At 65.4% G+C, this 55,991-nt stretch carries 53 protein-coding genes (1 of these 53 running past the window's edge); 34 read left to right on the top strand and 19 right to left on the bottom strand.

The genetic code is table 11. The features are described 5' to 3' along the window. A protein-coding gene (ppnP, locus tag AC3FNH_RS22250) for a pyrimidine/purine nucleoside phosphorylase (protein ID WP_211945889.1) crosses the window boundary here: on the top strand, window positions 1-25 show its end. Its footprint begins 287 nt before the window's first position; only the last 25 of its 312 coding nucleotides appear in the window; the start codon falls outside the window, past its left edge; it ends in the stop codon at window positions 23-25. A gap of 18 nt (window positions 26-43) precedes the next feature. Here ppnP and murB read toward each other — a convergent pair whose 3' ends face one another. Then, on the bottom strand, window positions 44-1,054 hold the full coding sequence (gene murB / locus AC3FNH_RS22245; RefSeq protein ID WP_488721584.1) for a UDP-N-acetylmuramate dehydrogenase: 1,011 nt from the start codon (window positions 1,052-1,054) through the stop codon (window positions 44-46). A gap of 136 nt (window positions 1,055-1,190) precedes the next feature. Here murB and AC3FNH_RS22240 point away from each other — a divergent pair, with 136 nt between their 5' ends. Then, a complete protein-coding gene (locus AC3FNH_RS22240) occupies window positions 1,191-1,676 on the top strand; it encodes a YajQ family cyclic di-GMP-binding protein (protein ID WP_224080736.1) in 486 nt (161 codons plus the stop codon). Between the two features lie 54 nt (window positions 1,677-1,730). Here the strand turns inward: AC3FNH_RS22240 and AC3FNH_RS22235 are convergent, their stop codons facing one another. From AC3FNH_RS22235 to AC3FNH_RS22225, 3 genes are all read right to left on the bottom strand, one after another. Beyond that, window positions 1,731-2,180 carry a DUF192 domain-containing protein gene (locus AC3FNH_RS22235; protein WP_488721583.1) on the bottom strand — a complete coding sequence of 150 codons (450 nt, stop codon included), beginning with the start codon at window positions 2,178-2,180 and terminating at the stop codon, window positions 1,731-1,733. A 147-nt stretch (window positions 2,181-2,327) separates the two neighbouring features. Then, entirely contained in the window at window positions 2,328-2,525 is a 198-nt protein-coding gene (locus AC3FNH_RS22230; RefSeq protein WP_488721582.1) for a hypothetical protein, read from the bottom strand. Between the two features lie 103 nt (window positions 2,526-2,628). Then, entirely contained in the window at window positions 2,629-3,294 is a 666-nt protein-coding gene (locus AC3FNH_RS22225; RefSeq protein ID WP_488721581.1) for a pseudouridine synthase, read from the bottom strand. 242 nt (window positions 3,295-3,536) lie between these two features. On the opposite strand from AC3FNH_RS22225, the gene icd reads away from it, so the two are divergent. Beyond that, on the top strand, window positions 3,537-4,787 hold the full coding sequence (gene icd / locus AC3FNH_RS22220; RefSeq protein WP_488721580.1) for an NADP-dependent isocitrate dehydrogenase: 1,251 nt from the start codon (window positions 3,537-3,539) through the stop codon (window positions 4,785-4,787). Window positions 4,788-4,941: 154 nt separating this feature from the next. Next, a complete protein-coding gene (locus AC3FNH_RS22215) occupies window positions 4,942-5,403 on the top strand; it encodes a VOC family protein (RefSeq protein WP_488721579.1) in 462 nt (153 codons plus the stop codon). Between the two features lie 230 nt (window positions 5,404-5,633). Here AC3FNH_RS22215 and AC3FNH_RS22210 read toward each other — a convergent pair whose 3' ends face one another. Continuing rightward, window positions 5,634-5,843, bottom strand: coding sequence for a cold-shock protein (locus AC3FNH_RS22210; RefSeq protein WP_011298900.1), 210 nt, complete (start codon window positions 5,841-5,843; stop codon window positions 5,634-5,636). Between the two features lie 523 nt (window positions 5,844-6,366). Here AC3FNH_RS22210 and clpS point away from each other — a divergent pair. From clpS to AC3FNH_RS22190, 4 genes are all read left to right on the top strand, one after another. Continuing rightward, the gene (gene clpS / locus AC3FNH_RS22205; protein ID WP_116318045.1) at window positions 6,367-6,693 is read left to right on the top strand and encodes an ATP-dependent Clp protease adapter ClpS; all 327 of its coding nucleotides are present in this window, start codon (window positions 6,367-6,369) and stop codon (window positions 6,691-6,693) included. Then, a complete protein-coding gene (clpA, locus tag AC3FNH_RS22200) occupies window positions 6,690-8,987 on the top strand; it encodes an ATP-dependent Clp protease ATP-binding subunit ClpA (RefSeq protein WP_276098384.1) in 2,298 nt (765 codons plus the stop codon). Before clpS ends, clpA begins: the two co-directional genes overlap by 4 nt. 122 nt (window positions 8,988-9,109) lie before the next feature. Beyond that, entirely contained in the window at window positions 9,110-10,120 is a 1,011-nt protein-coding gene (locus AC3FNH_RS22195) for a Bug family tripartite tricarboxylate transporter substrate binding protein (RefSeq protein ID WP_488721578.1), read from the top strand. Next, window positions 10,120-10,968: a VOC family protein gene (locus AC3FNH_RS22190; protein WP_488721577.1), complete on the top strand. Its 849-nt coding sequence runs from the start codon at window positions 10,120-10,122 to the stop codon at window positions 10,966-10,968. The genes AC3FNH_RS22195 and AC3FNH_RS22190 overlap by 1 nt, the downstream gene beginning before the upstream one ends. A gap of 12 nt (window positions 10,969-10,980) precedes the next feature. On the opposite strand, the gene dut is transcribed toward AC3FNH_RS22190, so the two are convergent. The 6 genes from dut to AC3FNH_RS22160 form a co-directional block, all read right to left on the bottom strand. After that, window positions 10,981-11,481 (bottom strand): dUTP diphosphatase, encoded by a 501-nt coding sequence (gene dut / locus AC3FNH_RS22185; protein ID WP_276098381.1) that lies wholly within the window; start codon window positions 11,479-11,481, stop codon window positions 10,981-10,983. 50 nt (window positions 11,482-11,531) lie between these two features. Beyond that, complete coding sequence (locus AC3FNH_RS22180; protein WP_488721576.1) at window positions 11,532-12,557, bottom strand: LLM class flavin-dependent oxidoreductase; 1,026 nt, start codon at window positions 12,555-12,557, stop codon at window positions 11,532-11,534. Window positions 12,558-12,563: 6 nt separating this feature from the next. Beyond that, on the bottom strand, window positions 12,564-13,766 hold the full coding sequence (coaBC, locus tag AC3FNH_RS22175) for a bifunctional phosphopantothenoylcysteine decarboxylase/phosphopantothenate--cysteine ligase CoaBC (protein WP_488721575.1): 1,203 nt from the start codon (window positions 13,764-13,766) through the stop codon (window positions 12,564-12,566). An 89-nt stretch (window positions 13,767-13,855) separates the two neighbouring features. Beyond that, window positions 13,856-14,386, bottom strand: a complete 531-nt coding sequence (gene lspA / locus AC3FNH_RS22170) for a signal peptidase II (protein ID WP_488721574.1) — start codon at window positions 14,384-14,386, stop codon at window positions 13,856-13,858. Continuing rightward, entirely contained in the window at window positions 14,386-17,277 is a 2,892-nt protein-coding gene (gene ileS, locus AC3FNH_RS22165; RefSeq protein WP_488721573.1) for an isoleucine--tRNA ligase, read from the bottom strand. Before ileS ends, lspA begins: the two co-directional genes overlap by 1 nt. Before the next feature lie 122 nt (window positions 17,278-17,399). Further along, on the bottom strand, window positions 17,400-18,407 hold the full coding sequence (locus AC3FNH_RS22160; RefSeq protein ID WP_488721572.1) for a bifunctional riboflavin kinase/FAD synthetase: 1,008 nt from the start codon (window positions 18,405-18,407) through the stop codon (window positions 17,400-17,402). Between the two features lie 219 nt (window positions 18,408-18,626). On the opposite strand from AC3FNH_RS22160, the gene AC3FNH_RS22155 reads away from it, so the two are divergent. After that, complete coding sequence (locus tag AC3FNH_RS22155) at window positions 18,627-20,432, top strand: ATP-binding response regulator (RefSeq protein ID WP_276098375.1); 1,806 nt, start codon at window positions 18,627-18,629, stop codon at window positions 20,430-20,432. A gap of 27 nt (window positions 20,433-20,459) precedes the next feature. Here the strand turns inward: AC3FNH_RS22155 and AC3FNH_RS22150 are convergent, their stop codons facing one another. After that, entirely contained in the window at window positions 20,460-21,119 is a 660-nt protein-coding gene (locus AC3FNH_RS22150) for a response regulator (protein ID WP_276098374.1), read from the bottom strand. A gap of 237 nt (window positions 21,120-21,356) precedes the next feature. On the opposite strand from AC3FNH_RS22150, the gene purN reads away from it, so the two are divergent. The 6 genes from purN to nadC all read left to right on the top strand — a co-directional run bounded on the left by purN (window position 21,357) and on the right by nadC (window position 28,583). Then, complete coding sequence (gene purN, locus AC3FNH_RS22145) at window positions 21,357-22,022, top strand: phosphoribosylglycinamide formyltransferase (protein ID WP_276098373.1); 666 nt, start codon at window positions 21,357-21,359, stop codon at window positions 22,020-22,022. Then, a complete protein-coding gene (locus tag AC3FNH_RS22140) occupies window positions 22,019-23,434 on the top strand; it encodes an RsmB/NOP family class I SAM-dependent RNA methyltransferase (RefSeq protein WP_488721571.1) in 1,416 nt (471 codons plus the stop codon). Before purN ends, AC3FNH_RS22140 begins: the two co-directional genes overlap by 4 nt. A 71-nt stretch (window positions 23,435-23,505) precedes the next feature. Further along, entirely contained in the window at window positions 23,506-24,882 is a 1,377-nt protein-coding gene (locus AC3FNH_RS22135) for a mechanosensitive ion channel family protein (protein WP_488721570.1), read from the top strand. Between the two features lie 363 nt (window positions 24,883-25,245). After that, complete coding sequence (locus tag AC3FNH_RS22130; protein WP_488721569.1) at window positions 25,246-26,436, top strand: DesA family fatty acid desaturase; 1,191 nt, start codon at window positions 25,246-25,248, stop codon at window positions 26,434-26,436. A 132-nt stretch (window positions 26,437-26,568) separates the two neighbouring features. Beyond that, on the top strand, window positions 26,569-27,723 hold the full coding sequence (nadA, locus tag AC3FNH_RS22125) for a quinolinate synthase NadA (RefSeq protein ID WP_488721568.1): 1,155 nt from the start codon (window positions 26,569-26,571) through the stop codon (window positions 27,721-27,723). Further along, on the top strand, window positions 27,720-28,583 hold the full coding sequence (gene nadC, locus AC3FNH_RS22120; protein WP_488721567.1) for a carboxylating nicotinate-nucleotide diphosphorylase: 864 nt from the start codon (window positions 27,720-27,722) through the stop codon (window positions 28,581-28,583). Before nadA ends, nadC begins: the two co-directional genes overlap by 4 nt. A 74-nt stretch (window positions 28,584-28,657) precedes the next feature. On the opposite strand, the gene nadB is transcribed toward nadC, so the two are convergent. The 4 genes from nadB to radC all read right to left on the bottom strand — a co-directional run bounded on the left by nadB (window position 28,658) and on the right by radC (window position 31,737). Next, window positions 28,658-30,244, bottom strand: coding sequence for an L-aspartate oxidase (gene nadB / locus AC3FNH_RS22115; protein ID WP_276098367.1), 1,587 nt, complete (start codon window positions 30,242-30,244; stop codon window positions 28,658-28,660). Window positions 30,245-30,453: 209 nt separating this feature from the next. After that, window positions 30,454-30,624, bottom strand: a complete 171-nt coding sequence (gene rpmG, locus AC3FNH_RS22110) for a 50S ribosomal protein L33 (protein ID WP_010814980.1) — start codon at window positions 30,622-30,624, stop codon at window positions 30,454-30,456. 13 nt (window positions 30,625-30,637) lie between these two features. Then, window positions 30,638-30,871 carry a 50S ribosomal protein L28 gene (rpmB, locus tag AC3FNH_RS22105; RefSeq protein ID WP_006575661.1) on the bottom strand — a complete coding sequence of 78 codons (234 nt, stop codon included), beginning with the start codon at window positions 30,869-30,871 and terminating at the stop codon, window positions 30,638-30,640. Between the two features lie 179 nt (window positions 30,872-31,050). Next, window positions 31,051-31,737 carry a RadC family protein gene (gene radC, locus AC3FNH_RS22100; protein WP_488721566.1) on the bottom strand — a complete coding sequence of 229 codons (687 nt, stop codon included), beginning with the start codon at window positions 31,735-31,737 and terminating at the stop codon, window positions 31,051-31,053. A 107-nt stretch (window positions 31,738-31,844) separates the two neighbouring features. Here radC and AC3FNH_RS22095 point away from each other — a divergent pair, with 107 nt between their 5' ends. The 8 genes from AC3FNH_RS22095 (at window position 31,845) to AC3FNH_RS22060 (ending at window position 39,520) form a co-directional block, all read left to right on the top strand. Next, window positions 31,845-32,333, top strand: coding sequence for an FKBP-type peptidyl-prolyl cis-trans isomerase (locus tag AC3FNH_RS22095; protein WP_276098364.1), 489 nt, complete (start codon window positions 31,845-31,847; stop codon window positions 32,331-32,333). A gap of 28 nt (window positions 32,334-32,361) precedes the next feature. After that, window positions 32,362-33,336 (top strand): 4-hydroxy-3-methylbut-2-enyl diphosphate reductase, encoded by a 975-nt coding sequence (gene ispH / locus AC3FNH_RS22090; protein ID WP_488721565.1) that lies wholly within the window; start codon window positions 32,362-32,364, stop codon window positions 33,334-33,336. A gap of 620 nt (window positions 33,337-33,956) precedes the next feature. Then, window positions 33,957-35,159 (top strand): branched-chain amino acid ABC transporter substrate-binding protein, encoded by a 1,203-nt coding sequence (locus AC3FNH_RS22085; RefSeq protein WP_276098362.1) that lies wholly within the window; start codon window positions 33,957-33,959, stop codon window positions 35,157-35,159. 212 nt (window positions 35,160-35,371) lie between these two features. Next, complete coding sequence (locus tag AC3FNH_RS22080) at window positions 35,372-36,307, top strand: branched-chain amino acid ABC transporter permease (RefSeq protein ID WP_276098361.1); 936 nt, start codon at window positions 35,372-35,374, stop codon at window positions 36,305-36,307. Window positions 36,308-36,318: 11 nt separating this feature from the next. After that, window positions 36,319-37,479 carry an ABC transporter permease subunit gene (locus AC3FNH_RS22075; protein WP_276098360.1) on the top strand — a complete coding sequence of 387 codons (1,161 nt, stop codon included), beginning with the start codon at window positions 36,319-36,321 and terminating at the stop codon, window positions 37,477-37,479. 13 nt (window positions 37,480-37,492) lie between these two features. Continuing rightward, window positions 37,493-38,269 carry an ABC transporter ATP-binding protein gene (locus AC3FNH_RS22070; RefSeq protein WP_276098359.1) on the top strand — a complete coding sequence of 259 codons (777 nt, stop codon included), beginning with the start codon at window positions 37,493-37,495 and terminating at the stop codon, window positions 38,267-38,269. Window positions 38,270-38,285: 16 nt separating this feature from the next. After that, entirely contained in the window at window positions 38,286-39,002 is a 717-nt protein-coding gene (locus tag AC3FNH_RS22065; RefSeq protein WP_276098358.1) for an ABC transporter ATP-binding protein, read from the top strand. Window positions 39,003-39,163: 161 nt separating this feature from the next. Then, a complete protein-coding gene (locus AC3FNH_RS22060; protein ID WP_488721564.1) occupies window positions 39,164-39,520 on the top strand; it encodes an EF-hand domain-containing protein in 357 nt (118 codons plus the stop codon). A 107-nt stretch (window positions 39,521-39,627) separates the two neighbouring features. Here AC3FNH_RS22060 and AC3FNH_RS22055 read toward each other — a convergent pair whose 3' ends face one another. Then, window positions 39,628-40,815, bottom strand: a complete 1,188-nt coding sequence (locus AC3FNH_RS22055; protein WP_276098356.1) for an acetylornithine transaminase — start codon at window positions 40,813-40,815, stop codon at window positions 39,628-39,630. Between the two features lie 316 nt (window positions 40,816-41,131). Next, window positions 41,132-42,190 carry a CDP-6-deoxy-delta-3,4-glucoseen reductase gene (locus AC3FNH_RS22050; RefSeq protein WP_488721563.1) on the bottom strand — a complete coding sequence of 353 codons (1,059 nt, stop codon included), beginning with the start codon at window positions 42,188-42,190 and terminating at the stop codon, window positions 41,132-41,134. A gap of 9 nt (window positions 42,191-42,199) precedes the next feature. Between AC3FNH_RS22050 and AC3FNH_RS22045 the strand changes: the two genes are divergently transcribed. From AC3FNH_RS22045 to hutG, 11 genes are all read left to right on the top strand, one after another. Next, window positions 42,200-43,177 (top strand): NAD-dependent epimerase/dehydratase family protein, encoded by a 978-nt coding sequence (locus AC3FNH_RS22045; RefSeq protein ID WP_488721562.1) that lies wholly within the window; start codon window positions 42,200-42,202, stop codon window positions 43,175-43,177. Window positions 43,178-43,490: 313 nt separating this feature from the next. After that, window positions 43,491-44,468 (top strand): ABC transporter substrate-binding protein, encoded by a 978-nt coding sequence (locus tag AC3FNH_RS22040; protein WP_488721561.1) that lies wholly within the window; start codon window positions 43,491-43,493, stop codon window positions 44,466-44,468. Window positions 44,469-44,484: 16 nt separating this feature from the next. Next, on the top strand, window positions 44,485-45,339 hold the full coding sequence (locus AC3FNH_RS22035; RefSeq protein ID WP_488721560.1) for an ABC transporter permease: 855 nt from the start codon (window positions 44,485-44,487) through the stop codon (window positions 45,337-45,339). Continuing rightward, on the top strand, window positions 45,339-46,118 hold the full coding sequence (locus AC3FNH_RS22030; RefSeq protein WP_276098352.1) for an ABC transporter ATP-binding protein: 780 nt from the start codon (window positions 45,339-45,341) through the stop codon (window positions 46,116-46,118). Before AC3FNH_RS22035 ends, AC3FNH_RS22030 begins: the two co-directional genes overlap by 1 nt. Before the next feature lie 5 nt (window positions 46,119-46,123). Beyond that, a complete protein-coding gene (hutC, locus tag AC3FNH_RS22025) occupies window positions 46,124-46,891 on the top strand; it encodes a histidine utilization transcriptional repressor HutC (RefSeq protein WP_276098351.1) in 768 nt (255 codons plus the stop codon). A gap of 80 nt (window positions 46,892-46,971) precedes the next feature. Next, on the top strand, window positions 46,972-48,552 hold the full coding sequence (gene hutH, locus AC3FNH_RS22020; RefSeq protein ID WP_488721559.1) for a histidine ammonia-lyase: 1,581 nt from the start codon (window positions 46,972-46,974) through the stop codon (window positions 48,550-48,552). 22 nt (window positions 48,553-48,574) lie between these two features. Further along, the gene (gene hutU, locus AC3FNH_RS22015) at window positions 48,575-50,275 is read left to right on the top strand and encodes a urocanate hydratase (RefSeq protein ID WP_276098349.1); all 1,701 of its coding nucleotides are present in this window, start codon (window positions 48,575-48,577) and stop codon (window positions 50,273-50,275) included. After that, window positions 50,272-50,865: a HutD/Ves family protein gene (locus tag AC3FNH_RS22010; protein ID WP_488721558.1), complete on the top strand. Its 594-nt coding sequence runs from the start codon at window positions 50,272-50,274 to the stop codon at window positions 50,863-50,865. Before hutU ends, AC3FNH_RS22010 begins: the two co-directional genes overlap by 4 nt. Next, the gene (hutI, locus tag AC3FNH_RS22005; protein WP_488721557.1) at window positions 50,862-52,142 is read left to right on the top strand and encodes an imidazolonepropionase; all 1,281 of its coding nucleotides are present in this window, start codon (window positions 50,862-50,864) and stop codon (window positions 52,140-52,142) included. The genes AC3FNH_RS22010 and hutI overlap by 4 nt, the downstream gene beginning before the upstream one ends. Then, window positions 52,139-53,545, top strand: coding sequence for a formimidoylglutamate deiminase (locus AC3FNH_RS22000; RefSeq protein WP_488721556.1), 1,407 nt, complete (start codon window positions 52,139-52,141; stop codon window positions 53,543-53,545). Before hutI ends, AC3FNH_RS22000 begins: the two co-directional genes overlap by 4 nt. Window positions 53,546-53,600: 55 nt before the next feature. Continuing rightward, complete coding sequence (gene hutG, locus AC3FNH_RS21995; protein ID WP_488721555.1) at window positions 53,601-54,413, top strand: N-formylglutamate deformylase; 813 nt, start codon at window positions 53,601-53,603, stop codon at window positions 54,411-54,413. Between the two features lie 118 nt (window positions 54,414-54,531). Here hutG and loiP read toward each other — a convergent pair whose 3' ends face one another. Continuing rightward, window positions 54,532-55,284 (bottom strand): metalloprotease LoiP, encoded by a 753-nt coding sequence (gene loiP, locus AC3FNH_RS21990; protein WP_276098344.1) that lies wholly within the window; start codon window positions 55,282-55,284, stop codon window positions 54,532-54,534. Window positions 55,285-55,991: the final 707 nt, after the last annotated feature.

Below are 55,991 nucleotides of genomic sequence, written 5' to 3'. Positions count from 1 at the left end.
CGACTACGTCTGCCACTTCGCCTGATCGTGGCCACGGAGCCGGTCAGAGCACGACCGGTTCCGGCTCGATGCGCACGCCGAAGCGGGCCTGGACCGTATCGGCGATACGCGTGGCCAGCGCCAGCAGCGCTGCGCCAGTGCCGCCGCCATGGTGCACGAGCACCAGCGCCTGTTTGCCATAGACGCCTACCGGGCCGTCATCGAGGCCCTTGAAGCCGCAGCGGTCGATCAGCCAGCCTGCGGCGAGCTTGAACGTGCCGTCCGGCTGGGCATAGCTGACCAGGTCGGGATGGATGGCCAGCAGCGCTTGCCGCTGCTCGGCGCTGACCAGAGGATTCTTGAAGAAGCTGCCCGCATTGCCGATCTGCGCCGGATCCGGCAGCTTGCGCGAACGGATGGCAATCACCGCATCGCGGATCGCTGCGGCATCGGGTGCCGCATGGCCCTCGAGTTCCCGTGCCAGTTCCCCATAGGCAAGCACCGGCTGCCAGGCGCGCGGCAGGCGCAGCGTCACCGCCGTGATGATGTAGCGGTCGCGGCCCGCCTGCTTGAACAGGCTGTCGCGGTAGCCGAACGCGCATTGTTCCAGGTCAAGGTCCACGAAGCGCAGGGTCTGACGGTCCAGCGCGCGCAAGCCCGCGAAGCGTTCGCGCAGTTCCACGCCATAGGCCCCGATGTTCTGGATCGGCGCCGCCCCTGCGGTGCCGGGGATCAACGCCAGGTTTTCGAGGCCGGGCAGGCCGTCGGCGATGGTGCGGCAGACCAGGCCATGCCAGTTCTCGCCGGCACCGGCAGTGACCAGCCATGCGTCGGGATCGGTCTCCACGCGGTATCCCGGAATCTCCATCAGCAGCACCAGCGCATCGAGATCCGCGGTCAGCACGACATTGCTGCCGCCACCAAGCACCACCAGCGGCAGGCCGCTGGCGCGCGGGTCTGCCAGCGCGGCCAGCAGGTCGGCTTCGCTGCGGACATGGACGGCATAGCGCGCGCGGACATCGAATCCGAATGTATTGTGGCGGCGCAGGGGATAAAATTCGTGGAAATCTGCCATGCAAGCTAGAGGTGATGCGGCCGCCACAGCGCGGCCGGGCGCCCCATGGGTGCGAGGCAGGCTGGATTATACGGAAGTGCCGGCGCGGCCCGTCCGGGCCGCGGATGCCGGACAAGCGAGCAACAAGGAGAATGCAATGCCGTCGTTTGACGTAGTGTGCGAAGCCAACATGGTCGAGGTCAAGAATGCGGTCGAACAGGCCAACAAGGAGATCTCGACGCGTTTCGATTTCAAGGGTTCGGACGCACGGGTCGAGCAAAAGGAAGGCGAACTGACCGCCTTCGCGGACGATGACTTCAAGCTGGGCCAGGTCAAGGATGTGCTGATCAACAAGATGGCCAAGCGCAATGTCGATGTGCGCTTCCTCGACTACGGCAAGGTCGAGAAGATCAGCGGCGACAAGGTCAAGCAGGTCATCACCATCAAGAAGGGCGTGACCGGCGACCTGGCCAAGAAGATCGTGCGCATGATCAAGGACAGCAAGATCAAGGTCCAGGGCAGCATCCAGGGCGATGCCGTGCGGGTTTCCGGCACCAAGCGCGACGACCTGCAGAGCGTGATCGCGATGCTGCGCAAGGACGTGTCCGAGGCGCCGCTGGACTTCAACAACTTCCGGGACTGATTCCCGTACGGGCGCCTGTGCAATGCCGGCGCCGAGCGAGGCTGCGGGCTGCGCTCAGCGCGGCTGCGGCAGCCCGCCGATCTTCGCGCCGGTCCGGATACCCTTCTGCGCGAACCATCCCTTGTTCATTTCGAGCGCGTAGCGGATCGCCGCCTTGGGGCAGTGGTTGTCTTGCGTCTGCGGCGCCATGTCCTCGATATTGACGATGCTGCCGTCATCGGCCAGGAAGGCGATCGACAGCGGCAGGTCCGTATTCTTCATCCAGAAGCAGTGTCCGGCCTTCTGTTCGAACACGAACAGCATGCCGGCATTGGCCGGCATAGATTTGCGGTACATCAGCCCCTGCTCGCGCGCCGCGGGCGTCGACGCGACCTCTGCCTGAATGGCGTACATCCCCGCCGTAAGGGGCACTACGGGCAGCGCGCTCTGTGCGTGGGCCAGCCCGGTGATGGTGGCGGCCAGCAGGACGCAGCGGGAAAGCAGGGTCTTGGTCAGGATTCGCATGGCAATGCGGCTGGGATTCGATGGCAGGCGCAAGCATAACGCACGCACGGGCGGACCGAGCGGCGGGCCTGGCGGATATAAAAAAAGGCAGGTTGCCGGGCAACCTGCCTTTTGCGTCTGCGGCGGATTGCTGCCGCGGCTGCGTGCTTACTGCGCAGCCGGAGCCGAAGCGGCGGGAGCCGAAGCTGCCTTCTTCGACTGCTTCTTGTGCGAGCTCTTCTTCTTGGTGGCCTTCGGAGCTTCCTTGGCGGCCGGAGCTGCTTCGGTAGCAGCCGGAGCCGAAGCCTGGGCAAAAGCGCCGGTAGCGAACAGGCCAACAACCAGGGCAGCGATCAGTTTTTTCATTGCGATTACCTCGAAGAGTGACTGTAGTCGGAAAGTTGGCGCGCAATTGGGCGCGTCACCGACAACAACGAGGACACCGCCCACTGCGTTGACGTGATGGGTGTTAGTTTTTGTAACGCACTCGGCCTTTGTTGCCGGCGCCAGTCCCGCGTGCCCGGGCGGGACCCTCCCCGGAGCCGCGTGGCGCGGGTTGCGGGGCACGCGCGGGTGGCAGGCCGAGCAGGTCCGGTGCCACGACGCGGGACTGCCCGGGCTGCAGGCCGAGCTCGCGCAGGTCAAGCCGGCCGATGGTGGCGCGCACCAGGCGCAGGGTCGGGAAGCCGACCGCTGCGGTCATGCGGCGGACCTGGCGGTTCTTGCCTTCGCGGATCTGCAGTTCGAGCCAGCTGGTCGGGATGGCGGCGCGATAGCGTACGGGCGGATGCCGGGGCCAGAGCCAGGATGGCTCCCCGACCGCGCGGACCTTGGCCGGCAGGGTGCGGAAATCGCCGAGATCGACGCCCTCTCGCAGACGCGCCAGCGCGTGCTCGTCGGGGATGCCCTCTACCTGCGCGAAGTAGGTCTTGGCCAGCTTGTGGCGCGGATCGGCGATCCGCGCCTGCAGACCGCCGTCATCGGTGAGCAGCAGCAGGCCCTCGCTGTCGGCGTCGAGGCGGCCAGCCGGGTACACGCCAGGTGTCGCGATCCACTCGGCCAGCGTCGGCCGCGAGGGGTGCTCGGAAAACTGGCTCATGGTGCCAAAGGGCTTGTTCAGGGCAATCAGCGTCATGGGGCAGCAGTATGCCGCAGTCCGGCCAGTTGCCGGCCTGGCGCGGCCTGGCTCAATGGCGGATCACAAGGAATTGCTGCATAATAGTTGGCTAGTCTTGTGTCTTATATAAGACTGACATGGTGCGGCGCAACGCAGGCGGTCGCTTGCCTCCAGCTACAATGCCTACGCTGCGCCTCCCTCATTTTGCTGCCGGGTCGTGTGCCAGGCGGCCGTCTTAACCGTTCCGTACTGGAGACGTCATGTACCAACACATCAAGGTCCCGGCTGGCGAGAAGATCACGGTCAACCAGGATTTCTCGCTGAATGTCCCGGACAATCCGATCATTCCTTACATTGAAGGCGACGGTACGGGCCTGGATATCACTCCGGTGATGATCAAGGTAGTGGACGCCGCGGTGGCCAAGGCCTACGCCGGCAAGCGCAAGATCTCGTGGATGGAGATCTATGCCGGCGAGAAGTCGACCAAGGTCTACGGCCCGGATGTGTGGCTGCCCGACGAGACCCTGGACGTGCTCAAGGACTACGTGGTCTCGATCAAGGGCCCGCTGACCACGCCGGTCGGTGGCGGCATCCGTTCGCTGAATGTGGCCTTGCGCCAGCAGCTCGACCTGTATGTGTGCCTGCGCCCGGTGCGCTACTTCAAGGGCGTGCCTTCGCCAGTGCGCGAGCCGGAAAAGACCGACATGGTCATCTTCCGCGAGAACTCCGAAGACATCTACGCCGGCATCGAATGGGAAGCCGAAAGCGCGCAGGCCAAGAAGCTGATCGCCTTCCTGCAGAACGAGATGGGCGTGAAGAAGATCCGCTTCCCCGAAACCTCGGGTATCGGTATCAAGCCCGTGTCGAAGCAGGGCACCCAGCGCCTGGTGCGCAAGGCCATCCAGTACGCCATCGACAACGACAAGCCGTCGGTGACGCTGGTGCACAAGGGCAACATCATGAAGTTCACGGAAGGTGGTTTCCGTGACTGGGGCTATGAGCTGGCCCAGGCGGAATTCGGCGCCGAGCTGGTCGACGGCGGCCCGTGGTGCAAGTTCAAGAATCCGAAGACCGGCCGCGACATCGTCATCAAGGACGCTATCGCCGACGCCTTCCTGCAGCAGATCCTGCTGCGTCCGGCCGAATACTCGGTGATCGCCACGCTGAACCTGAACGGCGACTATATCTCCGACGCGCTCGCGGCGCAGGTCGGCGGCATCGGCATCGCGCCGGGCGCGAACCTGTCCGACTCCGTGGCCATGTTCGAAGCCACCCACGGCACGGCGCCGAAATACGCCGGCAAGGACTACGTGAATCCGGGCTCGGAAATCCTGTCGGCCGAAATGATGCTGCGCCACATGGGCTGGACCGAGGCGGCGGATCTGATCATCGCCTCGATGGAAAAGTCGATCCTGTCCAAGAAGGTCACCTATGACTTCGCGCGCCTGCTGGAAGGCGCGACGCAGGTGTCATGCTCCGGCTTCGGCCAGGTGATGATCGACAATATGTGATCCGACAATATGTGATCCACTGGTCCGGCAGGCGCCCGCGCGCGTCTGCAGGCAAGACCCCGGCGCCGCCATGCGGCTACCGGGGTTTTTTCTTGCCCGGCGCGCACGCGTTGGCTAGAACGTGAGGGTGTCCGCAAACGCCGGGAGTCCGCAGATGGAAGATCCGTTTCGCCGCACCGCGCTAGCCCCGGCCCTGTTCTACAGGGAGCCGCTGGGTGCGCTCGACTGGCTCGAACAGGCGTTCGGTTTCACGCGCACCATGGTCATCACGGACGGCCAGGGCCAGCTCGCGCATGCCGAAATGCGTTTCGGAGACAGCTACCTGATGATAGGGAGCGAGTGGGCCGACTACACGGCAAGCCCCGCCAGCGTGCAGGGCAAGAACACGCAGTCCGTCCATGTCCATCTGCAGGACGGGCTGGATGCGCATTGCGAACGCGCCCGTGCCGCCGGTGCGGTGATCATGCGCGAGCCGGAAGACCAGTTCTACGGCGATCGTGTCTACGCCGCCCGCGATCCGGAAGGCCATGTCTGGACCTTCGGCCAGACCGTGCGGCGGGTCAGCCGGGAAGAGGCCGAGCAGGCCAGCGGGCTGAAGATCGAAGGCTGGATCTGAGCGGGTCCCAGGGTTTGCGGCATGGCCACCGCGCAGAATGCAGAAAGCCCGGCACGAAGCCGGGCTTTCGGGCGGATGCGGTAGCGTGCAGCTGAGAGCCGTGCAACGGCATTGCCGCTGCCCTGAGGGCGGCGGCCAGGCTGGCGCGGATCCCGTTCCGGGGGAGTTCCCCCCGCATCCTTGGTGACCACCCCGGAGCTCTGCCGGCCCGGGTGCGGTCGCGGCGCACTTCAGGCCGAGGCGTCCTGGATGTTGGTGGCCTGTTTGCCCTTCGGGCCCTGGACCACTTCAAACGAGACGCGCTGACCTTCCTTCAGCGTCTTGAAGCCCGCCATCTGGATTGCCGAAAAGTGCGCAAACAGTTCTTCTTCGCCCTCGTCCGGCTTGATGAAACCGAAGCCCTTGGCGTCATTGAACCATTTGACGATACCGCTTGCCATATACTCCCCCAACGAAATAGCAGATTTCAAAGCGGGGAAGCCTGCGGCCAGCTGGATGACACGCGCTGCGGCGCCATGACAGCCGCTTCCCTTCGGGATGCGGTCGGCAATGACGCAGCATGGTGAATCGCGTGGCGACGCCGCCGGCTTTGTCTGCCAGGCAGGCCGCCACTGGTTCGTAAGCCTCCCTGCTCACGGATCACCCGGTCCGGCCCCTTTTGCTTGGCTCGCTGGCCTGAACCCGGTGTGCGACCGATTCTTCTGGCAAACCAATCTACTGTCAAGCTGGCGGATTCCCCACTGCCGACAGGGTGTGGCGGGAAAGGGACGGCGGCTGATGGTACCGTGTGGGGGTGCGCACGGTGGCGGGGCATGCGCGGCGGCTGTCTGCGGACGTGTGCCACCCACGTGCATCGCAGTGCCTTTGGCGCTGTCCGAACAACGCGGAATGGGTGGCGCGGCTCTTGAATCCTGCCACTCTTCCCCAAATTGCAGAGTTGCGAGTAAGGGTTAGAATAAAGCCATGGCTACACGGCTGGCGAATGTCCCACAACGCGAAGCAGGCACCATTCTGGAGCGGAAAGAGCAGGCGCTCAAGCCGCCCGCTATGTACAAGGTGGTGCTGCTCAATGACGACTACACTCCGATGGAGTTTGTAGTCATGATCCTGCAACAGTATTTCAGCAGGGACCGTGAGACGGCGACGCAGATCATGCTCACCGTTCATCGGGAAGGTAAGGGCGTCTGCGGTATCTACACCAGAGATATCGCCGCGACAAAAGTCGAGCTGGTGTCAACGCACGCGCGGCAAGCGGGCCACCCCTTGCAGTGCGTGATGGAGGAAGCATGATTGCGCAAGAATTGGAAGTGAGCCTGCACATGGCGTTCGTTGAGGCCCGGCAGGCACGCCACGAGTTCATTACCGTGGAGCACCTGCTGCTGGCGTTGCTCGACAACCCGACGGCGGCTGAGGTCTTGCGCGCCTGCGCGGCCAATATCGAGGACTTGCGCACCAGCCTGAAGAATTTCATCGCTGACAACACACCGGTCGTCCCCGGCACGGATGAGGTCGACACCCAGCCCACGCTCGGTTTCCAGCGCGTGATCCAGCGCGCGATCATGCACGTGCAGTCCACCTCCAACGGCAAGAAGGAAGTGACCGGTGCCAACGTGCTGGTCGCCATCTTCGGCGAGAAGGATTCGCATGCCGTTTACTACCTGCAACAGCAGGGTGTGACGCGCCTGGACGTGGTCAACTTCATCAGCCACGGCATCCGCAAGGATCAGTCCGAGCCAGCCAAGCATGGTGACGGCACGGGCGAAGGCGAAGGCGGCGACGGCAAGGAAAGCCCGCTCGAGCAATACACCCAGAACCTGAACGCGCTGGCCAAGGCCGGCAAGATCGACCCGCTGATCGGCCGCGAAAGCGAAGTCGAGCGCGTGGTGCAGGTGCTGTGCCGCCGGCGCAAGAACAACCCGCTGCTGGTCGGCGAGGCTGGCGTCGGCAAGACCGCGATTGCGGAAGGCCTGGCCTGGCGCATCACCAAGAACGAGGTGCCGGACATCCTCGAAAAGGCCACGGTGTACTCGCTCGACATGGGCGCGCTGCTGGCCGGCACCAAGTACCGCGGCGATTTCGAGCAGCGCCTCAAGGGCGTGCTGAAATCGCTGAAGGACAATCCGAACGCGATTCTCTTCATTGACGAGATCCATACGCTGATCGGCGCGGGCGCCGCCTCGGGCGGCACGCTGGACGCGAGCAACCTGCTCAAGCCGGCACTGTCGTCGGGCCAGCTCAAGTGCATCGGCGCGACCACCTTCACCGAGTACCGCGGTATCTTCGAAAAGGACGCGGCGTTGTCGCGGCGCTTCCAAAAGATCGACGTGGTCGAGCCGTCGGTCGACCAGACCGTGCAGATCCTGCGTGGCCTGAAGTCGCGCTTCGAGGAGCACCACGGCGTCAAGTACGCGGCTTCGGCGCTGACCGCCGCGGCCGAACTGTCGGCGCGCTTCATCACCGACCGTCACCTGCCCGACAAGGCCATCGACGTGATCGACGAGGCTGGCGCGGCGCAGCGCATCCTGCCGAAGTCCAAGCAGAAGAAGACCATCGGCAAAAGCGAGATCGAGGACATCGTCTCGCGCATCGCCCGCATCCCGCCGCAAAGCGTGAACCAGGACGACCGCAGCAAGCTGCAGACGCTGGAGCGCGACCTGAAGTCGGTGGTGTTCGGCCAGGACCCGGCCATCGAGGCGCTGGCGTCGGCCATCAAGATGTCGCGCGCGGGCCTGGGCAAGACCGACAAGCCGATCGGCTCCTTCCTGTTCTCGGGCCCCACGGGCGTGGGCAAGACCGAAGTTGCCAAGCAGCTCGCCTTCATCATGGGCATCGAGCTGCTGCGCTTCGACATGTCCGAATACATGGAGCGCCATGCGGTCAGCCGGCTGATCGGCGCGCCGCCGGGATACGTTGGCTTCGACCAGGGCGGCCTGCTGACCGAGGCCGTCACCAAGAAGCCGCACTGCGTGCTGCTGCTGGACGAAATCGAGAAGGCGCATCCGGATATCTTCAATATCCTGCTGCAGGTCATGGACCACGGCTCGCTGACCGACAACAACGGCCGGCGCGCTGATTTCCGCAACGTGATCATCATCATGACCACCAACGCGGGGGCGGAGACCATGAACCGCGCCACCATCGGCTTCACCACGTCGCGCGAGCAGGGCGACGAAATGGCCGACATCAAGCGCATGTTCACGCCGGAGTTCCGCAACCGGCTGGACGCGATGATCAGCTTCCGTTCGCTGGACGAGGAAATCATCCTGCGCGTGGTGGATAAGTTCCTGATGCAGCTGGAAGAGCAGCTTCACGAGAAGAAGGTGGAAGCCAGCTTCAGCGAGAAACTGCGCAAGTTCCTGGCACACAAGGGCTTCGATCCGCTGATGGGTGCCCGCCCGATGCAACGCCTGATCCAGGACATGATCCGCAAGGCCCTGGCCGACGAGCTGCTGTTCGGCAAGCTGGTGTCCGGAGGCAAGGTGGTGGTCGATCTCGACGACCAGGACCAGATCAAGCTCGACTTCTCCGAAGCCGATCCGGAGCCGCCGGAGGCGCCGGAAAGCGAGCAACGCGCGGAGGTCTGACCGGCGCACGCGGACATTGTCTGCAATTGCGGCCATCCTCGGGCAAAATACAGGGGCGGCAGAAATGCCGCCCTTTGTTTTTTGTCCCGGCAGCCGGCTGGCCGCCTCTTCCTGAAAGACCGATGTCCCGTCCCGAACGCACGCGGCTGCGCCGCATGCTGCTCAAAGCCCTGCCATTGGCCGGCACGCCCCTGACGGCGGTGCAAGCCTTTGCCGCCAGCGCGCCCGCCGACTCGCCCATGAGTGGCCGTCCGATCACGATGGTCCTGCCATTCCCGCCGGGTGGCAGTGTAGATATCGTGGCGCGCCAGCTGCAGCCGGGCCTCAAGACCTTGCTGGGCCAGACGGTCGTGGTCGACAACAAGCCGGGCGCGGGCGGGCTGATCGCCTCGAGCACGGTCGCGCGCGCAAAGCCCGATGGCAATACCTTGCTGATGGCGTTCGATACCCACGCGATCAACCCGTTCGCCTACAAGCAACTGCCCTACGACACGTTCCGCGATTTCACGCCAATTTCGCAGCTGGTGCGTTTCCCGCTGGTCATCGCCGCCAACCCGGCACTGCCGGCCTCGAACGTGCGCGAGCTGGTGGCGCTGGCCAAGGCCAAGCATGACGGCGTGCGCTATGCCTCGTCCGGCATTGGCAGCCTCAACCAGCTTGCGGCGGAAGCGCTGGCAACGGAGACCGGAGTGCACATGCTGCACGTGCCGTACAAGGGCGGCGGCCCGGCCGTGCAGGCCGTGCTGTCGAATGAGGTCGACATCTTCTTCAGCAGCTATGCAGCCGTACAGGCCCACGTCGCGGCCAAGACCATCAAGGTGCTCGGTGTTACCGGCACCGGCCGCCTGAAGCAACTGCCGCAGGTGCCGACGGTGGCGGAGCAGGGCGTGCGCGGGTTTGAGGCGTATTCCTGGATCGGCGTCTTCGGCCCGGCAGGCATGGCACCCGCCACCGTGAGCCGCATCCACGACGCACTGGTGGAATCGCTGCATCAACCGCGCGTGGTCGATGCCCTGGCCGCGCAAGGATTCGAGATCGTCGGCGGCACGCCCGCCGAACTTGGCAGCCTCGTGCGCCATGAGCACGACAAATGGCAGGCCGTGGCGCGCAAAGCCAATATCCAGTTCGAGTAATGGCAAGCAAAGCTGAAATGTTCGACCATGCCGTCGTGGTCTGCTCCGATCTCGATGCCGGCGCCGAGGCCTGGCGCCGGCTCGGCTTTACGCTGACGCCGCGCGGCTATCACACGCTGGGTTCACAGAACCACTGCGTCATGCTGGCGCGCGACTACATCGAACTGCTGCACGTCACGGCGCCCAGTCCGAGCCGGCAGTACTACTGGGAAGTGCAATCCCGCGGCGGCGGCTGTGCGGCGATGTCATGCAAGAGCGCCGATGCCTTCGCCACGGCAGCTCGCCTGCGCGAGGGGGGCTGGCATACTTCGGACCCGATCGAGTTTTCCCGGCCGGTGGTACTGGACGATGGCAGCGAGCACGCCGCCACGTTTCGCGTCACGGCACTCGACGACGCGCCGGGCGCGCGCTATTTCGTCTGCGAACATCGCACGCCCGAACTGCTGTGGCGGCCGGAATGGACGCGGCACGCCAATGGCGCGCGGGCGATCTCGTCGATGTTCCTGGTGGTGGCGCCGGCGCTGGTGGACGCGACCGGCCGTGCCTATGCGGAACTGACCGGCGGCGAATTGACCCAGCTGAGCGACCATATCTGCAGTCTGGCGGTGGACGACGCCACGCTGGTCGTCAGTACGCCCCAGGCACTGGCAGCGGCAACCGGGACGTCGCACGTCCAGCGCGAGGTGCCTGGTTATGCGGCAATCCGCCTGCGCACCGACGCGCTGGCAGAAGCACGCCTGATCTGGCGTGCGGCGGGCATCCGTGCCCAGGACCTCGGGCCGCACGAGACCTTGATTCCGGCGAGCGCCGCCGGCGGCGTCGCCCTGTTGTTCGAACAACAGGGCTGAAGCACGGCAGGCTCAGGCGCTGGCCTTGGCGTGGTGCACGCCGGTCGAGCCGAAACCGCCGGCGCCGCGCTCGCTGCTTTCCGAGAATTCTTCCACCGTCGTGAATACCGGGCGCAGCACGGGCACGAACATCATCTGCGCAATGCGCTCGCCCGGCTGGATCACGATGGGCTCGGTACCGGGTGCGTTGCGGTTCCACACGCTGACCATGATCTGGCCTTGGTAGTCGGCATCGATTACGCCAATCGAATTGCCCAGCACCAGTCCCTTCTTGTGGCCCAGCCCCGAGCGCGGCACGATGGTCGCCGCCATGTACGGGTTGCCCATATGCACGGCGATGCCGGCCGGCACCAGTTGCGCGGCGGTGCCCGGCGCGATCGACACGGGCGCGTCGACGCAGGCGTGCAGGTCGATGGCGGCGGCCATGTCGCTCTGGTAGGACGGCAGGCCCCACTCGTTCAGGCGGGAATCCAGCACCTTGATTTCAACGGACGGGTTCAGTTCTTGGCTCATTTCAGGATCGGTTCTGCGAATTGCCGGCAAGGCGGCTTGCCCTGCCGGGTTCAGTTTTCGGAATTCAGTTCAAATGCTTCGGCCAGCAGCTCGTACGTGCGCAGCCGGGCCGCATAGGTGGCGGTCACGCTGAGCACAACCAGCTCGTCCGCGGCGAACTGCTCGCGCAGGGCCAGCATGCGCTCCGTTACGCGTTCGGGTGTGCCGCAGATCGTGCGCGGTCGCTCGCGTTCGATGATCAGGCGGTCGCGCTCGGTCGGGACATGGCTTTCAGCCTGTTCCAGCGACGGGATCGGCGCATTGACGCCATAGGCCATCTGCAGCCGGCGCAGGTCCACGGCGCGTTCCAGTTCGGCCGCTTCGGCATCGGTGTCGGCGCAGATCACGAAGATAGCGGCGGCGCTGTAGGGGCGTGCCTCGTAGCCGGACTGGAAGTCATCGCGGTACTGCCGCGCGACCAGGTGGCCGGTATGGGCGTTGATGAAATGAGCAAACGCAAACCGTAAGCCCAGGCGGGCGGCCAGCGCGCCGCCGTAGTCGCTGGAGCCCAGCACCCACAGTTCGGGCTGCGTATCTACCACGGGCTGCAGCAGTACCCCTTCGGCCAGGTGGCCGGGCGGTACGTCGCCGCGCAGCAGGCAAGACAGGTCGCGCACCTGCTCCTCGAACTGCGCGCCGCGGTCGTACTGGCCCATCGCGACGGCCTGCGCTGTGCGCATATCGCCGCCGGGCGCACGGCCCACGCCGAGGTCGATGCGGTTCGGAAACAGCCCTTCCAGCATGCGGAACTGCTCGGCGACCTTGAACGGGCTGTAGTAGGGCAGCATGACGCCGCCCGAGCCCAGCCGGATGCGCTGCGTGACGCTGCCGATGCGTGCCAGCATGACTTCGGGCGCCGGATTGCAGACGCCGCGCAGGCCGTGGTGCTCGGCGCACCAGTAGCGCGTGTAGCCGAGCGCGTCGGCCATCTGCGCAAGCTCTACCGTGGCAGCCAGCGCGTCACGCGCGGTATGGCCGGCGATGACCGGGCTCTGGTCGAGCACGGACAGGCGCAGCCGGGGTCGGTTCGCGGTCATATTGCGTCAGGGCCGGGCGCGGCCCGGCAGGCGCTGGCCGATGGCGGCCACGAGCTGGCGCGCCAGCGTGAGCTTGTCGGCGCGCGGCAGGCGCGTCATGCCGGCGGCATCGAACAGCACGATCTCGTTGTCGTCGAGGCCGAAGGTATGGTGGCCGATATTGCCCACCAGCAGCGGCACGCCCTTGCGCTGGCGCTTTTGCTCGCCGTACTGCTCCAGGTTCTCGCTCTCCGCGGCAAAGCCGACGCAGTAGGGCGCATCGGTGCGTGCGGCGACAGTCGCCAGGATGTCCGGGTTCTGCACGAACTGCAGCGTCGGCGTATCGGTATCGTTGGCCTTCTTGAGCTTCTGCTGCGCCACCTCGGCGGGACGCCAGTCGGCCACGGCGGCGACCGCGACGAACACGTCCACGTCGCGCAGCTGGGCCAGCACGGTGTCGTGCATCTGCTGGGCGCTGCGCACGTCGGTGCGCACCACGCCACGCGGCGTGGGCAGACCGGTCGGGCCGGCCACCAGCAATACGTCGGCGCCGCCTTCGCGTGCGGCGCGGGCAATCGAAAAGCCCATCTTGCCCGACGAAAGATTGGTGATGCCGCGCACCGGGTCAATGGCCTCGAAGGTCGGGCCCGCCGTGATCAGCACGCGCTTGCCCGCGAGCGGCTTGGGCTGGAAGAAGGCGATGATGTCGTCGAGCAGTTCTTCCGGCTCCAGCATGCGGCCGTCGCCGACTTCGCCGCACGCCTGGTCGCCGCTGCCCGGTCCGAGAATGACGACACCGTCGTCACGCAGCTGCGCCGCGTTGCGCTGCGTCGGCGCTGCGGCCCACATCTGGCGGTTCATGGCCGGCGCCACCAGCAGCGGACAGTCGCGCGCGATGCACAGCGTGGTGAGCAGGTCGTCGCACAGGCCATTGGCGAGCTTGGCCAGGAAATCGGTCGATGCGGGCGCGATCACGATGGCGTCGGCCTCGCGCGAGAGGTCGATGTGCGCCATATTGTTGTCGACGCGCGCATCCCACTGCGACAGGAAGACCGGGCGGCCCGACAGGGCCTGCATGGTGACCGGGGTGATGAAATGGGTTGCCGCCTCGGTCATCGCCACCTGTACCGTGGCGCCGGCCTTGGTCAGCAGGCGGACCAGCTCGGCGGACTTGTAGCAGGCGATGCCGCCGGTCAGGCCGAGAACGATGTGCTTGCCGCGCAAATCCATGTGGGACTCGTCAGAGAAAGGGGTTTCGGCATGATACCGGCAGCGCGCGCAGGCTGCCGGAGGCGGCTTGGTGCCGGCTCAGTGCCGGCTCAGTGCCGACGAACGCGCCGCAGCTCGTCGACGATCAGCAGCACCGCGCCCACGGTGATGGCGCAGTCGGCCACGTTGAAGGCGGGCCAGTGGTAGTTGCGCGCGTAGAAATCGAGGAAGTCGATCACGTGCCCGTAGACCACGCGGTCGACCACGTTGCCCACGGCGCCGCCCAGGATCAGCGATACGGCGAAGCAGAACAGCCGCTGGCCCGTGTGGCGGTACAGCAGCCAGACGATGAACGCGCCGACCACGAGGCCGAGCCCGGTGAAAAACCAGCGCTGCCAGCCGCCGGCATCGGCCAGGAAGCTGAACGCCGCGCCCTTGTTGTACACCAGGACCAGGTTGAAGAAGCTCGTCACCGGGCGCGATTCGCCGTACATGAACGTACGCACGATGACGATCTTGAAGAACTGGTCCAGCACCACCACCAGCAGGGCGAACGCCATCCACAGCAGCGGCGTGGTGTTGCCCGAGGCCTTGTTATTGCGGCGTGCCGGGCGCGCGGAACGGGTCGTGGACGATGCCATCAGGCATGGCTCCTGTGTTCACCGGCACCGAACAGGTTGCTGTCGCAGCGGCCGCAAAGGGTCGGATGGTCGGGGTTCTCGCCGACGTCGGCGCGGTAATGCCAGCAGCGCTCGCACTTCGCGTGGTCCGAAGCCGCGACGGTGACCAGCAGGTCGCCAGCCTCGGGCGCGTGCTCGACCGTGGCCGCGGAGGTCAGCAGCACGAAGCGCAGGTCGTCGCCCAGGCTCTGCAGCGCGGCCAGCACCGGGCCGCCGGCCTGGATGGTGACTTCTGCCTGCAGCGAGGAGCCGATCGCGCCTTCCACGCGTACCGCTTCGAGCTGCTTGGTGACTTCCGCGCGGACTTCGCGCAGCGTATGCCATTTCTGCAGCAGGTCGTCGGCCTCGTCCACTTCCGGCAGCGTGTAGTAGGTGCTCGTGAAGATGGTGTCGGTGTGGCCGGTGCCATGCGCGAACACCTGCCAGGCTTCCTCGGCGGTGAACGACAGGAACGGCGCCATCCAGTGCAGCATGGCCTGCGTGATGTGGTACAGCGCATTCTGCGCCGCGCGGCGGGCCTTCGAGTCCGGCGCGGTGGTGTAGAGGCGGTCCTTCAGCACGTCCAGGTAGAAGCCGCCCAGGTCTTCCGAGCAGAAGGTCTGCAGCTTGGCCACCACCGGGTGGAACTCGTACGCCTCGTAGTGCGACAGCACCTCCTTCTGCAGGCGCTCGGTGAGCGCCACGGCGTACTGGTCGATCTCCAGCCATTCCGAAGCCGGCAGAGCGTGCTTCGCGTGGTCGTAGTCGGACAGGTTCGACAGCAGGAAGCGCAGCGTGTTGCGGATGCGGCGATAGCTTTCCACCACGCGCTTGAGGATCTCGTCCGAGATCGACAACTCGCCCGAGTAGTCGGTCGAGGCCACCCACAGGCGGATGATCTCGGCGCCCATCTTGTTGGCGATGTCCTGCGGCGACACGGTATTGCCGACCGACTTCGACATCTTGCGGCCCTCGCCGTCGACGGTGAAGCCGTGCGTCAGCAGCGCCTTGTACGGCGGCTTGCCATACAGCATCGACGCGGTCAGGAGCGACGAGTGGAACCAGCCGCGGTGCTGGTCCGAGCCTTCCAGGTACAGGTCCGCCAGGCGGCCATCGGCTTCATCGGCCGACGGGTCATACAGGTCGTCGCGATGCGAGCCGCGAATCACGGTCCAGTGCGTGGTGCCCGAATCGAACCACACGTCGAGCGTGTCGCGGTTCTTCTCGTACTGGTCGGCCTCGGCGCCGAGCAGTTCCTTCGGGTCCAGCGCCTGCCAGGCTTCAATGCCGTGCTGCTCGACGCGCTTTGCCACTTCTTCCAGCAGCTCGGGCGTGCGCGGGTGCAGTGCGCCGGTTTCCTTGTGGAGGAAGAAGGCCATCGGCACGCCCCACTGGCGCTGGCGCGACAGCGTCCAGTCCGGGCGGTTGGCGATCATATTGTGCAGGCGCTGCTTGCCCCAGGACGGGTAGAACTCGGTGGCCTCGATGCCGGCCAGCGCGGTCTCGCGCAGCGTCGGCACCGCCTTGCCGTCCTGCTCGACCGGATCCACGTCCATGCCCGCGAACCACTGCGAGGTGGCGCGGTAGATGATAGGCGTCTTGTGGCGCCAGCAGTGCATGTAGCTGTGGGTGTACTTGTGCGAGTTGAACAGGTTGCCGGACGCCTTCAGCACCTCGACGATCTTCGGGTTCGCATCCCAGATCGACAGGCCGCCGAACAGCGGCAGCGTGCCCGCGTAGACGCCGTTGCCCATCACCGGGCTGATGATGTCGTGGTCGCTCATGCCGTGCGCCTTGCACGACTGGAAATCCTCCACGCCATAGGCCGGCGCCGAGTGCACGATGCCCGAGCCGGTGTCGGTGGTCACGTAGTCGCCGAGGTAGATCGGCGACAGGCGGTCATAGCCGGCGTCCATCTTCGCCAGCGGATGGCGGAAGCGGATCTCCGACAGCGCGGCACCGGTGGCGGTTGCCACGACCTTGCCTTCCAGTTCGTAGATCTTGAGCTGTTCCTCGACGCGCTCGGTCGCCAGGATCAGGTAGCCGCGCGGCGTGTCGACCAGCGCGTATTCGACTTCCGGATGCACATTGAGCGCCTGGTTGCTCGGGATCGTCCACGGCGTGGTGGTCCAGATCACGATCCAGCCCGGCCTGGCGTTCAGCTGCTCGAACGGCACCTTGAAGGCGTGCGCGAGCTTGTCGGTCTCGGCGAACGGGAAGCCCACGTCGATCGACAGGTCGACCTTGTCCTTGTACTCGACCTCGGCCTCGGCCAGTGCCGAACCGCAGTCAAAGCACCAGTTCACCGGCTTCAGGCCGCGGAACACATAGCCCTTTTCCATGATCTTGCCGAGGGCGCGGATCTCGTCGGCCTCGTTGCTGTAGTTCATGGTCAGGTAGGGATGGTCCCAGTCGCCGAGCACGCCCAGGCGTTCGAAGTCCACCATCTGGCGCTTGATCTGCTCGGTGGCGTAGGCACGTGCCTTGGCCTGGACTTCCTGCACCGGCAGGCCCTTGCCGAACTGCTTCTCGATCTGGATCTCGATCGGCATGCCGTGGCAGTCCCAGCCCGGCACGTAGACGGCGTCCAGGCCGGTCAGCCCGCGCGCCTTGACGATCATGTCCTTGAGGACCTTGTTGACCGCGTGGCCGATGTGGATGTCGCCGTTGGCGTACGGCGGGCCATCGTGCAGCACGAACTTCTTGGCGCCCTTGCGGGCCGCGCGGATCTTCTTGTAGAGCTGCTTGTCCTGCCACTGCTTGACCCACTGCGGTTCACGCTTGGGCAGGTCGCCGCGCATCGGGAAGGCGGTGTCCAGCAGGTTGACCGGATATTTGCTTTTCTCGGGCTTGGCGCGTTTGTCGTTGGACATGTCGATTCTCGGGGCAATTCGTTTGGCGCGCACGCGGCCGCGTATGGGAGCCGATATGGGCGTGCGCGCAGGAAAGACGGGATGAGGCGGAGCGCGAACCGGCACCGCGCGGTGCCGGGCCGCTAGCTAATTCGGTCGGTGGCGGACGTGGCGAAGTCGCGGCCGCCAGCGCCCTCGGCGCGGCCGGTGGAGGCGTCCGGCGCGGTCAGGCCGAAGAAGGCGCGCGCGTCGGCGCTGTCCTTGGCGATGGCCGCGGTCAGGTCTTCCAGGTTGTCGAAGCGCGCCTCGTCGCGCAGCTTCTTCATGAACTCCACCCGGATCAGCTTGCCGTACAGGTTCTCGTTGACGTCGAACAGGTGGACTTCCAGCAAGACGCGGCCGGCGTCCTCGATGGTCGGGCGCACGCCGATGCTGGCCACGCCCGGCAGCGGATGATCGGCAATGCCGTGGACCTGCACAACGAAGATGCCGTTGACCGCCGGACGCTTGTGCGAGATGCGCAGGTTCAGCGTCGGGAAGCCCAGGTCGCGGCCCAGCTTGCGGCCGTGGATCACGTGGCCGCTGATCGCATAGCCATGGCCAAGCAGGCGGCGCGCATGTTCGAGGTCGCCAACAGCCAGCGCCTGGCGCACGGCCGAGCTGGAGATGCGGATGCCGCCCTCGGATACCGAGCCCATCTGCTCCACGTCGAAGCCAAAGCGCTGGCCTGCGTCCTGCAGGTAGCTGAAATCACCAGCGCGCCTGGCACCAAAGCGGAAGTCGTCGCCGACCAGCACCCAGCGCGCATGCAGGCCGTGCCACAGCACGTTCTCGACGAACGCCTGCGGCGACTGGCCGGCAAAGTGGGCGTTGAAGTGTTCCACCACCACGCGGTCGACGCCGTTGCGGCGCAGGCTCTCGAGCTTGTCGCGCAGCAGGGCGATGCGGGTCGGGGCCTTGTCCGGCGTGAAGAACTCGCGCGGATGCGGCTCGAACGTCATCACGCACAGCGGCAGGCCGCGTGCATCGGCCGCCGCGCGTGCACGCGCCAGCAGCGACTGGTGGCCGCGATGCACACCGTCGAAATTGCCGATGGTGAGCGCGCAGGGCGCGCGGCTCTCGGCGTTGGGCAGGCCGCGGAAGACTTTCACGGGGACGGCGGGAAATGTTTCGGGTAAAGCGGGCATTATAAGGCGAATGGGTCCGATTGCCCCTTCCGGGTGCCCCTGAGGCGGTAAGGTCCGCTGTTTTTGTGGCGCAACCGGCCTGTCGACGTGGCGCAATGCCGCAAAAGGCGGCATGATATGCGCCACTCCAGACGCGCGGCGCATTGGCGGCCGGCCTGTCCCAGCTTTGACCCTCACATCCACTTGAACGCGCTGCTCAATCGGCTGTTGCCGCGATTCCTGCCGCCTCCCGGCGCCCAGCTCGATATCGAGACGCGTGCCAAGCTGATGGCAATTGTCCATAAGGCATCGCCGTCGGGCACGGTGGCGGCGGTGCTGCTGCCGGCCCTGACCATCCTTGCCTTCTGGGATTCGGCCGACCATGCCGCGCTGCTGGGCTGGGGCGTGGTGATGCTGGTGCTGGCCGGCGGCGGCGCATGGTTCTACCTGGGCTACCAGCGCGACGGTGCTTCCATGAGCCGTTCCGCACACACGCGCAAGTGGTGGGGCAATATGCGCGGATTGGCTTTCCTGACCGGGCTGGCGTGGGGTAGTTCGGCGCTGCTCCATATGTATACGGGCTCCGAGGTCTTCTCCAGCGTGCTGTACCTGCTCAGTCTGGGCGTACTGGCGGGCGGGGCGGTATCGCAAGCGCCGGTGCCGTCAAACCTGGTCTATGCCGGCGTGCCGGTCGTGGTCCCGAACCTGCTGGTGGCCGAAATTGCCTTCCCGGGCCACGGCATCTACGTGCAGTTGCTGCTGATCATCTACGCGCTGATGCTGGGGCGCCACGCTCTTGGCCTGCAGGGCACGCTGGTCAGGGCGATCCAGCTCGAGGTCGACAGCCGCCGCCTGGCCAAGCAGTTCCAGGACGAAAAGGAGCGCGCCTTGCATGCGAGCGAGGAGAAATCGCGCTTCCTGGCCGCGGCCAGCCACGACCTGCGGCAGCCGGTGCACGCGCTGGTGATGCTGGTGGAAGCGTTGCGTGCGCGCAACCAGTCCACGGTGCTCCATCCGCTTGTCGAGCAGGTGGCGGCCGGGACGCAAACCATCGACTTGCTGTTCCGCTCCTTGCTGGACCTGTCCAAGCTGGAAGGCCGCAAGGTGCTGCCCACGCTGGAGCCATGCGAGCTGAGCGCGCTGATCCGCGACGTGATGAGCCAGTTCGCCGCCGATGCGCGGGAAAGCGGCCTGACGCTGACACCGCGCGTCCCCGACGAGCTGTACGCCATGGCCGAGCCTGTGTTGCTGCGCCGCGCGCTGTTCAACCTGGTGCAGAACGCATTGCGCTATACGAAGCGCGGCGGCGTGCTGATCACGGCGCGCCAGCGTCGCAAGCATGTGCGGCTGGAGGTGTGGGACACCGGGGCCGGCATCCTGCCCGACCACTTGCCGGACATCTTCTCGCCGTACTACCAGGTCCATAACCCGCAGCGCGACCCGTCGCAGGGCCTGGGCCTCGGGTTGGCCATCTTCAAGGAGTGCGTGCGCCTGATGCGCGGCACCTATGGGGTACGTTCGGTACCTGGCAAGGGCTCTGTCTTCTGGTTCGCGCTGTCCACGGTGCCGGCCGAGACCGTAGCCAGCGTGCGCCAGATGCGCGCCATGGCCGCGGCCGAGGATTCCAAGCCGGACAAGCTGCAAGGCACGGTGCTGGTAGTCGACGACGATACCCAGATCCGCAAGGCCTGGATCGCGCTGATGGAGGCGTGGGGCATCCGTGTCGCCTGCGCCGCGCATGGCGCTGAAGCGGACGAGTTGTTTACCAGGGGCTTGCGGCCGGACATTATCTTCTGCGATCTGCGTCTGCCGGGCAGCGAAAACGGCCTGGATTTGCTGGAGCGCTGGCAGAACACCCAGCCGCAGGCGCGTAGCGCGCTGCTGACCGGCGATCTGAAATCCGCCGCGCTGGCGGCGGCGGAAGAGGCGGGATACTTCGTGTTGCCCAAGCCCGTGGACCCGGCGTCGCTGCGGATGCTGTTGCGCCGCTGGCTGCGTTCCGCAGGCTGAGGGGACGGCCCTGGCCGCGGCGCGGCTTTACTGGCGCAAGCGGAAGCGCTCCATGCGCGACATGACCTGCATGCGTGTCCGGACGCCGAGCCGCTGCAGGATGGCCGAGACATGCTCTTTCACCGTGTTCTCGGTCAGCCCCAGCCGGCGTGCGATCACCTTGTTGGGCAAACCTTCCAGCACCAGCGCGAGCACGGAGCCCTGACGCGGCGTCAGGCCGAGCTCCGAGGGCGTGACCGGAATGCCGTGGGCGGGCCCGAAGGACTGCGCGCGACCGTTGAGCGCTTCATCACTCGGAAACGAGGTATCACCGGCGAGCACCTTGCGTACCGCGGAGGTAAAGGCGTGAGCGTCCAGGTGCTTGCCCACGAAGCCGCAGGCTGACAAGGCGCGGGCGCGGCCGACGATCTCCGGCGTGGCTTCGGCCGACATGAAAATGAAGCGGGCACCCGGGATGACTGTCTTGAAAGACTGCATGGCATCGAAGCCGGTGCCATCGTTCAGCCAGATATCCAGCAGCACGATATCTGGGCGCAGGCCCTGCTGGAGGCTGGTCAGCGCTTCCCTGGCGCTGCCGGCGGCATGGACTGCAACATCAGGCATCACCTCCGTCAGGAACGCGGTAGTGCCTGACAAGGCCATAGGATGATCATCGACCACCAACAACGTCGGTGCAGCGTTCGACATGCTAATTCCCGTCTAATTTCCCGTTTCGTCCTTGTTGTCACCAGCATGCACAAAACTGGAGCGTGGACGTAGGACCCACTCTATCAGAGGGTGCGAAGCGTCACAATCCATCAAATGGGGGTTTACGGGCCGGCTGTTGCGTGCCGGTTGCATGTCCCATCTCCGGTTATCGTGAATTAAGTACCTAATGTATTACCTTTGCCGGAGTTTAGTGTCTGCGCTTGGTAGAATTGCGCGATGAAAAAAATCGTCATCCTGATTTCAGGGCGGGGCTCCAATATGGAAGCCATCGTCCAGGCCTGCGCGGCTGGCGGCTGGCCGGCGCGCATCGCCGCGGTCATATCCAACCGGCCGGATGCGGCCGGGCTGCAATTTGCGAAGGCCCGCGGTATCTCCACCGGCGTGGTCGACCACCGCCAGTATCCTGATCGCGCCAGCTTCGACGCGGCGCTCGCCGATGCCATCGATGGCTACGAGCCCGATCTTGTCGTGCTCGCGGGGTTCATGCGTATCCTGACCACGGGCTTCGTCGACCGGTACGCCGGCCGGCTGCTTAATATCCATCCGTCGCTGCTGCCATGCTTCCCGGGTCTGAATACCCACAAGCAAGCGCTCGACGCCGGCGTGAAGCTGCACGGTGCCACCGTGCATTTCGTCACGCCTGAACTCGATCACGGCCCCATCGTGATCCAGGCGGCTCTCGATGTATTGCCCGTCGATACGCCAGAGAGCCTTGCCGCCCGCCTGCTCGATTGCGAGCATGTGATTTATCCCCGTGCCGTGCAATGGTTCGTCGAAGGGCGCCTGCAGGTCCAGAACGGGGTCGTACACGTCAATCCGGCCGAGCCGCAATTGCTCATGGCCATCTCCGCTGGCGTACCGGCGGCAGGAGCAAAGCCATGAGTCGTCATCAGGCAGGGGCGCGTCCGGCGTCCAAGGAATCCCGTCAACCTTCGCGGGCCCGCAAGTCCACTCCTCTCCGCAAAGCGGCACGTTCGGCCCAAGGCGCCCCGGGCGCGGACGGTCAGCAAGTGCGTGCACCGGGCGGGCTTCATGCTTCGCATATCCAGCATATCGACCGCTTGCTTGGCAAAGTCATGCTGTTCGCGCGCCCGGCGGATGCCGTGGTGAGCCATTATTTCCGCGAGAACAGCAAGCTTGGCCATCGCGAGCGCGGCATCATCGCCGAGGCGATCTACGCAGTGTTGCGCCGGCGCGTGGAGTTCGGCCAGTTTGCCGAAAGCGGCAGCGGTTCGGCGTCGCGCCGCCTGGCGCTGCTGGGCCTGGCCGCAACGCTTGGGCGCGATACGCTTACGCCATTCCTGTATCCGGACGAGGCGGAGTGGCTGGACCGCCTGACCACGATCGAGCGTGCGAGCCTGTCGCCGCGCGTGCGGGCCAACCTGCCCGAGTGGCTGTTCGATGACCTGGTGGCACGCCATGGCGAGGCCTTCGCCTCGGCACTGGGTGATGCCTGGCTGCGCCCGGCCCCGCTGGACTTGCGCGTGAACGTGGGCAAGACCAGCCGGGAGGCGGTCCTGGCCGAACTGGAAGCTGCGGGGCTGCGCGCCGAACCTACGCCGATGGCGCCCGATGGCATCCGGATGCAAGGCAAGCCGGCGCTGAACAAGTTGCCGCTGTTCGTGAATGGCATGGTGGAAGTTCAGGACGAGGGCAGCCAGCTGCTGTGCAGCCTGGTCGCGCCGAAACGTGGTGAGATGGTTGTCGATTTCTGCGCCGGCGCGGGCGGCAAGACGCTGGCGCTGGGCGCGGCCATGCGTTCGACTGGCCGCCTCTATGCGTTCGATGTTTCGGAAAAGCGGCTCGCCAATCTCAAGCCACGCCTGGCGCGCAGCGGGCTGTCGAACGTGCACCCGGTGCTCATTGATTCCGAGCGTGATGCCAAGGTCAAACGCCTGGCAGGCAAGATCGACCGCGTGCTGGTCGATGCGCCTTGCAGCGGACTTGGCACGCTGCGCCGCAACCCGGACCTGAAATGGCGCCAGAACCCGGAGTCGGTGCTGGAGCTGACAGCCAAGCAAAGCGCGATCCTTGACGCCGCAGCACGGCTGGTCAAGGGCGGCGGGCGCGTTGTCTACGCAACCTGCAGTGTGCTTGAGGCCGAGAATGAGGCAATCGTGCGCGATTTCCTAGCTTCCCACCCGAATTTCCGCCTGATTCCGGCGGAGCAGGTATTGGCGGAGCAGAAGATCGAAGTGCCTGCATTGCCGACAGAAGGCGGCATGTTTGCGCTATATCCCCACCTGCATCAGACCGACGGCTTCTTTGCCGCCGTGCTGGAGCGTACGCAGTAATCCCTCCTGCCGGCAATCGCGCGGCCCGCGCGATTGCCGGTGCGGCAACAGGGTATCCAGGCAGATTCTCCATGAGCGGAAACCCATTGGCCGACCTGACGGCCTCCCATGCAACGTTCGGCAAGATGCTCGATGACCTGATCCGCGACGCGGGTGGGCCGGGCTTCATCTGGCAGCTTGCGGTGCTTGCGGGCTGCCTGCTGGCGGCGTGGCCGCTGGCGCGCTTTATCGTCAAACGGCTCGAGGACCGGTACGCGTCTTCCAGCTTCTCGCTGCGATTTGCCGCCGCAAGCCTCGAGCGGGCCATGTTTCCGCTGTTTGGCTGGCTGCTCGTCATGGTGGCCCGCTTCGCGCTGCAGCCGATTATGGCCATCAGTGTGCTGCGCCTGGCGCTTGTGCCGCTGTTTGGCATTACCGCGCTCTACTTCACCTTCTACATCTTGCGGCGCGTGCTTTCGGGCAGTGGTCAGGTGCACGGCATGCTGCTGCTGGTGGAAAAGGTGCTGACCACGCTGGTCTGGGTGACCATGGCGTTGTACGTACTGGGCGTGCTGTCCGATGTGACGGGATGGATGGAAGCCATGCGCTTCTCGCTCGGCAAGCAGAAGGTGAGCCTGGCCGACATCCTCATGGCAGTGGTGTGGATCCTGCTGACCGTGTTGGTGGCGATGTGGTTCGGATCATGGCTGGAAGAGCGCCTGATGCGCTCGGCCAGCCTCGATGTGAACCTGAAGGTCGTATTGACCCGCATTTCGAAGGCGCTGCTGCTGCTCGTCTCGCTGCTCCTGAGCTTGTCGCTGGTGGGGATCGACCTGACGGTGCTGTCCGTGTTCGGTGGCGCCTTGGGCGTTGGCCTGGGCCTCGGTCTGCAAAAGATCGCCAGCAACTACATTTCCGGTTTCATCATCCTGCTCGATCGCTCGGTCAAGCTGGGCGATCAGATCACGGTGGACAAGTACACCGGCATCGTCTCGCAGATCCGCACCCGCTACACGGTCGTGCGCAACGGCGACGGCGAAACGCTGGTGCCTAACGAGCAGTTGGTCGCGCAATCGGTGCAGAACCACTCATTTTCGAATACCAATGTCCGCGTGGCGACGCGCGTGCAGGCAGACTACGCTGCCGACCCCGAAACCGTGATCATGCTGCTCACGGAATGCGTGCGCGACCTGCCGCGCGTGCTGCGGGATCCGGCGCCGGCGGCATTCCTGGTGATATTCGCCGACAGCGGCATCGAATATGAGGTGGTGGTCTATATTGCCGATCCGCAAAACGGCAAGCTTGGCGTGCAGTCGGCCATGAACCGCGCGATCTGGCGCACACTGCGCGAGCATGGCATTTCGATTCCATATCCGCAGCGGGAAGTCCGCGTGCTCGGCGCGTCCGGGCAGTTGCAGTCACTCGATGATGATTCCATCTCATCTCCGAAAGTGGCGAAATCGGCATGACCGCATAAGAAAACAGGCGAGGGCTGCACAATGGAACAAAAGTTGATCGTCCCTCGTCAAACTCCGGGAAAAAGCGTATGACTCAGGCTTGCGCGATCCGGTAGAATGCCGGGTTGTCGCGGGCTGCGATCATCCCGCCCCCACACCAGACAGCCGCCAGATTGCAGCGGCTCGTGCCTGTCCCGCCTGCCATAGCCGGCGCCGGAACTGCGCGCCAGGGGTTCCCGCCAACAGATGGCGGGTCCGTGGCGGACGCCAGACCATTACGCAATCAGTGGATTTGCAGTCTTTTTTCTGCGCGTTGTGCGCGGCGCCGGGGCGGCCGCAAAGGAAAGCCCCTGTTTAACCGACGGAGAACAGAGTTTGTTCGACACTATTCTTGACTGGGCCGCCAATGGCCTTGCCAACTGGTCCTGGTGGGAGATCGTGATCTACACGCTGGTGATGACTCATATCACCATCTCGGGCGTCACCATCTTCCTGCATCGCTGCATGGCGCACCGATCGCTGGACTTGCATCCGATTGCTCAGCATTTCTTTCGCTTTTGGCTCTGGCTGACCACGGGCATGGTCACGCGCGAGTGGACAGCCATCCACCGCAAGCACCACGCCAAGTGCGAAACCGAGGACGATCCGCACAGCCCGCAGACCCGCGGCATCCGCAAGGTGTTGCTGGAAGGCGCCGAGCTGTATCGTGCCGAAGCCAAGAATAAGGAAACCATCGCCAAGTTCGGCCATGGCTGCCCCAACGACTGGGTCGAGCGCAATGTGTACTCGCGCTTTGGCTGGCAGGGCGTTGGCCTGATGCTGATCATCGACCTCGCACTGTTCGGCGTGATCGGCATGACGGTTTGGGCCGTGCAGATGCTGTGGATCCCGATCCACGCCGCCGGCATCATCAACGGCCTGGGTCACTGGTGGGGCTATCGCAACTACGATTGCGAGGACGCCTCGACCAATGTCTCGCCGTGGGGCCTGATCATCGGCGGTGAAGAACTGCACAACAACCACCACACGTACCCGACTTCAGCCAAGTTCTCGATCAAATGGTACGAGTTCGACGTGGGTTGGGGTTATATCCGCGCCATGCAGGCCGTGGGCCTGGCCAAGGTGAAGAAGACGCCGCCCAAGGCTCGCCTCGTCGAAGCGCGTCCGGTCGACGACAACACGCTGGAAGCCATCATCGCGAATCGTTATGACGTGATGGCGCGCTATGCGAAGGCCGTGAAGAGCGCGTTCCGGCAGGAACTGGAGCAGCTCAAGGAAGGCCGCGGTGCCGAGTACCGTATCCTCAAACCGGCCAGCAAGTGGTTCCACCGCGACGAGGCCAAGCTGGCCGCGCCGCAGCGCCAGCAACTGGCCAGCATTGTCGAGCAGAGCAAGTCGCTGCACACGTTCGTGGAGATGCGACGTGAGCTTGCCGCCATCTGGGGCCGTTCCAACCTGACGCGCGAGCAGCTGCTGCAGCAACTGCAGGCCTGGTGCCATCGTGCCGAGGCCAGCGGCATCCAGGCGCTGCACGATTTTTCGCTGCGCCTGCGCCGCTACGCCTGATACAATCGGCGCGCGCCCGAATGGCTACACAAGGCCCCGCCCATGGCGGGGCTTTTGTTTTAGATAAACTCCCCCATGTTATGGCCGCACGCATGAAGTTGCTTGCCTGAAGGGCCAAGAGGAGTACCGGAGATGACCTCACAATCGATCAAGACCGTCGAGTTCGAAAAGCCGAACCTGGCGGATGCCGAAAACGCCGCCGGCGGCAGCTGCGTGGCCCATGCCTGGGCCAAGGTGCCGCCCGCGCTTTCCCCCGACGAGCGGCAGGCCCTCAAGGCGCGCATCAGGCGGTTGCTCAAGGAGCGCAACGCCGTGCTGGTCGCGCACTATTACGTGGACGCCGACCTGCAGGACCTGGCCGAGGAAACCGGCGGATGTGTCTCGGACTCGCTGGAAATGGCCCGTTTCGGCCGTGACCATTCGGCCCAGACCCTGGTGGTGGCCGGCGTGCGCTTCATGGGCGAAACCGCCAAGATCCTGAGCCCGGAAAAGACCATCCTGATGCCGGACCTGGACGCGACCTGCTCGCTGGATCTCGGTTGCCCGGCCGACGAGTTCGCCGCCTTCTGCGACGCGCATCCGGACCGTACCGTGGTCGTGTACGCCAATACCAGCGCAGCGGTGAAGGCCCGCGCCGACTGGATGGTGACCTCCAGCATTGGCCTGAAGATCGTCGAGCACCTGCATGCGCGCGGCGAGAAGATCCTGTGGGCACCGGACAAGCACCTCGGCGGCTATATCCAGAAACAGACCGGCGCCGACATGCTGCTGTGGCAGGGCTCCTGCCTCGTGCACGACGAGTTCAAGGGCGTCGAACTGGACCTGCTGCGCCGCGAGTTTCCCAAGGCCAAGATCCTGGTGCATCCGGAATCGCCGGCCAACGTGGTGGCGCAGGCGGACGTGGTCGGTTCCACGTCCCAGATGATCGCGGCCGCGCAGGAACTGGACGCGACCGAATTCATCGTGGCGACGGACAACGGCATCCTGCACAAGATGCGGATGGCGGCGCCGGGCAAGCACTTCATTGAAGCGCCGACCGCGGGCAACAGCGCCACCTGCAAGAGCTGCGCTCACTGCCCGTGGATGGCGATGAACGCGCTGTCGAACCTGGCCGAGGTGCTCGAGACCGGCCGCAATGAGATCCACGTGGATCCGGCCACGGGCCGCCAGGCGGTGGTCTGCATCAACCGCATGCTGGATTTCGCTGCGCAGCAAAAGGCCAATGTCCGCCCCGCGGCCGACCTGGCGAAGGAACAGGCCTTGTTCCAGGGAATCGGTCCGGCATGAGCGTGAATCCCGTTTTCGATAGCTATGGTCCGGCGCTGAAGGCGGCGCTGGAAGCCAACGTCGGCGCGGCGATCGCCGAGGACGTTGGCAGTGGTGACCTGACCGGCCTGCTGGTGCCGGCGGACAAGCAGGCCCAGGCGCGGGTGATCGTACGCGAGCAGGCGATCTTGTGTGGCCAGCCATGGTTTGCCGGCTGCATGAAAGCCGTCGACGAGCGGCTGCAAGTGACATGGAAGCAGGAAGAGGGCGCCCGCATGGCGCCCGATTCCGTCGTCTGCGAAATTACCGGGCCAGCGCGCGCGCTGCTGACCGCCGAGCGGCCGGCGCTGAATTTCCTGCAGTTGCTGTCCGGCGTGGCGACGGCCACGCGGCGCTATGCCGACCTGATCGCCGGCACACGCGCACGCGTGCTGGATACCCGCAAGACATTGCCCGGCCTGCGGCTGGCGCAGAAGTATGCGGTCCGGGTCGGCGGCGGCGAGAACCAGCGGCTGGCGCTCTATGATGGCATCCTGATCAAGGAAAACCATATCGCGGCGGCGGGCAGCATTACGGCCGCGATGCGGGCCGCGCTGGCGCTTGGCGCGGATGCGACGGTCCAGGTCGAGGTGGAGTCGCTCGCCGAACTGGAAGAGGCGCTGGCTGCCGGCGCCACGTCGATCCTGATCGACAACTTCACGGTGCCGATGATGCACGATGCCGTGCGTATCAATGCCGGCCGCGCGCTGCTGGAGGTCTCGGGTGGCGTCAATGCGGAAACCATCCGCACGTTTGCCGAGACCGGTGTCGACCGCATCTCGGTGGGGGCACTGACCAAGGATGTGCGCGCCACTGATTATTCGCTGCGCATCGTCGGCTGATCTGCGTCGGCCAAGAATACAAACGGCCCGCTCGATGCGGGCCGTTTTGCTTGCTGCTTGCGCGGCGCTGGCTGTCAGCGCTTGCGCGCCGGCTGCATGACGGTGGGCAGGGCCTTCGGCAGGGTTTCCGGATAGTCGCGGCTGAAATGCAGCCCGCGGCTTTCGTGGCGCGAATATGCGCTGTCCACGATCAGCGAGGCGACCTCGACCAGATTGCGCAGTTCGAGCAGGTCGCGCGTGACGCGGAAGTTCGCATAGTACTCGGCGATCTCCTCGCGCAGCAGGCGGATGCGGTGCTGCGCACGCTCCAGCCGCTTGCTGGTGCGCACGATGCCGACGTAGTTCCACATCATGCGGCGCAGCTCGTCCCAGTTGTGGGAGACCACGACTTCCTCGTCGGCGTCGGAGACGCGGCTCTCATCCCAGGCCGGCAGCGCAAGGTCCGGCAATCCGGCCTTGTCCTGGCCTGCAATGTCGTTGGCGGCGGCGCGGCCGATCACCATGCACTCGAGCAGGGAGTTCGATGCCAGCCGGTTGGCGCCATGCAGGCCCGTGCAGGCGGTTTCGCCCACGGCGTAGAGATTGCCGATATCGGTGCGGCCCGAAGTATCGGTCACTACGCCGCCGCACGTGTAGTGGGCGGCCGGCACCACCGGGATCGGCTCGCGTGCGATGTCGATGCCCAACTCCAGGCAGCGCGCGTGGATAGTGGGGAAATGTTCCTTGAGGAAGGCCTCAGGCTGGTGCGTGATGTCGAGGTAGACGCAATCCAGCCCGCGCTTTTTCATCTCGAAGTCGATCGCGCGCGCCACCACGTCGCGCGGTGCCAGTTCGGCGCGTTCGTCGTGTTCCGGCATAAAGCGGGTGCCGTCCGGCAGCTTCAGCAGCCCGCCTTCGCCACGCACGGCTTCCGAGATCAGGAAGGACTTGGCATAGGGGTGGTACAGGCAGGTCGGATGGAACTGGATGAACTCCATGTTCGACACCCTGCAGCCCGCACGCCATGCCATGGCAATGCCATCGCCGGTGGCCGTGTCCGGGTTGGTGGTGTACAGGTAGACCTTGCCGGCACCGCCTGCGGCCAGCACCGTGTGCGTTGCGGTAATGGTGCGCACCTCTCCGGTGCTGTCGTCGAGCACGTACAGGCCGTAGCAGCGGTTGCCGGGCAATCCGAGCTTGCGCGACGTGATCAGGTCGATCGCGAACTGGTCTTCCAGGATCGTGATGTTCGGGTGCTGGCGGGCCTGCTCCGACAGCGTGCTGACCACGGCATGGCCGGTCGCGTCGGCGGCATGGATGATACGGCGCCGGCTGTGCCCGCCTTCGCGCGTCAGGTGATAGCCGAGTTCTGCCTGCTCGTCCTTGGTGAACGGCACGCCGCGATCAATCAGCCACTGGATGGCTTCCCGTCCATGCTCCACGATAAAACGCGTTGCCTCTTCATCGCATAGACCTGCACCGGCGACGAGCGTGTCCTGCGTGTGCTCGTCGTGGCTGTCGTTTGAGTCGAGCACCGCGGCTATGCCGCCCTGGGCCCAATCGCTTGCGCCATGTGTCATGGCGCGCTTGCTGAGAATGACAACCCGGTGGGTGTCGGCCAGTTGCAGCGCGACCGTGAGACCGGCCAGCCCGCTGCCTACGATGGCGACGTCGAAGTTCATGGTGCAGGAAGTGCCCGCGTAAGGGCGCGGCATATCGGGGGGAAAGCTCGAAAGTCTACACCCCGGTTTGCCCTCACGCATCAGCGCCGTCGCTGTCGCAGGGGTCAATCTGCCCGTGGTGGCTCGTGGTACCTGCCATAAGCTGCGTTGACGCCACAAAACAAAAAGCCCCGCATCTGCGGGGCCTTCTGGCTGAAACCGTGGATCAATTACTTGATCTTGGTTTCCTTGTAAGCGACGTGCTTGCGGGCGACGGGATCAAACTTCATGATCTCCATCTTTTCCGGCATGGTGCGCTTGTTCTTGGTGGTGGTGTAGAAATGACCCGTACCTGCGGTCGATTCCAGCTTGATCTTGTCGCGGCCGCCCTTGCTTGCCATGATGTACTCCTAATTAGACTTCGCCACGTGCGCGCAGATCGGCGAGCACGGAGTCGATGCCTTTCTTGTCGATCAGGCGCAGGCCGGCGTTCGAGACGCGCAGGCTCACCCAGCGGTTTTCCGATTCAACAAAGAAACGACGATTCTGCAGGTTGGGCAGAAAACGGCGCTTGGTCTTGTTGTTTGCGTGGGAAACGTTGTTGCCGACCATCGGCGCTTTCCCGGTCACTTGACAGACGCGTGCCATGAAGCACTCCTAACTCTTCTATTCGTGGACAATGTTCGCAACAGATCAACAAAAGGCGCGCGGGCCCGGACTGCAGCGGATGAGACTTCAGCAAAACGGGCATTATAGACTGGAAACCACCTGCTGATCAATGCCTTCTGCACTCTGGCGTTGTATGCGGTCTTGTCGTGCCGTTGGCGTCACGTGCTGGTGTTCAGTTGGCCGTGCTCGGCGAAGGAGTGGACATCGGTGCCCGCTACGACGAAGTGATCGAGCAGCCGTACATCAATCAGCTCCAGCGCCCGCGCCAGCAGTCGGGTCATCTGCAGGTCGCTCTGGCTCGGCGTGCAGCAGCCGGAAGGGTGGTTGTGCGCCACGATGACGCTGGCTGCGTTGTGCGCCAGCGCCCGGCGTGCCACCTCGCGCGGATAGACGGTCGTCTGGTTAAGCGTGCCGCGGAATAGCTCCTCGGTTGCGATCATGCGATTGCGCGTGTCGAGGAACAGGCAGAGGAAGACCTCATGTGCCAGCGGGGCCAGCGTCAGGCGCAGATAGCTCCGTACCGCGGCGGGCGAATCCAGGCCGCGCGGCAGCTGCAGTGACTCGGCCAGCATGCGCCGCGCCAGTTCGGGCACCGCCTGCAGCTGAGTGAACTTGGCTTCGCCCATGCCCCGCATGTCCAGGACTGCGCGGGCATCGGCCGAAAACAGGCGTGTCAGCGAGCCGAAACGGACCATCAGGTCGCGCGCCAGCTCCACTGCGCTCTTACCGGTTGCACCGACGCGCAGGAACACGGCCAGCAGCTCAGCATCGGACAGGGCGGCGGCGCCGCACTCCTGCAGTTTTTCTCGAGGCCGCTCGCAAGCGGGCCAGTTTGTGATGCTCATGTCTCAGGAGTCTCCGGGCGGTGAGTCCGGGCAAGGCAGGGGTGGATCGGCAGGGCGGGCGGCAGCCCAGTCGAATACAATACGGGTTGTTCCTCGGTTGATCACCCATGAATTTGCAAACATTTGCGTCGGAAGCCGACGGCGGCACAACTGGCCGCAAGACGGTCCAGGCTGACTCCTTCCTGACCCTCCACTACAGCCTCTCTCTCGAAAACGGCACCGAAGTTGTCAGCACGTTCGAGGACAAGCCCGCCACGCTGTTACTCGGCCAGGGACAGTTTGCCCCGACCCTGGAGCAGGCGCTGCTCGGCATGCCCGAGGGCGAGCGCATGACCTACCGCCTGGCACCCGAGCAGGCGTTCGGTCCGCGCAATCCGGAACTGCTGCAGTGGGTCTCGCTTGCCACGCTGCGCGAGAACAGTTCGTTCGAGGAAGACTACAGTCCGGGCGACCTGGTGGAGTTCAACGCGCCCGGCGGCGGCAAGTACGCGGGCGTCCTCAAGGAGATCGGCGACACTGCGGCGCTGTTCGATTTCAACCATCCGCTGGCCGGGCAGACCATCCTGTTCGACGTGCAGCTGATCGGGATCCTCTGATTGCGCTCACCTGTCCTGACATTGCAGCATGCCTGACCTGACTACCGCACCCGATGCCGAGATCCTGATGGCGCAGCCGCGCGGCTTCTGCGCCGGCGTCGACCGGGCCATCGAGATCGTCGAGCGCGCGCTGGCGCGCTTCGGGGCGCCGATCTACGTGCGCCACGAGATCGTCCACAACGCCTATGTCGTGGCGGACCTGCGCCGCAAGGGCGCTGTGTTCGTGCACGAGCTGGACGAGGTGCCGGCCGGCGCCACTGTCATCTTCAGTGCCCACGGGGTGTCCAAGGACGTCCGGGCCGAGGCCGCCGCCCGCGGCCTCAATGTGTTCGACGCGACGTGTCCGCTGGTGACCAAGGTCCATGTGGAAGTCGGCAAGATGCGCACGGAGGGTTGCGAGATCGTGATGATCGGCCACCGCGGACATCCGGAGGTCGAGGGCACGATGGGGCAGGCCGAAGGCGGCATGCTGCTGGTCGAGTCTGTGGCTGACGTCGTCGGGCTGGTTGTGGCCGACCCCGCACGCCTTGCGTACGTGACGCAGACCACGCTGTCCGTGGACGAGACCCTCGAGATCGTGGCGGCACTGAAGGGGCGCTTCCCGATGATCCGGGAGCCCAAGAAGCAGGACATCTGCTATGCCACGCAGAACCGCCAGGATGCCGTGAAGTTCATGGCGCCCCAGGTGGAAGTCGTGATCGTGGTGGGCAGCCCCAACAGTTCCAACTCGAATCGGCTGCGCGAGCTGGCGGCGCGCCTGGGCGTGCCGGCCTATATGGTGGATGCGCCCGAGCAGGTGCGTCCGGAATGGGTCGCCGGCAAGCGACGCATCGGCCTGACCGCGGGTGCTTCGGCGCCCGAGGAACTTGCGCAGTCCATCGTTGCCCGCCTGCGTGAACTCGGCGCCGGCCATGTGCGCGCCCTGGCGGGCATCGAAGAAAACATGGCTTTTCCGCTTCCGCGCGGCCTGCAGGCCGCCACCACGGTCGGCGTCACCGCCTGACCTGCCTTGCTGGCGCTGCGTTTTGCGGCGCCCATTTCCCGTCTTCCTGTCTTCCCGTTCCTGCTGTTCCCGCGCCTTGCGTGCGCGGGCGCACGGACATTCCGCTCCGATCAGCCGGATGCTTTTATCGTCACAGCGATAATCGCAATCGAATCGAGAGTAGGCCCCTTTTCGGTGCAGCCATTACTTACCTGTCGAGGCAAGCAGACAAATCAGGGTAATCCCCGTATGTGGGGTTTTCCCTATTATGGTGCGGCGCTACATTCTGCACATTAGAGATCGGTGCAGGGGTTTTCGTATGAAACACCTAATTAATACGAATGGATTATGCGTGGCACCAGGCGTGCGTATTTCGATGGGAGATAGGAAGCGGGCACGATTCTTGTAAGTAATGGTGCTGTTCCCGCCAGATGGTCGGGAATTGCCCCAATTTGTGCATTGGGGAAATTCCCTAGCTCATTTGGCGGGTAATTCGTCCAAGTTGTTGCGTCGCGTATTGCATCGCCGAAGAAAGGGGATACAATGCGCGCGTTTCAAATTGAAACTAAACAAAGGCGGTACGGGGAGACGTCCGGGAGGCGTCGCAAATCCCTGTTTTGTGAATCCCTAGGAGATCACTCATGCAAATCTCGTTTGCCAAGATTCTGCCGATTGCGGCCGCAGTGGCGCTCGTTGCAGCTTGCGGCAAGAAAGAAGAAAAGCCGGCTGAACCGTCGGCATCGGCTCCGGCCGCTACGGCTCCGGCCGCGGGTGGCGGTGAAGTCGTAGTCAAGATCGGCCATGCTGCACCGCTGACCGGCGGTATCGCCCACCTTGGCAAGGACAACGAAAACGGCGCCCGCCTTGCCGTGGAAGAAGTCAACAAGACCGGCCTCGAGATCGGTGGCAAGAAGATCAAGCTGGAACTGATTGGTGAAGACGATGCCGGCGATCCGAAGACCGGCACGGCCGTGGCGCAGAAGCTGGTCGACGCCAAGGTTGCGGCAGTGGTCGGCCACCTGAACTCGGGCGTGTCGATCCCGGCCTCCAAGATCTACAGTGACGCCGGCATCGTGCAGATTTCGCCGTCGTCGACCAATCCGGACTACACCAAGCAAGGCTTCAAGACGACCTACCGCGTGGTTGCCACCGATGCCCAGCAGGGTCCGGCACTGGCCAACTACGCCGCCAAGAGCCTGCACGCCAAGAGCGTGGCCATCGTCGACGATGCCACCGCCTACGGCAAGGGCCTGGCCGACGAGTTCGAGAAGACCGCCAAGGCGGCTGGCGTGAACGTGGTGGCCCGCGAAGCCACCAACGACAAGGCCACCGACTTCAAGGCCATTCTGACCAAGATCAAGGGCAAGAAGCCTGACGTCATCATGTATGGCGGCATGGATGCCACCGGCGGCCCGTTCGCCAAGCAGGCCAAGGAACTGGGCATCTCGTCCAAGATCGTTGGCGGTGATGGCGTCTGTACCGACAAGGTGGCCGAACTGGCCGGCGATGCCGTGTCCAACATCATCTGTTCCGAGGCAGGCCTGGCCCTGTCGAAGATGGAGAACGGCGCCGACTTCGAGAAGCGCTACCAGGCTCGCTTCAACACCCCGGTGCAGATCTATGCACCGTTCACGTATGACGCCGTGATGGTCATCGTCGACGCCATGAAGCGCGCCAACTCGGTCGAGCCGGCTGCCATCCTGGCCGAAATGCCCAAGACCAACTACAAGGGCGTGATCGGCAACATCGCCTTCGACGAGAAGGGCGACATGAAGGAAGGCACCATCACGCTGTACGAGTACAAGGACAAGAAGAAGTCCGTCCTCGACGTCGTGAAGATGTAATCAGGGCTTACCGGCCCATCCGAACGGCACCGTGAGTATTTTGCGGTGCCGTTCTTTTTAGCCTCGCCTAATGTAGAAGCATCCTTACCCTGGATGGAGCATGGCGGGGCCGCTTACCAGCAAACCAACCACCTTAAGTTACCCATCACACACTAGAGTCCCCCCGGCATCCACACCATGCCGTAAGGTCCGGGACTGAAGTAGGAGTTTTCATGGATATCCTTATCCAACAGATCGTGAACGGTCTTGTGCTCGGCAGCATCTATGCGCTGATCGCACTGGGCTACACCATGGTCTACGGCATTCTGGGGATCATCAACTTCGCCCACGGCGATGTCCTGATGATCGGCGCGCTGACCGCTTTATCAACGATCTTGGGGTTGCAGAAGTTTGCCCCCGGCCTGCCCGAATGGCTGACGCTGGTGATTGCCACCCTCGTCGCTATGCCGGTCTGTGCAGTACTGGCCTACACGATTGAACGGGTCGCCTACCGGCCCTTGCGAAATGCGCCAAGACTGGCGCCGCTGATTACCGCGATCGGCGTTTCCATCATCCTCCAGACGATGGGCATGCTGATCTGGTCGCGCAACCCGCTGACCTTCCCGCAACTGCTGCCCTCTGAACCGATCGATATTGGCTCCACCGGCGCCACCATCACCGGCAAGGAAATGGTCATCATCGGCATGGCCGTGATGGTCATGGCCGGCCTGCTCGCACTGGTCAACCGCACCAAGCTCGGCCGCGCCATGCGCGCCACCGCCGAGAACCAGAAGGTGGCTGGCCTGATGGGCGTGAACCCCAATTTCGTCATTTCCGCCACCTTCATGATCGGCGCCACGCTGGCGGCGCTAGCCGGCGTCATGATGGCCACCAACTACGGTAATGCCCACTTCTACATGGGCTTTATCCCCGGCCTGAAGGCATTTACTGCCGCGGTGCTGGGTGGCATCGGCAACCTGGCCGGCGCCATGGTCGGCGGCATGCTGCTGGGCCTGATCGAAGCGCTGGGCGCCGGCTACATCGGCGACCTGACCAACGGTGTGTTCGGCTCGAACTACCAGGACGTGTTCGCCTTCATCGTCCTGATCACCGTACTTGTATTCCGTCCGTCCGGCATCATGGGCGAGCGGGTCGCCGAACGCGCTTGAGGAGCGAATCCATGAATACCCCGATTCCATCCACGGCGGCCGTTGCGGCGCCTTCCCGTGTTCCGGCCAAGACCATGGCCGCGCTGCTGGGCTTCTTTATCGTTGCGCTTTGCGCGCCGTTCATCGTGCAGACGCTCGGCGGCAACTATTGGGTCCGCGTGCTCGACTTTGCGCTGATCTACATCATGCTGGCGTTGGGCCTGAACATCGTGGTGGGCTTTGCCGGCCTGCTCGACCTCGGCTACATCGCCTTCTACGCGGTTGGCGCCTACCTGATGGCGCTGCTCGGCTCGCCGCACCTGTCGAACCAGTTCGAGTGGATCCACCAGCTGTTCCCGCACGGCCTGCATCTTTCGATGTGGTGGGTGCTACCGCTTGCGGTGCTGGTGGCGGCCACGTTCGGCGTGCTGCTCGGCGCCCCGACGCTCAAGCTGCGCGGCGACTACCTGGCCATCGTGACGCTGGGCTTCGGCGAGATCATCCGCATCTTCATGAACAACCTGGACCGCCCGCTGAACATCACCAACGGGCCGAAGGGGATCACGGCGGTGGATCCGGTCCATATCTTCGGCTTCAATTTCTCGAAGTCGCACGAGATATTCGGGCTCAAGTTCACGCCGGTGTTCATGTACTACTACCTGCTGGTGTTCCTGGTCATCGTGATCGTGTTCATCTGCCTGCGCCTGCAGAACTCGCGCATCGGGCGCGCCTTCGTCGCGATCCGTGAAGACGAGATCGCCGCCAAGGCGATGGGCATCAATACCCGCAACATCAAGCTGCTGGCCTTCGCCATGGGTGCGTCGTTCGGCGGCGCCTCGGGCGCGGTGTTCGGCGCCTTCCAGGGTTTCGTCTCGCCCGAGTCTTTCGTGCTGTGGGAGTCGATCTATGTGCTAGCCATCGTGGTGCTCGGTGGCATGGGTCATATCCCGGGCGTGATCCTGGGCGGCATCCTGCTCGTGGGCTTCCAGGAACTGCTGCGCGCGGTGGCAGAGCCCGCGCAGAACATGATCTTCGGCCATACCATCGTCGATGCGGAAGTGCTGCGTCAGCTCCTGTTCGGCCTGGCGCTGGTGGGTGTGATGTTGTACCGCCCGGCTGGCCTGTGGCCGTCGCCGCGCAAGGAAGATCGCCCAGTGGCTCGCCGCGCGGCGGCCAGCGTGGGCCGTTTCTGACCAGGAGGACGATATGAGCAACGACAACTTCCTCCTGTCGGTACAGGGGGTCAACAAGCGTTTCGGCGGCCTGCAGGCGCTGTCCGACGTGGGCCTGCAGATCAAGCCGGGCGAAATCTATGGCCTGATCGGCCCGAACGGGGCCGGCAAGACCACGTTCTTCAACGTGATCACCGGCCTCTACACGCCCGATTCCGGTGAGTTCGTGCTGGGTGGCCAGCCCTACCAGCCTACCGCCGTGCATGAGGTGGCCAAGGCGGGCATCGCCCGCACCTTCCAGAACATCCGCCTGTTCGGCGACATGACCGCGCTCGAGAACGTGATGGTGGGCCGGCACGTCCGGACCAAGGCTGGCCTGTTCGGCGCGGTATTCCGGCCGCCCTCGGTGCGCCGCGAAGAAGAGGACGTGGAGGATCGCGCGCACGACCTGCTCGAGTATGTCGGGATCGGGAAGTACGCCAACTTCACTTCGCGCAACCTCTCGTACGGCCACCAGCGCCGGCTGGAGATTGCCCGCGCACTGGCCACCGATCCCAAGCTGCTGGCCCTCGACGAGCCGGCAGCCGGCATGAACGCGACCGAAAAGGTGGAGCTGCGTGGCCTGCTCGACAAGATCCGCAACGACGGCAAGACCATCCTGCTGATCGAGCACGACGTGAAGCTGGTGATGGGCCTGTGCAACCGCATGACGGTGCTGGACTACGGCAAGGTGATTGCCCAGGGCCTGCCGCAGGACGTGCAGAACAACCCCGCGGTGATCGAGGCTTACCTCGGCGCGTCGTCGCACTAAGGCGGGAGGACAGCAAATGAAAGAAACAGTACTGAAGATTTCCGGCCTGAAGGTGGCCTACGGCGGCATTCAGGCCGTCAAAGGCGTGGACCTGGAGATCAAGGACGGCGAGCTCGTCACGCTGATCGGCGCCAACGGCGCCGGCAAGACCACCACCATGAAGGCCATCACCGGCATGCAAGGGTGGGCTGGTGGCGACGTGGAGTACATGGGCAAGTCCATCAAGGGCGTGCCCAGCTACGCGCTGCTCAAGCAGGGGCTGGCGATGGTGCCGGAAGGCCGCGGGGTATTCGCGCGCATGACCATTACCGAAAACCTGCAGATGGGCGCCTATACCCGCAACGACGAAAGCGGCATCAAGGACGATGTCGACCGCATGTTCGGCATCTTCCCGCGCCTGAAGGAGCGGGCCAATCAACTGGCGGGCACCATGTCCGGCGGCGAGCAGCAGATGCTGGCCATGGCGCGCGCGCTGATGAGCCAGCCCAAACTGCTGCTGCTGGACGAGCCGTCGATGGGCCTGTCGCCGATCATGGTCGAGAAGATCTTCGAGGTCGTGCGGGACGTCTCGGCGCAGGGCGTGACCGTGCTGCTGGTCGAGCAGAACGCGCGCCTGGCGCTGCAGTCCGCGCACCGCGGCTACGTGATGGAGTCGGGCCTGATCACGATGAGCGGCGAGGCCAAGCAGATGCTCGACGATCCGAAGGTGCGGGCCGCATACCTCGGCGAATAAGGCCGGCTGCCGGGCCGGCTGATCCGGCCGGATGCACAAAAGGTGTTGGTAGGCCGGTCATCAGTGCCTAGAATTCCCTGTGAGCCTTGGCTCACAGGGATTTTTTTTGCCGGAATTTCGCAAGAAGACCCTTCTCGACAAAAACGCTAGAGGAGATGGAAATGATCGTGCGTAAATTGCCTGCAGTATGCTTGGCGGCGGTGATGGCGCTGGCCTGTACGGCCGCGAGTGCCCAGCAGGCGAGTGCCCCGGGAGCCGACTCCAGTCAGGTTCCGGCAGCACCACCGACCACCGCCGAAGCCAAGGCCCTTATTTCGGACCGCTTCAAGGCGGCCGATACCAACCACGACGGCAAGCTGACCCGCGAGGAAGCGAAAGCGGGGATGCCGCAGGTCTACAAGAATTTCAGCAAGATCGATTCGCTGAAGCGGGGCTACGTCACCCAACGCCAGATCGGCGCGTATTGGCAAGCGAAGACCAAGGAGCAGATGCAGAAGGAAAATCCCATCTGGAACTGACCGTCGGCGAATGCGGCAAGGTAACTCAAGCCGCGTGATGCGGAACGGAGCGCCCGGCGCTCCGTTCCGCGGACAGACTTTCAGGGCACGAGCTTTCGCTCCGATGCTCAGGCCAGCTTCTTCAGCAGCGTACGCAGCATGCCGATCATCTGGTCGATCTCTTCGCGCGTCACGTTCAGCGCCGGCATGAAGCGCAGCAGGTTGGCGCGCGGCGCGTTCAGCAGCAGGCCTTCCGGTCCCATGTCGCGGGCTTCCTCGACCAGTTGCGGGCCGATGTCCTTGCCCAGTTGCAGCGCGCGCAGCAGGCCTTCCCCGCGTTCCCCGGCCAGGCCGAATTCATTGCACAGTGCCAGCAGCTGTTCCTTCAGGTATTCGCCCTTGGCATTGACGTCATCCAGGAAGCCCGGCGCGGTCAGCTGTTCGATCACCGAGCTGCCCACGGCCGTCATCAGCGGGTTGCCGTTATAGGTGCCGCCCTGGTCGCCGGCTTCGAAGCTGGCGACTTCGGCCTTGCAAAGCAGCGCCGACAGCGGCACGCCGCCACCGATGCCCTTGCCCAGCGTCATGATGTCCGGCTCGACGCCCGACAACTGATAGGCGAAGAGGGTGCCGCAGCGGCCGCAGCCCGTCTGCACTTCATCGACGATGAGCAGCAGCTTGTGCTTGTCGGCCAGCGCGCGCAGGCCCTGCATGAACTCGCGCGTGGCGGGGATCACACCGCCTTCGCCCTGCACCGGCTCGAGCATGATGCCGACGGTCTTGTCGGTGATGAGCTTCTCCACCGAGGCCAGGTCGTTCAGGTCCGCCTTCGGGAAACCCGGTACCTGCGGCGCGAAGATGGTGTCCCAGCCGGCCTTGCCCGACGCGCTCATGGTGGCGAGCGTGCGGCCATGGAAGCTGTGGTCCATGGTGATGATCTCGAAGGCGCCGTTCTTGTGCTTGCGGCCCCATTTGCGCGCGAGCTTGATCGCGCCTTCGTTGGCTTCGGCGCCGCTGTTGGCGAAGAAGACCTTGTCGAAGCAGCTGTTGTCGGTCAATTGCTTCGCAAGCTTCAGCATCGGCTCGTTGTAGAACGCCGGGCTCGGGTTGATCAGCTTGCCCGCCTGCGCGACCACGGCGTCGACCATGCCCTGGTTGGAATGGCCGAGGCAGTTCACTGCCCAGCCTTGCACGAAGTCCAGGTATCGCTTGCCGTTGTGGTCCGTCAGCCAGGAGCCCTTGCCCTCGGTGAAGACGAGCTCGGGCCGGTTGGTGATGTACATCAGGGATTGAACGGGATACTCAGCAAATGCCATGGCGGACTCCAGGGGTCGGCGTAAATCGTTAGACGGGATGGCGAAAAGACGAACCGGGCAAACAGGGCGAAACCCGGAAGGGAAAGGGTAGGGCCCAAAGCAAAAAGCCACGGGGGTTGCCCGTGGCTTGTTGACCTGAACAGACGCTGTCGACGGTCAGCCGCGCGGCACCCCGGTGGGGAGCATCGTACGGAAGCTGCGTCGGATCATGGCGGTGTTCATGCGGGCAAATATAAGGCGCATGGCCCCCGGTGTCAAAACGAATTTTGGCGGTCGGGGGCATTGTTGCGCTGGCGGAACGGCCTTGGCAGCCCGGTCAGGCTGCCGGGGCGGACGGGTGCATGTCGGCCTCGGACGTGAACGAGTCGGCGAAGAACGCATCCTCATGCAGTTTGCACTGCTTCGTGAAGTCGGCGCGGGCGGCGTTGATCATCACCGGGGCGCCGCAGGCGTAGACCTCATGGCCCGACAGGTCCGGGTGGTCCGCGATTACGGCCTGGTGGACGAAACCGGTGCGCCCGCTCCAGTTGTCTTCCGGCAGCGCGTCGGAGATGACCGGCACATACTTGAAGTTGGGGAGGTCGCGCGCCCACTGCTCGCACAGCGCGTGCATGTACAGGTCCTTCGGCCGGCGGCCGCCCCAGTACAGCTTCATCGGGCGCGTGATGCCGGTGTAGGCGGCGTGCTCGACGATGGCCTTGATCGGCGCGAAGCCCGTGCCCGAGGCCAGCAGGACGATCGGCGCATCCGATTCCTCGCGCAGGAAGAAGCTGCCCAGCGGGCCTTCGAAGCGCAGGATGTCGCGCTCCTTCATGGCCGGCGCGCCTTCCTTGGCGCCGAACACATAGTCCGTGAACGCGCCGCCGGGCATGTGGCGGATATGCAGTTCGATCGGGCCGTCCTCGTGCGGCGGCGTGGCGATCGAATAGCTGCGGCGCTTGCCGTCGCGCAGCAGGAATTCCACGTACTGGCCGGCCAGGTACTGCATGCGCTCGGTGGCGGGCAGCTGCAGCTTGATGGCGATCACGTCGTCGGCCAGGCGTTCCAGCGAGGCGACGCGGCACGGCACCTTCTTGATGGGGATGTCGCCTGCGCCGTGGACTTCGCGGCATTCGATGGTGATGTCCGAGCTGGCGTTGGCGCAGCAGAACAGTGCGCGGCCCTCGGCCTTTTCCTGCGTGGTGAGTGCCGCCGGGGCGTGGTCGCCCTGTACGATCGTGCCGTCCAGCACGCGGCCCTTGCACGAACCGCATGCACCGTTCTTGCAGCCGTAGGGCATGCCGATGCTATGGCGCAGGGCCGCGCCCAGGATGGTTTCATCGGCAGCCACTTCGAACTTGTGGCCGCTAGGCATGACGGTTACTTGATAAGCCATAATCGATCTATGAGCGAAAATCTTCTGAAGCTGCAGCCATTGCGCCGTCCGGGCCCTGCCGTTCGCCTGGGCCGCCCGCGCCTGCTGATCGTGGGGTGCGGGGATGTGGGGACGCGCTGCCTGCGAATCCTGTCGGCGCGCATGCGTGTCTTTGCCGTGACCTCGCAGCCGGCGCGCCGGGCCGAGCTGCGTGCCGCCGGCGCGGTACCGCTGGTCGCGGATCTGGACCGACCCGCCACGCTCGCACGCCTGCGCGGCCTGGCAGGCCGTGTGCTGGACCTGGCGCCGCCGCCCGGGGTGGGAGAGGGCGATCCGCGCACACGCGCCTTGCTCGCCACCCTGCGCCGCAGCGCATGGCGCCGCAACCGGGCGCACGCCGGCGAGCCCGTCATTCTACCCGAGCGGCGCAGGGCCCGTCCGGCGTTTGTCTATGCCAGCACTTCGGGCGTCTATGGCGACCGCGCCGGTGCGCGCGTGGCCGAATTCGCCCGCGTGCGCCCGCAGACGGCGCGCGCGCGGCGCCGCGTCGCGGCCGAGCGCGCGGTGCGCGAGTTCGGCCGGGCTGGCAACTGGCGCACCAGCATCGTGCGCATTCCCGGAATCTATGCCGAGGACCGCCTGCCACTCGCGCGGCTGAAGCGCGGCACACCGGCCCTGGCGCCGCAGGACGATGTCTACACCAGCCATATCCACGCCGACGACCTCGCGCGGACCATGGTTGCCGCGCTGTTCCGCGGACTCCCCCAGCGCGTGGTGCATGCGAGCGACGATACCGAGCTGCGCATGGCCGACTACTTCGACCTGGTCGCCGACCGCCGTGGCCTGCCGCGGCCGCCGCGAATCACACGCCAGCAGGCGCGTGAAGTGATGGATCCCACGCTGCTGAGCTTCATGAGCGAATCGCGCCGCCTCGACAACCGGCGCCTGAAACGCGAGCTGCGCCTGCGGTTGCGCTATCCCACCGTTTCCTCCTTCTTCGACGCCTGAGCCGAGAGGATCCCCCCGCCGTGCCGTTTCAGGCACGGCGCTTGCGTTCCCGCTCGCCGCGTCGTTTCCTGTCTATACAGCGACTGGTTTCTTGCCCTGGAGCCGTGCATCCGCTTTGGCCGCTGGCGGCTGCTTTATTGGGCACTTTGCTCCGTAATTCGCAGTGAAAGTGCACAACTGGCTCTCGTAGTGGATCATCGCCTCGGGCAAGTACTACGTTGACTTGTATATACAGGATTGTAAAATCGCCGGAAACGAGCGGTGCCACAAGCATGGTGCCGCCGCTGACGGACAAAACCAAAGGAGCTTACCGATGAGGATTCAGAGCCGGATTGCAGGTCAGGCCGCCAGGCGCGTGGCCCGTGCGTCGCTGTTCGCAGCCGTTGCCATGGCCGGAGCGGCCCACGCCCAGACCACGCAGGTCACGCTCGGCATGAGCGGCTGGACCGGCTTCGCGCCGCTGACGCTGGCCGACAAGGCGGGAATCTTCAAGAAGCACGGCGTCGATGTGGACATCAAGATGATTCCGCAGAAGGACCGCCATCTTGCGCTGGCCTCGGGCGCGATCCAGTGCGCGGCTACGACGGTCGAAACGCATGTCGCGTGGAACGCCAACGGCGTGCCCATCACGCAGATCGTGCAGCTCGACAAGTCCTACGGTGCCGACGGCCTCGCCGTGCGCACCGACGTCAAGAGCTTTGCCGATCTGAAAGGCAAGACTATCGGCGTGGACGCGCCCGGCACCGCGCCGTACTTTGGCCTGGCCTGGATGCTGAAGAAAAACGGCATGACGCTCAAGGACGTGAAGACCACCACGCTGTCGCCGCAGGCGGCCGCGCAGGCCTTCGTGGCCGGCCAGAATGACGGCGCCATGACCTACGAGCCCTACCTGTCCACGGTCCGCCAGAACCCTGACAAGGGCAAGATCCTGGCCACCACGCTCGACTACCCGATGGTGACCGACACGCTGGGCTGCGCGCCCAAGTGGCTCAAGGACAATCCCAAGGCCGCGCAGGCACTGGTCGACAGCTACTTCGAAGCGCTCGAGATGATCCGCAAGGAGCCCGAGAAGTCCAACGAGATCATGGGCGCGGCGGTCAAGCAGACCGGCGAGCAGTTCGCCAAGTCGTCGGCCTACCTGCGCTGGCAGGATCGCGAGGCCAACCGCAAGTTCTTCTCGGGCGAGCTGGCCAGCTTCAGCAAGGAAGCCGCCGGCGTGCTGCTAGACATCGGCGTGATCCGCCAGGTGCCGGACGTCACCGCTCTGTACGACGCACGCTTCCTCAAGTAAGCAAGGGGCTGATGTCATGGCGCAAGTTCAAGTGAGTTCCCCGGCGCCGGTCGCCCTGGCCGCCAAGGCGGCGCCGGCGCGCCGCCGGCATCCGTGGCTGTCGCCGCTGGTGCCGGTGTCGCCGCGCGCGCGCTGGGTGCTGGGCCTGTCCTTCTTCGTGCTGTTTTTCGCGATATGGGCCGTGGTGACGCTGGGCGGTTTCGTGCCGCGCACCTTCCTGGCCGATCCGGCGACCATGGCGCGCGAAGGGCTGACGCTGTTCACGCAGTACAACTTCATCGGCGATATCGGCATGACCGTGTGGCGCGTGCTCGGGGGCTTCGTGCTGGCGGCGGTGCTCGCGGTGCCGCTGGGCATCCTGATGGGCGCGTACAAGGCCGCCGAAGCGTTTTTTGAACCGTTCGTTTCGTTCTGCCGCTACCTGCCGGCTTCGGCCTTCATCCCGCTGCTGATCCTGTGGGCCGGCATCGGCGAGACGCAGAAGCTGCTGGTGATTTTCATCGGCTCGTTCTTCCAGATCGTGCTGATGGTGGCGGTCGCCGTGGGCGGCGCGCGCAAGGACCTGGTGGAAGCCGCCTATACGCTCGGCGCCAACAGCCGCGGCATCGTCAAGCGCGTGCTGATCCCGGGCGCAGCGCCGGAGATCGCCGAGATCCTGCGCCTGGTGCTGGGCTGGGCGTGGACCTACGTGATCGTCGCGGAACTGATCGGCTCGTCCTCGGGCATCGGCCACATGATTACCGACAGCCAGGCGCTGCTGAACACCGGGCAGATCATCTTCGGCATCATCGTCATCGGCTGCATCGGGCTGGTGTCCGACCTCGTCTTCAAGCAGGCCAACCAGCGCCTGTTCCCGTGGAGTTCGATCTGATGAGCGCACTGTCCATCCAGCAGGTCTCGCGCACCTTCACCAACCCGCGCGGCGGCCAGACCCAGGCGCTGCTGCCGGTCGATTTCGAAGTGCGCGACAACGACTTCGTCACCATCCTGGGCCCGTCGGGCTGCGGCAAGTCCACGCTGCTGCGCATCGTGGCGGGCCTCGACTCGCCCTCGGGCGGCAACGTGCTGCTCGACGGACAGCCGGTCAGCGGCCCTGGCGCCGACCGCGGCATGGTGTTCCAGTCGTACACGCTGTTCCCGTGGCTGACGATCGAGCAGAACGTACGCTTCGGCCTGCGCGAGCGCGGCATGAGCGAGGCCGAGCAGCGCGAGCGCAGCGACTTCTTCATCCAGCGCGTGGGTTTGCGCGGCTTCGAGCATCACTACCCGAAGCAGCTCTCGGGCGGCATGCAGCAGCGCACCGCGATTGCGCGCGCGCTGGCCAACGATCCCAAGATCCTGCTGCTCGACGAGCCGTTCGGCGCGCTCGACAATCAGACCCGCGTGCTGATGCAGGAATTGCTGCTCGGCATCTGGGAGGCTTCTCGCAAGACGGTATTATTCGTGACCCACGATATCGACGAGGCCATCTTCATGGCCAACCGGGTGGCGGTGTTTTCCGCCAGGCCGGGTCGGATCAAGAGCGAGATCGCGGTGGATTTCCCGCATCCGCGCCATTACACGATCAAGACGTCGCCGGAGTTTTCCGCGCTCAAGGCGCGGCTGACCGAGGAGATCCGCGCCGAGGCCATGGCCGCGGCCGAACACTGAAGACCATGAACCACGCCGCGGGCCAGGGGCCAGCCACTTCCGCCACGAACTCTCCGACCGCGCTCTACCAGCAGGTCAAGGAGTACATCGCGCGCCAGATCCAGAGCGGCGCGTGGCAGCCGGGCGACCGGGTGCCGTCGGAGCAGGAGCTGGTGAACCGCTTCGGCGTGTCGCGCATGACCGTCAACCGCGCGCTGCGCGAACTGTCCGAGCAGGGCAGGGTGGTGCGCGTGGCCGGCGTGGGGACGTTCGTCGCCGAGCACAAGCCGCAGTCCACGCTGCTCAGCGTGGTCAACCTGCAGGACGAGATCCGCATGCGCGGGCATGACTACGCCTGCGACGTGATCCTGGTCGAACGCGTTGCGGCATCGATCGAAGTGGCCGCGGCGCTCGAACTGCGCACTGGTGAATCGGTGTTCCATTCGGTCTGCGTGCACCGCGAGGACGGCGTGCCGGTTCAGCTCGAAGACCGCTACGTCAACCCGCGCGTGGCGCCGCACTTCATCAGTCAGGACTTCAGCCAGATCAAGCCCGGCGAGTACCTGCTGCGCAACGTGCCCTACGACCAGGTCGAGCACGTGGTCGACGCCATTTCCGCAACGCCCGACCAGGCCGCGCAGCTGGAAATGCCGCCGACGCAACCGTGCCTGATGCTGACCCGCCGTACCTGGACCAACGGTGTGCCGGTCACTTTCGTGCGTTGCCTGCACCCGGGCAACCGCTACCGCCTCGGCAGCCGCTTCCGCGCCGACGGCAATCCCGCCTTCGGCTGATTTCCGACAGAAGTCAGCCATCCCACCAAAATTTTGTTCTAAGCTGTATAGACAGGAACATACAAGACAGGAATCGAACCATGAACGCCAGCCAATCCGCACAAGCCGACCGCCCGCTGCTGACCCTGCATCCGGGCCAGGTCACCCTGGCCGACCTGCGCCGCATCTACCGCGGCGAAGTGCGCCTGGAGATGGCCGACTCGGCCTGGACCGGTGTCCGTGCCGCGCAGGCCACCGTGCAGGACATCATCGACGCCGATGCCGTGGTCTATGGCATCAATACGGGCTTCGGCAAGCTTGCGCAGACGCGCATCCCGAACGACAAGCTGGCCGCGCTGCAACGCAATCTCGTGCTCTCGCACAGCGTCGGCACGGGTCCGGACCTGGCCGAGGACACGGTGCGCCTGATCCTGGCCATCAAGGCGGTGAGCCTCGCGCGTGGCCACTCGGGCGTGCGTCCCGAAATCATCGAAGCGCTGCTCGCGCTGACCAACCACGGCGTGACGCCGTGCATCCCGGCCAAGGGCTCGGTCGGCGCGTCAGGCGACCTGGCACCGCTGGCCCATCTGTCGTGCACGCTGATCGGCGTTGGCGACGTGATGGTCGATGGCCGCCGCGTGCCGGCCGCCGAAGGGCTGGCGCGTGCCGGCCTGTCCGCGTTCGAACTCGGTCCCAAGGAAGGCCTGGCGCTGCTCAACGGCACGCAGGTGTCGACCGCGCTGGCGCTGGCGGGGCTGTTCGCCGCCGAAGACACCTTCGCGGCAGGGCTGGTGGCCGGCGCGCTGTCGCTGGAGGCGATCAAGGGTTCGGTCAAGCCGTTCGACGCACGCATCCATGAAGCGCGCGGCCAGGCGGGGCAGATCGCGGTGGCCGGTGCCGTGCGCGCGATGCTCGACGGCAGCGAGATCGTCGATTCGCACAAGACTTGCGGCCGCGTGCAGGACCCATACTCGATCCGCTGCCAGCCGCAGGTGATGGGTGCCTGCCTCGACAACCTGCAGCACGCCGCGCGCATCCTGCAGATCGAGGCCAACGCCGCGTCGGACAACCCGCTGGTGTTCCCCGAGCAGGGCGACGTTGTCTCCGGCGGCAACTTCCACGCCGAGCCGGTGGCCTTCGCCGCCGACATCATCGCGCTGGCGATCGCCGAGATCGGCGCGATATCCGAGCGCCGCCTGGCGCTGCTGCTGGACACCGGCCTGTCGGGCCTGCCGCCGTTCCTGGTGCGCGACGGCGGCCTGAACTCGGGCTTCATGATCGCGCAGGTCACCGCGGCGGCGCTGGCGTCGGAGAACAAGTCGCTCGCGCATCCGTCGAGCGTGGACAGCCTGCCGACGTCGGCCAACCAGGAGGACCACGTGTCGATGGCCACCTACGGCGCGCGCCGGCTCGGCGACATGGCCGCCAATACCGCAGTGGTGGTCGGCATCGAGGCGATGGCGGCTGCGCAGGGCATCGAGTTTCACCGGCCGCTGAAGTCGTCGCCGCTGATCGAGAGCGAGCTGGCCCGCATCCGCGCGCGCGTGGCGTTCGTGGAAGCGGACCGCTACCTGGCCCCGGATATCGAAGCGATGAAGCAGTGGGTGGTGCAGGGCGATGCGGGAGCGGGGTGGCCGGCTGCGGTCCGCGACGTCCTGCCGACCAACGCCATGAGCGCATGATCGCAGCAAGGAGAAGACAACCATGAACGCCAGCGAATCCCAATTCCTCCAGCGCGGCCAGCGCGAGATCCGCGCGCCGCGCGGCACGCAGCTGCACTGCAAGAACTGGCTGATCGAAGCGGCCTACCGCATGATCCAGAACAACCTGGATCCCGACGTGGCCGAGCGCCCGCAGGACCTGGTGGTCTACGGCGGCATCGGCAAGGCCGCGCGCAACTGGGAATGCTTCGACGCCATCCTCGACAGCCTGCGCCGCCTGGGCGAGGACGAGTCGCTGCTGGTGCAGTCCGGCAAGCCGGTCGGCGTGTTCCGCACGCACCCGGACGCGCCGCGCGTGCTGATCGCCAACTCGAACCTCGTGCCGCACTGGGCCAACTGGGACAAGTTCAACGAACTCGACCGTGCCGGCCTGATGATGTACGGCCAGATGACCGCGGGTTCGTGGATCTACATCGGCACGCAGGGCATCGTGCAGGGCACCTACGAGACCTTCGTCGAAGCGGGCCGCCAGCACTACGGCGGCGACCTGTCGGGCAAGTGGATCCTGACCGCCGGCCTCGGCGGCATGGGCGGCGCGCAGCCGCTGGCCGGCGTGCTGGCCGGTGCCTGCGTGCTGGCGATCGAATGCCAGGAGTCGCGCATCGACTTCCGGCTGCGCACGCGCTATCTCGACAAGAAGGCCACCACGCTCGACGAAGCGCTGGCGATGATTGCCGAGGCCACGCGGAAGAAGGAAGCGATCTCGGTGGGCCTGCTTGGCAATGCCGCCGACATCGTGCCCGAACTCGTCAAGCGCGCACAGGCGGGCGGCATGCGCCCGGACATCGTCACCGACCAGACCTCGGCGCATGACCTCGTCAACGGCTACCTGCCGCAAGGCTGGACCGTCGCGCAATGGGAGCAGGCGCGCCAGCACGATCCGAAATCGGTGGAGGCCGCGGCGCGTCCGTCGATCGTGAAGCACGTGCAGGCCATGCTCGACTTCCAGAAGATGGGCGTGCCCACCGTCGACTACGGCAACAACATCCGCCAGGTCGCGTTCGACGAGGGCGTGAAGAATGCATTCGACTTCCCGGGCTTCGTACCCGCCTATATCCGCCCGCTGTTCTGCCGTGGCAAGGGCCCGTTCCGCTGGGTCGCGCTGTCCGGCGATCCCGAGGACATCTACAAGACCGATGCCAAGATGAAGGAGCTGTTCCCCGAGGACAAGCACCTGCACCGCTGGCTCGACATGGCGCATGACCGCATCGCGTTCCAGGGCCTGCCCGCGCGCATCTGCTGGGTGGGGCTCGGTGAACGCCACCGCGCGGGCCTCGCGTTCAACGAGATGGTGAAGTCCGGCGAACTCAAGGCGCCCATCGTGATCGGCCGCGACCACCTCGACTGCGGCTCGGTTGCATCGCCGAACCGCGAGACCGAGGCCATGCGCGACGGCTCCGACGCCGTGTCCGACTGGCCGCTGCTCAACGCGCTGCTCAATACGGCGGGCGGAGCCACGTGGGTCAGCCTGCACCATGGCGGCGGTGTCGGCATGGGCTTCTCGCAGCATTCCGGCGTGGTGATCGTCTGCGACGGCACCGACGCCGCGGCCAGGCGCATCGAGCGCGTGCTGTGGAACGACCCGGCCACGGGCGTGATGCGCCATGCCGATGCCGGCTATGACCTCGCGCTCGACTGCGCGCGCGAGAAGGGCCTCAACCTGCCGATGGTGAACCGCGCATGACCCGCTTCGCACTCGACACCCTTTCGCCCACGCCGTGGAAGAACGGCGGCGGCACCACGCGCGAAGTCGCCGTGTGGCCGCCCGATGCGGGACTCGATGACTTTGCGTGGCGCATCAGCGTCGCCGACATCTGCGCGGATGGTCCGTTCTCGGCGTTCGCGGGCATCGACCGGCAGATCGTGCTGCTCGATGGCGCGGGCGTGCGCCTGCGCGCCGCCGACGGCAGCTTCGACCATCGCCTCGATACTGCCGGCGAGCCGTTCGCGTTCGCGGGCGACGTCGCGGTGGACGCCACGCTGATCGACGGCGCCACGCGCGACTTCAATGTGATGGCGCGCCGTGGCATCTGCCGCGCACAGGTGCATGCCATGCGGCGCGGTTTTTCCTTCAACTCGGGCGAGGATGCCGTGGCGCTGTTCGTGCTCAAGGGTGCCTGGCGCGATCCCGGCGCGAGCCTGATGGAGCCGCTGCGCGCCAACGAGGGCGTCTGGTATCCGACCGGCGTTACCGCCGCGTTCCATGCCCTCGCACCGCTCGAGGACGATTCGCTTTGCCTGTGCATCACGCTGGAAACGGAGACTGACCAATGACCGCGCCCTTTGCTGCGGGACGGCCCGAAGCCCGATCCGCCGACGGAGTCTGGCACCGCTGTCACCTGCTGCCCGATGCCGACCCGGAACGCGCCGTGCGCGACGGTGCGCTGGTAGTCGAGCAGGGCCGCATTGCCTGGCTCGGTCCCGAAGCGGAACTGCCCGCCGACTATCGAGGCCTGCCGCGCCATGACGCAGGCGGGGCGTGGATCACGCCGGGCCTGGTCGATTGCCATACGCACCTGGTCTACGGCGGCCAGCGCGCCGACGAATTCGCCATGCGGCTGGCCGGCGCCAGCTATGAAGAGATCGCACGCGCGGGTGGTGGCATCGTGTCTTCGGTACGCGCCACGCGCGCCGCCGACGAAGAGACGCTGTTCGCGCAAGCGGCGGCCCGGCTCGCGCCGCTGCTTGCCGAAGGCGTGACGGCCATCGAGATCAAGTCGGGCTATGGCCTGGAGCTGGAGGCCGAACGCCGGCAACTGCGCGTGGCGCGCCGTCTCGGCGAAGCCTTCGGCGTGTCGGTGCACACGACCTTCCTCGGTGCGCATGCGCTGCCGCCCGAGTATGCGGGACGCGCCGACGACTACATCGACCTGGTGTGCAACACCATGCTGCCGGCACTCGCCGGGGAAGGGCTCGTCGATGCCGTCGATGCGTTCTGCGAATCGGTCGGCTTTTCGCTGGCGCAGACCGAGCGCGTCTTTGACGCTGCCGCCCGTCACGGCCTGCGGGTCAAGCTGCATGCGGAGCAGTTGAGCAACCTTGGAGGCGCCGTGCTGGCCGCGCGTCATCGCGCGCTGTCGGCGGACCACCTGGAGCACCTGGACGAAGCCGGCGTGGCGGCCATGGCGGCCGCGGGTACGGTGGCGGTGCTGCTGCCGGGCGCCTATTATTTCCTGCGTGACACGAACCTGCCGCCGATCGCGCTGCTGCGCCAGTATGGCGTGCCGATGGCGATCGCCACCGATCACAATCCGGGTACGTCACCGGTCACATCGCTGCTGCTGATGATGAACATGGCCTGCACGCTGTTCCGCCTGACGGTGCCCGAGGCGCTGGCCGGCGTGACTATGCATGCGGCGCGCGCACTTGGTGCCGCTGACCGCCATGGCGTGCTCGCAGCGGGCCGCGCGGCGGACTTCGTGCTCTGGCGCGTCGACTCTCCGGCGGAGCTGGCCTACTGGTTCGGCCGCAATCCGGCCGCCGCCGTGGTGCGGCAGGGACGCATCCATCCGGCGCCGTCGCAACACGGCGGGGAGGGCATGACAGCATGAACGAAGCACGTATTCTCGCGCCTCACGCATTGCTGCCCACTGGCTGGGCACGCGACGTGCTGCTGGCATGGGACGCCGATGGCCGCCTGACTTCGGTACAGACTGGTGCATCCGCAGCGGCCGACGTGGCGCGCGCGGCCGGGCCGGTGCTGCCCGGCATGCCGAACTTGCATTCGCATGCGTTCCAGCGCGGCTTTGCCGGGCTGACCGAATACCGCAGCGTGACGCAGGATGGAGATCCCGCCGGTGCCGACTCGTTCTGGAGCTGGCGCACGCAGATGTACCGCTTTGCGCTGCGCCTGTCGCCCGACACGCTGGAGGCCATCGCCACGCAGCTCTACATCGAGATGCTGCGTGCGGGTTATACGAGCGTGTGCGAGTTCCACTACGTGCACCACGACATCGATGGCAAGCCCTACGCGGACGCGGCCGAGATGTCGCTGCGCCTGCTGCGCGCGGCCGAGCGTACCGGCATGGGCATGACGCTGCTGCCGGTGCTGTACCAGACGGCCGGGTTCGGCGACAAGCCCCCGCTGGCCGAGCAGCGCCGCTTCCTGCATGACACCGATGCCATGCTGACGCTGCTTGAGCGGCTTGCGCCGGCGTGCAGGCAGAGCGGCGCCCGCCTTGGGCTGGCCCCGCATTCGCTGCGCGCGGTGCCGCAGCAAAGCCTGACGCATGCGCTGGCAGGCCTGCACGCAATGGATCCGACCGCGCCCGTGCATATCCACATTGCCGAGCAACAGCGCGAGGTCGACGACTGCATCGCCTGGACCGGCATCCGCCCGGTCGAATGGCTGCTTGACCACGCCGAGGTCGACGCGCGCTGGTGCCTCGTGCATGCGACCCATATGGACTGGGACGAACGCCGTCGGCTCGCGCACAGCGGCGCCGTGGCCGGCATTTGCCCGACCACCGAAGCCAACCTTGGCGACGGTGTGTTCGAGGCCGCGCCGTACCTGGCCCAGCACGGTGCCTGGGGCATCGGCTCGGACAGCCACGCGAGCGTCAGCGTGGCCGAGGAACTGCGCATGTTCGAGTATGGCCAGCGGCTGGCGCTGCAGCAGCGCAATGTGCTGGCGTCCGAATCGCACATGCAGGTTGCGGACCGCCTGTATCTCGAAGCCGTGGCCGGCGGCGCACGTGCCGCGGGGCGCGCGGTGGCCGGGCTGGCACCGGGCCAGCAGGCCGATTTCGTCGTGCTCGACGGCGCGCACCCGGCGCTGGCGGGGCTCGACGGTGCGCAGGCGCTGGCCACCCACGTCTTTGCCAACCACGGCCATGAGACACTAGCGGAAGTCCGCACCGCCGGCCGTTGCCGCGTGCAGCATGGCGCGCATCCGCTGCAGGCGGACGCCGGCCGGCTGTTCGTGGCCGCGCGCGCGAGCCTGCTGGGCGACTGAAACCGGCGGCCGCCGCCTTGTCACTTTGGGGCGGCGGCCCAGCATCACACAAACCATGTCCTTTTCTACCGATACCCCAGCCTTTACCCTGCATCGCGGCACCCGCCCGCTGCTGGTATCGATGCCGCACGTCGGCACCTACCTGCCCGCCACCGTGTCGCAGCGGCTGACCGCCGAGGCGCGTACGGTGCCCGATACCGACTGGCACCTGGAACGCCTCTACGACTTCGCGCGCGAGCTCGGCGCCTCGGTGCTGGCGGCCACGCACTCGCGCTACGTGGTGGACCTGAACCGTCCGCCCGACAACGCCAACCTCTATCCCGGCCAGGACACCACCGGCCTGTGCCCGGTCGACACCTTCGACAAGACGCCGCTGTACGCCAGCGGCGCAGGCCCGGACGAGGCCGAGATCGGCGCGCGCCGCGACGCCGTGTGGCGGCCCTACCATGCCGCGCTGGCCGAAGAACTGGCGCGCCTGCGCCAACTGCACGGCACCGTGGCCCTGTGGGATGCGCATTCGATCCGTTCGGTGCTGCCGCGTTTCTTCGAAGGCAAGCTGCCGGACTTCAATCTTGGCACGGCCAACGGCGAGAGCTGCGACCAGGCGCTCGCGGACGAGCTGTTGGAGATCGCGCAAGACGTGCCCGGTCATACCGCGGTGCTGAACGGGCGCTTCAAGGGCGGCTATATCACGCGCAACTACGGGCAACCGCGCGCTGGCGTGCACGCTGTGCAGCTGGAACTCGCGCAGTCGGCGTACATGAGCGAGTCGTATCCGTTTGCGTATGACGAGGCGAAGGCCTCGGCGCTGCAGCCGTCGCTGCAGCAGATGCTGGTGGCGGTGCTGGGGTTTGTGGAAGGGCGCTGAGCAAAGCAGCGTTGCGGCGCGGCGGGAGGTACAACGCCTCCCTGCTGTCACGAGCGGGGCATGCGCTAGATTGCCTCACCCGATCGGGCGCGCCGCACCTCAATGGCGACGCAGCCCACTACTTGCCGCCGGCGAGCCGCGCGTCGATATGCTTGGCGCGCTCAAGCGAACCGGGATGGCTGCTGAGCATGCTGGACTGGCCGCCATCGAGTGTCGCCAGCTTGCGGAATGCGGAAGCCAGTGCCTGCCGGTTGGCGCCGTTCTTCGTCAGCAGGTCGAACGAATAGTCATCGGCGGCGCTTTCCTGCCGCTGCGAGAACTGTGCATTGATGAACTGTTCGCCCAGGTCGGCGAGCTGCGACGACGTCAGCGCGGTGAGGGTCGGACTGCCCAGCGAGCCAAGCACGCCGCGCGCGGCTGACGTGCTGTACGCGACCTGCATGGCGTGCCTGGTATGGCCCAGCGCGACGTGGCCGATCTCGTGCCCTACGACGCCGCGGACCTCATCGTCGGTCATCAGGTCCATCAAGCCGCTGTAGACGCGCACGCAGCCGTTGGCCATGGCCCAGGCATTCACGTCCTTTGTCATGTACACCTTGGCGTCGAGTGGCATGCCGGTATTGCCGAGGCCGCTCATCACATTGGCCAGTCGCCTGGCGTAGGTGCTGTCGGCCGCCGCGATGGTGTTCTTCTTGTCCATCTCTGCGCACGACTGGTCAGACAGAGTCTTGACGTTGGCATCGGTCAGCGTGGCCGCGGAGAACAGGCTGCCGCCGGCTTGCGTCATGCTGTCCATGTTCATGTTGGCGCAACCGGCTTGCAAGGCAACGCAGGCAACGGCCGGGATGGCATATCGCGCGAATCGCGTCATGGTTGGGCTCCTGGGCGGGATTGACCAATGCATAGGATACGAAAGCGCGGAGCCGGTACGCCAGTGGATTCCGTCCGACACGTAATGCGCGTTTAGCGAAAATGCCCCGGGGAAGGCAGGATGGATCGCTGCCGCGTTGGCAACAGAGCTGGTCCTCTGTGATGTCAAATCTACTTCGAATGCGGTGAAGGAGGTCTCGGAGCCGGTTCGTGCACTTCGCCGAGGCGACAGCCGATCGTATGAGGGCAAAGGTGGGGTGGGGCGTATGCGGCGGGATGTGTTACTGGGGGCGGTTCTGGACCACCGCATGGCCGGGAATCCGGAGCATGGATGGCCCCCGAACGATTGCACCTCGCCGGGACTCGTGCGCCAGCCGGCGAGGTGCAGAGTGCGGGATCGAGGAAACGGATTGGCCGCACCTCATCAGTGTGCGATGGGAATGGATCAGGGTCTGTGCGCCACTGAACAGAGCGGCACGGGTGCGACGCCCAGAAAAAGGGTTCTTCGCCGGATTGCAGGGAATGGGTAATGACGGGGTTGTCGTGCTTGGCAGGCGCTGCTGTTTCGCCGGCGTAGCCGGCGAGTCACTTTTGTCTCGCGACAAAAGTAACCAAAAACGCGTTTTCGTGGCTGACGAAGGGCCCGAGGTGGTGAAGACGGTACAGGGCATAGCCAGACTGCCTGCCGCGTAGATGATCAGGATAGAC

This window comes from Cupriavidus sp. 22TCCZM01-5, from assembly GCF_057798915.1.
Note: the sequence above shows the minus strand (reverse complement) of the source record. Positions and strands in the feature narration are given on the sequence as shown.

Excerpts from the sequence above, each read along its gene's own strand:
- murB (WP_488721584.1), bottom strand. The coding sequence starts at position 1,054 with ATGGCAGATTTCCACGAATTTTATCCCCTGCGCCGCCACAATACATTC.
- AC3FNH_RS22240 (WP_224080736.1), top strand. The coding sequence starts at position 1,191 with ATGCCGTCGTTTGACGTAGTGTGCGAAGCCAACATGGTCGAGGTCAAG.
- AC3FNH_RS22235 (WP_488721583.1), bottom strand. The coding sequence starts at position 2,180 with ATGCGAATCCTGACCAAGACCCTGCTTTCCCGCTGCGTCCTGCTGGCC.
- AC3FNH_RS22230 (WP_488721582.1), bottom strand. The coding sequence starts at position 2,525 with ATGAAAAAACTGATCGCTGCCCTGGTTGTTGGCCTGTTCGCTACCGGC.
- AC3FNH_RS22225 (WP_488721581.1), bottom strand. The coding sequence starts at position 3,294 with ATGACGCTGATTGCCCTGAACAAGCCCTTTGGCACCATGAGCCAGTTT.
- icd (WP_488721580.1), top strand. The coding sequence starts at position 3,537 with ATGTACCAACACATCAAGGTCCCGGCTGGCGAGAAGATCACGGTCAAC.
- AC3FNH_RS22215 (WP_488721579.1), top strand. The coding sequence starts at position 4,942 with ATGGAAGATCCGTTTCGCCGCACCGCGCTAGCCCCGGCCCTGTTCTAC.
- AC3FNH_RS22210 (WP_011298900.1), bottom strand. The coding sequence starts at position 5,843 with ATGGCAAGCGGTATCGTCAAATGGTTCAATGACGCCAAGGGCTTCGGT.
- clpS (WP_116318045.1), top strand. The coding sequence starts at position 6,367 with ATGGCTACACGGCTGGCGAATGTCCCACAACGCGAAGCAGGCACCATT.
- clpA (WP_276098384.1), top strand. The coding sequence starts at position 6,690 with ATGATTGCGCAAGAATTGGAAGTGAGCCTGCACATGGCGTTCGTTGAG.
- AC3FNH_RS22195 (WP_488721578.1), top strand. The coding sequence starts at position 9,110 with ATGTCCCGTCCCGAACGCACGCGGCTGCGCCGCATGCTGCTCAAAGCC.
- AC3FNH_RS22190 (WP_488721577.1), top strand. The coding sequence starts at position 10,120 with ATGGCAAGCAAAGCTGAAATGTTCGACCATGCCGTCGTGGTCTGCTCC.
- dut (WP_276098381.1), bottom strand. The coding sequence starts at position 11,481 with ATGAGCCAAGAACTGAACCCGTCCGTTGAAATCAAGGTGCTGGATTCC.
- AC3FNH_RS22180 (WP_488721576.1), bottom strand. The coding sequence starts at position 12,557 with ATGACCGCGAACCGACCCCGGCTGCGCCTGTCCGTGCTCGACCAGAGC.
- coaBC (WP_488721575.1), bottom strand. The coding sequence starts at position 13,766 with ATGGATTTGCGCGGCAAGCACATCGTTCTCGGCCTGACCGGCGGCATC.
- lspA (WP_488721574.1), bottom strand. The coding sequence starts at position 14,386 with ATGGCATCGTCCACGACCCGTTCCGCGCGCCCGGCACGCCGCAATAAC.
- ileS (WP_488721573.1), bottom strand. The coding sequence starts at position 17,277 with ATGTCCAACGACAAACGCGCCAAGCCCGAGAAAAGCAAATATCCGGTC.
- AC3FNH_RS22150 (WP_276098374.1), bottom strand. The coding sequence starts at position 21,119 with ATGTCGAACGCTGCACCGACGTTGTTGGTGGTCGATGATCATCCTATG.
- purN (WP_276098373.1), top strand. The coding sequence starts at position 21,357 with ATGAAAAAAATCGTCATCCTGATTTCAGGGCGGGGCTCCAATATGGAA.
- AC3FNH_RS22140 (WP_488721571.1), top strand. The coding sequence starts at position 22,019 with ATGAGTCGTCATCAGGCAGGGGCGCGTCCGGCGTCCAAGGAATCCCGT.
- AC3FNH_RS22135 (WP_488721570.1), top strand. The coding sequence starts at position 23,506 with ATGAGCGGAAACCCATTGGCCGACCTGACGGCCTCCCATGCAACGTTC.
- nadA (WP_488721568.1), top strand. The coding sequence starts at position 26,569 with ATGACCTCACAATCGATCAAGACCGTCGAGTTCGAAAAGCCGAACCTG.
- nadC (WP_488721567.1), top strand. The coding sequence starts at position 27,720 with ATGAGCGTGAATCCCGTTTTCGATAGCTATGGTCCGGCGCTGAAGGCG.
- nadB (WP_276098367.1), bottom strand. The coding sequence starts at position 30,244 with ATGAACTTCGACGTCGCCATCGTAGGCAGCGGGCTGGCCGGTCTCACG.
- rpmG (WP_010814980.1), bottom strand. The coding sequence starts at position 30,624 with ATGGCAAGCAAGGGCGGCCGCGACAAGATCAAGCTGGAATCGACCGCA.
- rpmB (WP_006575661.1), bottom strand. The coding sequence starts at position 30,871 with ATGGCACGCGTCTGTCAAGTGACCGGGAAAGCGCCGATGGTCGGCAAC.
- radC (WP_488721566.1), bottom strand. The coding sequence starts at position 31,737 with ATGAGCATCACAAACTGGCCCGCTTGCGAGCGGCCTCGAGAAAAACTG.
- AC3FNH_RS22095 (WP_276098364.1), top strand. The coding sequence starts at position 31,845 with ATGAATTTGCAAACATTTGCGTCGGAAGCCGACGGCGGCACAACTGGC.
- ispH (WP_488721565.1), top strand. The coding sequence starts at position 32,362 with ATGCCTGACCTGACTACCGCACCCGATGCCGAGATCCTGATGGCGCAG.
- AC3FNH_RS22085 (WP_276098362.1), top strand. The coding sequence starts at position 33,957 with ATGCAAATCTCGTTTGCCAAGATTCTGCCGATTGCGGCCGCAGTGGCG.
- AC3FNH_RS22080 (WP_276098361.1), top strand. The coding sequence starts at position 35,372 with ATGGATATCCTTATCCAACAGATCGTGAACGGTCTTGTGCTCGGCAGC.
- AC3FNH_RS22075 (WP_276098360.1), top strand. The coding sequence starts at position 36,319 with ATGAATACCCCGATTCCATCCACGGCGGCCGTTGCGGCGCCTTCCCGT.
- AC3FNH_RS22070 (WP_276098359.1), top strand. The coding sequence starts at position 37,493 with ATGAGCAACGACAACTTCCTCCTGTCGGTACAGGGGGTCAACAAGCGT.
- AC3FNH_RS22065 (WP_276098358.1), top strand. The coding sequence starts at position 38,286 with ATGAAAGAAACAGTACTGAAGATTTCCGGCCTGAAGGTGGCCTACGGC.
- AC3FNH_RS22060 (WP_488721564.1), top strand. The coding sequence starts at position 39,164 with ATGATCGTGCGTAAATTGCCTGCAGTATGCTTGGCGGCGGTGATGGCG.
- AC3FNH_RS22055 (WP_276098356.1), bottom strand. The coding sequence starts at position 40,815 with ATGGCATTTGCTGAGTATCCCGTTCAATCCCTGATGTACATCACCAAC.
- AC3FNH_RS22050 (WP_488721563.1), bottom strand. The coding sequence starts at position 42,190 with ATGGCTTATCAAGTAACCGTCATGCCTAGCGGCCACAAGTTCGAAGTG.
- AC3FNH_RS22045 (WP_488721562.1), top strand. The coding sequence starts at position 42,200 with ATGAGCGAAAATCTTCTGAAGCTGCAGCCATTGCGCCGTCCGGGCCCT.
- AC3FNH_RS22040 (WP_488721561.1), top strand. The coding sequence starts at position 43,491 with ATGAGGATTCAGAGCCGGATTGCAGGTCAGGCCGCCAGGCGCGTGGCC.
- AC3FNH_RS22035 (WP_488721560.1), top strand. The coding sequence starts at position 44,485 with ATGGCGCAAGTTCAAGTGAGTTCCCCGGCGCCGGTCGCCCTGGCCGCC.
- AC3FNH_RS22030 (WP_276098352.1), top strand. The coding sequence starts at position 45,339 with ATGAGCGCACTGTCCATCCAGCAGGTCTCGCGCACCTTCACCAACCCG.
- hutC (WP_276098351.1), top strand. The coding sequence starts at position 46,124 with ATGAACCACGCCGCGGGCCAGGGGCCAGCCACTTCCGCCACGAACTCT.
- hutH (WP_488721559.1), top strand. The coding sequence starts at position 46,972 with ATGAACGCCAGCCAATCCGCACAAGCCGACCGCCCGCTGCTGACCCTG.
- hutU (WP_276098349.1), top strand. The coding sequence starts at position 48,575 with ATGAACGCCAGCGAATCCCAATTCCTCCAGCGCGGCCAGCGCGAGATC.
- AC3FNH_RS22010 (WP_488721558.1), top strand. The coding sequence starts at position 50,272 with ATGACCCGCTTCGCACTCGACACCCTTTCGCCCACGCCGTGGAAGAAC.
- hutI (WP_488721557.1), top strand. The coding sequence starts at position 50,862 with ATGACCGCGCCCTTTGCTGCGGGACGGCCCGAAGCCCGATCCGCCGAC.
- AC3FNH_RS22000 (WP_488721556.1), top strand. The coding sequence starts at position 52,139 with ATGAACGAAGCACGTATTCTCGCGCCTCACGCATTGCTGCCCACTGGC.
- hutG (WP_488721555.1), top strand. The coding sequence starts at position 53,601 with ATGTCCTTTTCTACCGATACCCCAGCCTTTACCCTGCATCGCGGCACC.
- loiP (WP_276098344.1), bottom strand. The coding sequence starts at position 55,284 with ATGACGCGATTCGCGCGATATGCCATCCCGGCCGTTGCCTGCGTTGCC.